Raw genomic sequence first — 57,671 nt, 5'->3', positions numbered from 1 at the left:
GCGAGGCGCAGGCCTGCGCGCTCGCTCGGGACGACGCCGCGTTCCGCCAGGCTCTCGACCGCTACTACGCGCTGGTCGACCTGCCTTCACCCGACGCGGCCGCTCTGGATCCGGCGACGCGGTGGGGACCCGCGCCGGATCCGTTGTTCGAGCGCTCCCAGCTGTTCGAGGCGACGTGCCTGGTGGACCTCGCCGACTTCCGCACGGCGGCGGCGCTGTTCGACCGAGGCATGGCCACGCTCGGCCCGCTGCGCTCGGGTTACGCCCGCCTGGCAGTCCGGCAGGCCATCGCCTACGCGCATCTCGGCGAACCCGACCATGCCAGCGACGTCATGCGCGGTGCCCTGCCGACGCTGGCCCGTCAGGGATCGGCATCCCTGCGCGGCGATCTCAGGCTGTTGATCCGCGCGCTGAACCGGCACCGCCGTTGTTCTGCCGTGGTCGCTCTCCTGCCGGACCTGACGTCCGTGGCACGCAGCGCCGGCGGCGTGGCCCCGAGCAGCCACAGGCCCTCCGGTGCACCGACGCTGAAGGAGAAGTAGCTGGTCATGGCCGAGCAGAGATATTTGATCTTCATCAGCTATCGCGGTTCCGATCAGAACTGGGCAACCGAGTTCGTCTACGCGCGGATGACCGAGGCGTTCGGCGCCGACACGGTGTTCAAGGCCGGGAACGCACTTCGCGCAGGCGAGAGTTATCCACCCGTCCTGCGGCGCCAGGCGGTGGCCTGTCCGGTGATGCTCGTCTGCATCGGGCCTGGTTGGCTCGAGGCCGGCGCGCCTGAGGCCGGCCGGCGCCTGGACTCGCCGGACGACTGGGTGCGCCTGGAGATCACTCTCTCGCTCCACGCCGGGAACCACGTGGTGCCGTTGCTGATCGGCAACCACGATGAGGTGCGAATCCCGACGGAGGACCAGATACCGGAAGACCTCAGAGATCTGATCGACCGGCAGGCCCACCGGCTCGCGCCAGGCGCAGGTCTCGACGTCACCGTGCCGATGCTCGTCGAGCGGCTGGTTGAGCTCGTGCCGGAACTGGGCGAACGCCGTACCGGCGCCGCCCCGCGGCGAGATGCGACCACGCCCACCCCCGCGCCCGGAAACGCCACTCCCGTTTCGCTGAGTTCGGCGCTCGACGCCGCCGGTCGACCCGATCTCTGGTGACACTCCACGCAGAACACCTGCCCGTCTGATGAGCGGCCCCTCTGGAGCCGGGAGGACCACGTCACCCCATGGCGCACGGAATCGGGCGGATCGCGTCCGGAGAAACCAGACCTGCCTGGCGGGAGGAGACACCCATGGCCGACGACGAAGCTCACCGGCTCCCCGACGATCTGCGGTCGTTTCTCGATGACGACTCGAGTGTCGACGACCGGGAATCGGGCCTTGCCCACCGGGCCTTCTTTGTCGAGGAGCAGGTTCTCGGCAAGAACACATCGCGATTCGTCGCCGAAGGCGGCGTGCAGTTCAACAGCGTGCAGGTCTACGCATTGACTCCGGAGAACCTCCCGCCGATGGCGAGCCTGCGTCGTGGGCTCGCCGAACGACAGCTGGAACTGCTCAAGTTCCGGTTCACGATCGACCTGCTGCCACCCGGTCGCAGTTACGTGTCGGTCAGCGTCCGCATCACCGTCCAGTCGCYGGTGACCGTGCTGATGCTGCAGCCGCATCTGGACACGGCCGACACCGACCTGGAAAAGACGTCGAACTCCGAAGCGGCCCTCGATGTGGCACGTCTGGTTCAGGTTCACCTCACCAGGTCGCACGGCAACACAGCTCGGCGAACCGAGCACCTTCCGGTCACGACCGCCCTTGATCTGGGCCCCAGGGGCTTCGGCTGGACCTTCGAGGCGCGTGAGGGCGCGCCCCTGTTCTCCCGGACGGTCCTCACCCACGCGATGATCGAGGTGCCGCGCGGCACGCCCAGCCTGTCTGGGCTGTTCGATGCCGAGGCGCTCATCATCCGCCGGGTGCTGAACACCTCCATCAGACGGCCCGCGAAGCCGGCCAACTCGGCGGCCCCGTTCACCGTCGATCTCACCGCCGCGCCCTGTCAGAGCCGGCCCTGAACGTGCCGAGCGCCGCCTCGACGCCACCACCTGACCCGTCGTCCGGGAGGCGAATCCCATGAGCGTCGTTCGCCAGGTTTCCGCGGTCGTGGCACTGTTGCGGGCCCGGCGCCTGGTGCGAGCCGGCAACCCCGACAGAGTGCTGGACCTGGCCGCGTCCGCTGTCGGCCTGACCAGGGACGATTTCGTGACGCCGGACCGGCTCGGCACGAAGCTCCGGTCCTACCTCGATGGCCTGCCGAACCTGCTGGCGGCGAGCTACGTCCTGATGCTGGCCGGTGCACTCGGGATGGTCCGCAGGAATCTCGACGGCCTGCACGTGTTCRAGATATTCCTGGACGTCGTTCCGGGCGACTACGCGGATACCGACGCGTTACGGCAGAAGCTCCGACAGCGCTGCAGTGGGCTCCCGGCTGAGGTCGAGATGCTCATCGTCCTCGGTCTGGCCGGCAGCCTGGGCGTTCTGGGCCGGGATTCGGAGGCCGTCGCGCTGATCCGAGCCGACCTCGCTTTCGACCCCCTCGCTCTCGGCCCCCTCGCCCTCGGCCCCCTCGCCGTCGACCCCCTCGGACCGGACCGACCGGCCCTCCCGCACCACCTCGACAGCAGGCTCGAGCAGCGGCTGGCCGGGCTTTCGCCCGACGCGGTCGCGGCCTACCTCACCATGCTGGTTCCGTATCTGGACAGCCTGGGAGCAGGGGCCGACGGTGCCGCGATCCTCGAAGCCCGGCTCGGCCTGGAGCCGGACGACTACCAGTCTCCGCGGCGCCTGGGAGCCCGGCTCGACCCGCTGCTGCACTCCCTGACCACCCGCGAGGCGCCGACCTTCCTGCTGTTGTCGCTGACGATGCTGCTCAGCGAAGCCGATCAGGCGGCGAAGGCTCTCGCGCTGGTCGAGTGGTATGTCGGCGCCGACCCCGCCGACTACCGCGACCCGGACGAGCTTGGCCGCAAGTGGCGGGCCTTCTGCGACGCGAACTACCCGGATCTGGGCCCGACGCTCTGGCGGGTCTGGACCGACCTGCTGGTCGAGACCGAGCGGCCGGACGACGTGCTGGCGGTCATCGAGGCGGACACCGGCCTGAGACTGGCCGACCTGAGCACCAGCGAGCAGTTCGGCCCGCGGTTGACACAGCGGTTGCGCCGGGCCCAGGGGGACACAGCGGCGGCCTACCTCGTCTCGCTCACCTTCCAGCTGAACAGTCTCGGCTACGCCGAGCAGGCGGGCCTGATCACCGACTGGTACCTGCGGGGATATCAGAACCTGTGGCAGGTGCCGGACGACGGTGATCCCGGCGTCACCCATGTGATCGGGCTCGTCAGGCTCTGGCTCGAGCTGCGATCAGCGAGCGAGCCGGACTTCGCCTGGCAGCTGTCCGGGCAGGCGGTGGCCTACCTGCGCCGGAGCCTGCTGTTCGGCGATCTCAAGCTGGCCGACCGGCGGGAGTTCATCGGGTATCTGGAAGGGCTGCGGGGCCAGATCAGGTCGGTCGGCTACTCCTGGACGACGCCGAGCGCCGCCGCCCGCCCCGACCCGGCCCGTGTCCTGTCCGCGCAGCTGTGGGACGCCGAACTCGGCCAACGCGCGCTGTTCGAGGAGTTCCTCCTCACGAGGGTCGAAGCGGTCACGCCCGGCACCGCACCGCAGGACGGCTGGCCGTATCCCGACGACGAGCCGATCAACCTGGGGCCGCCTCAGTTTCTCCAGGCCAGCCCCGAAGGTCTCCTACGGCTGCTCGGCGAGGAGGACGAGTTCCACTCGGCCCCGCCCACCGCCCCGATCACCGGAGTCGACAACGCGGCGTCGGGCGCCGCCGACCGAGCGCACCGGGCGGCCGACCCAGCCACCGACTGGGCCGCCGACCAGGCCAAGGAGGCCTGGCTGGGCGAGGCCGAGGAGCTCGTGCGCCAGGGCGTGACCGAAGAGCTTCTCGCCGAGGCCCTCGGTCCAGGAACGATGCTGGTCCGGGCCGGTTTCCGGCCGAACGACGGCGCGCTGATCTGGGCGGCGCTGCGGGTCGGCGATGACGGGCGGGTGCTGGTGGTCGCGGCCGGCGTCGGTGAACCCGCTGACCAGCTACGTGCCCGCTGGGCGTCGCTCCGGCACGACCTCGGCCTTCAGATGGCCACCGTCACGGGAGCTGAGGAGCCTGCGGCCGACGCCCGCACGTATCCCAGCGTCCGCGCCGAGTCTCAGGGCGACAGGCTGGCCGCCGTCCTCATCGAGACCCTGACCGCCGTCACCGCCGCGCTCGACGAGGTCATCGACATCGGGTGGGGATCCGGGGAGTGGCTCGAGAGCATCGCCAGGCAGCTCGCCGCGCTCGGATCCGGGCGCTCGTCAATCGCGTCGCATGGTCACCTCGGCGACCGGCTCGGCGAAATGCTGGCCCTCCCGCCGAACTCCGGCGTGGCGGACCAGGAAAAGCGGGAATCGTCGGTGCGCCTCGCCCGGCTCGAACTCGGCCGGCTCCTGGCCGCGGCGCAACGCCATCAGCGTCGAGCGGCCGGCCACGGCGATCTGCTGGACGAGGTCGACGAGATGACCCGCGGCTACCTGGCCGAGATGGCGGAGATCTGGCCGCTCGGTGCGCTGTCGAACCACCTCGATCGCGACACCGACCTGGTGTTCCAGCTGGAGGACGCACTCCAGCAGGTACCGGTCGCGCATTACCCGTTCGAGGGGGGAACCCCGCTGTACTCGCTGGTCCGCTCGACCCGGATATCGCTCTCCGTGCTCGTCACCATCATGCAGTCCCGGGCTGAACGACGGTTCGCCACGGACGCACGCCGGGTGTTGGCACTGTCCCATTTCGGCGACCATGACCAGTCGGGCCAGATTGCCCGGTTGCTGCACTACGGTCATCGGTGGCTGGCCCGGCAGTCACCGGACCATCAGCTCACCAGCCTGAATGCCGCCGAGATACCTCCGGGCGGTCTGGGCAACCTCCGGGCGGCGCTGGAGTCGGGTCCGGGCTTCCAGACCGTGACCGTGTGCGGCCACGGCTTTCTGGACGAGGACCACCCGCCCGGGTCCGGCGGCGCCCGCTGGGGTATCGAGCTGCACGACGGGCCGTGGCGCGGCGTCGGCTGTGACCTGCGCTCCGTCAACTTCCTGCTGTTGCCGAGCTGCTCGATGGGGCGGCTCCGACAGGCCGGCGACGCGGACGTGACCGGAATGTGCGCGCTGCTCGCGCTGAACCGGGCCCGATCAGTACTCGCCTGCCGCTGGCCCGTACTGGCCGACCAGGCCATCGCATTCACCCACGAGGTCGTGGCCACCTATCTGGCCCTCAGCGTGCAGGCGGAGGATCGTGAGCGCGGAAGTCTGCGAGCCCGGGCGGTGAACATCGCGAGACACCATTTTCTGGACGCCTTCCAGAACGGCTCCCAGAACGACACCGCCGGCCCGGCCGCCACCCCCGTCTTTCTGAATACGGTGGCAGCCTTCGAGCTCTACGGACTGGCCTGACAACCAGACCCGTCCGCATGCTCAGCGCTCGTTCACGCGATGCGCCAGAAGTTGACCGCGGCCGTCACCATCCGCATCCGCACCACGGTGGATGGGCCGCTGTTGACGGTGGCGTGGACACGGACGGCGCCGGGCCAGTGGTCTCCGGAATACGGTGAGGGATGTGGAGCTGGAGATGCTGGTCGTGGCCGATGCCCGGGCGTGGCGAGCCTGGCTGGACGTGAACGAGACGGTCTCCTCCGGGGTATGGCTGGTGCTGGCGAAGAAGGGAACCACCTCTCCGACGTCGTTGGGCTACGACCATGCGCTGCTGGAAGCGCTGTGCAGTGGCTGGATCGACGGGCAGCGCAGGAGCCGGGACGCCACCACCTTCCAGCAGCGGTTCACGCCCCGCCGCCGGGCCTCGCTGTGGTCCGAGCGGAACATCGGCCTCGTCGCCCGCCTGGTCGAGGAGGGCCGGATACGTCCCCGAGGGCAGGCCGAGATCGAGCGTGCGAAGGCGGACGGACGCTGGGAACGGGCCTACGCGGGGTCGGCGAACGCGCAGGTCCCGGACGATCTGGCGACCGCGCTGGCCGCCTCGGTGACCGCCTCGACGGCGTTCGCGGGCCTGAGCGGCCGCGACCGTTACTCGGTCCTGCATCGTGTACTGACGGCGCCGAGCCCGTCGAGCCGGCAGCAGCGGATCACGAAGCTCGTCGGGATGCTCGAACGCGGCGAGACACCCTGACGTCGGGACCCTTGGCCCGCCCGCTCTCCTGAGGAGCTACTCGGATCAGGCGAGCCGCAGCCCGCCGTCGCAGGGCAGGACCACGCCGGTGATGAATCCGTTCTCCAGGACCGCGACGATCGCCGCCGCGACCTCCTCGGGCCGGCCGTTACGCCGGACCGGTGCCCGACCGGCGAACTCGTCCAGCGCGGCGCGGCGGGCATCCGCTGGCAGTTCGTCCCACCAGCCGGTCTCGATGACGCCCGGGGACACCGCGTTCACCCGCCGGGGAGCGAGCTCGACGGCGAGTGGCGGCACTGCGGCTTCCAGTGCGCCGTTGACCGCGGCCAGCCCCGCGGTCCCCGGCAGCGCCGCCTGAGCCGACCCCGCGGTGACCAGCGTGATCGACCCGTCCGCGGCAAGGGTCGGCATCGCCAGGGCCACCGCCCGCAGATGAGCGACGGACTTGCCGAGAAATGCTCCGGCCAGGTCGGTGTCGGCGAGCTCGGCCGCGGGACCGGCCCCGCCTCGCCGGGTGACGGTGACGACCAGATCGCTGATCGGTCCCGCCTCGCTGAAGAAGCGCCGCAGCGCGTCGACATCCTCGGCGTCCACCTCAATTCCCCGGGCCGATCCGCCCAGCTCCTTGACGGCCGCCTCCAGCCGGCCGCGGTTGCGGCCGCCGATGGTGACGGCCGCGCCCCGGTCGGCCAGAAGCCGGGCCGTGGCGAACCCGATCCCGGCGCTGCCGCCGAGGACGGCGATGTGACGATCCTGCGTCCTGCTGCTGCTCGCGGACATCGCGAACCTCCATTTCCGAACGACCCGTTCGCAAACCCTAGCACCAATACCGAACGGACCGTTCGGTTATGCTGCGGAGATGAACGAGCAGCCCGCCCGCCGGCCCGGACGACCACGCAGCGAGCGCGCCCGCGCCGCGGTGCTCGAAGCGACGTTGGCGCTGGCAGCCGAGGCGGGGCCGGCCGGTCTGTCCATGGAGGCCATCGCGAGGCGGGCCGGCGTCAGCAAGGAGACGCTCTACCGCTGGTGGCCGTCCAAGATCGAGGTGATCCTGGCCGCGATGGTCGAACACGGGCAGGTGAGCATCCCGCTCCCCGACAGCGGCAGCGTGGCGGGCGACCTGCGCGCCTTCCTGAGGTCCACGATCGACGCGCTCGACGGCACCACCGCCCTCCTCCTGCGCGCGGTCGCCGCGGCGGCAGCCACCGACCAGGCGGTCGCCGACGGCGTCCGAGACCGTTTCCTCCACACCAGGCGCGCCGCGCTCGGGACGCTGCTCGACCGGGCCGTCGCCCGCGGCGAGATCCCCGACGAGCACACGACGTCGCTGGTCGACTTCGTCTACGGTTCGCTGTGGTACCGACTGATCTTCGGCATCGGACAGCTCGACCACCGGTGGGCCGACGAAACAGCCACCGCGATCACCGCGATCAGCCGGCAGCCGGCCGCGCGCCCACCGCTCCCGCCGCTCCCGCCGGGCTGATCGGCCCCACGGTCACCGTAGCCTGGCAGCACAGAACGCCGGGATGTCGAGATGGTGAGATGAGGTCGGACAGGTGCGGATCCTGCTGCCGCCGAGCGAGGCGAAGGCCGAGGGCGGCGACGGGCCGTCGCTGCGGGCGGCCGGATTCGGCGACGGCCCGCTCGCGGTGGCCCGCGCCGAGGTAGCGCGGGCGGTCGCCGTGTTCTGCAGGTCCGACCCGAGCGCGGCGATCGCCGCGCTGCGGCTGCCGGCCTCGCGCGCGCAGGCCGACCTGGCCGCCAACATCTCGATGCCGGACGCACCGACGATGCCGGCGCTCGACCGATTCGTGGGCGTCCTCTACGAGGCGCTGGCTCCGGCGACGCTGCCCCCCGCCGCACGAGCTGTGGCCAGCCAGGCGCTGTTCGTGTCCAACGGGGCGTTCGGCCTCCTCGGCGCGACCGAGCCGGTACCCGACCACCGGGTCGGCATGGCGGCGGCGGTTCCCGGCCTCGATGGCCGTGCCGCGCCGACCGTGCTCGCGACCTTCTGGCGCGCCCGGCTCGCGTCAGCCCTGCCCGACCTGCTCACCTGCGCCCCGGAGCCCGTCCGCGCCGTCGGCGCTGTCGGCGCTAGCGCCGTGGGCGCTGTCAGCGCTGTCGGCGAGCACCTCGTCGTGGACCTCCGTTCGTCGGACTACGCGACCGTGCCATCCCTTTCCGGACCGATCCGTGCCAGCGCCCTGCCGGTGCGTGCCCTGACCGAGAAACTCGTCGACGGGCGCTGGGCCCGCCGCCCGCTCAGCTACCAGGCGAAGCAGACCAAGGGCCTGCTGACCCGCGCTCTGCTGCTCGCCGAAGCCGCCGGCCGCGTGGTGAAGACCATCGACGACGTGGCCGAGGTGGCCGAGTCCGCCGGCCTCGTAGCCGAGCCACGCGGCACCGCGACCGCACCGACCCTCGACGTCATCACCCGCTGGAACCCGACCGCCTGACCTGCCGGCCCCGCGGACCGGCCCTCGGCCCGGCTCGGCGGACCGGACGTCGAGGTGGTGTCCGATGTCATCGCCCGCCGCCCGCTCCGCCGTGCAGGGGTTGGTTGGGTACGCCGGGGAACAGTTCGCCTGTCGGTCCCACGGTCACATCGCCGTTCAGCTTGGTGACGAGGTGTGGCGCGAACACGGCGCCGTACAGCAGGTTGCCGAGGACGACCACGGAGACCACGGACAACGCGATCGCGCGGGCACGCGTCTTCGTCCTGCCCTCGGCCCACGTGTCGATGACCGTGCGGCCTGCCACGTCGGTCCGCCCGAGGAGGTAGGTGAAGACCATCATCTGCACGCCCATCGCGAGAGCGTCGTACAGCGGGTACTGGTGCCTGGTGCCCTCGAACATCGCGAGGCCCGGGATGACACGGCCGTAGTAAAACACTCCCGCGCGGACGCCGAAGACACCGTTGAAGGCAAGCGCCCAGACGTAGCCGACGACGAGCCCGACGGTCAGCAGACCGATCGGCCGGCGCCACCCGAACCTCGCGCGGAGCCGCCGCTCGAGCGCGACACCCGTGAGCGCAGGCAGCACGAAGTATTCGACATACCCCAGGGGCACCGACACCGGCAGCCCGCCCCACGTCAGGTTCAGCGGCCACCAGGAGGGCATCCGTGGCAGGCCGGGCGCGAACTGCGCGTACATCGCCCAGTCGTACGGTGCCTCGATCCACGAGAAGGAGATCGCCGAGATGCACAACAGCAGCAGTGGATGGAGGCGCCGTCGGCGAACGGTGAGAACGACGCCGATCACGAGAAACGACAGTCCGCCGGCATAGGCGAACACCTGGCCGAGAACCAGCGCGGGCGTCAGTTCGTCGCTCACCTTTCGCCCTCGGATTCCGGCGAGCCCCGCATCTCGGGGTCGAGACGCAGCACCAGAAAGAAGATGAGCGCGATGAGAGCGAACAGCGTTCCGAGCATGATGAGCGCGCCCATGGATCCTCAGCTCCCCCCGGAGGTGGGTAACTGCCGGGCCAGGTCGAGCACGCTGACCGGGGCCGTGCCGACCTTCCTGAGGCGCTCCGACGACCGGTAGCCGAGGTCGACGTCGACGGCCCGCGCGCGCAGCACGCCGACGGTGGCCTGCTCCTCGGGAAGATGCGAGAAGAGATCGAAGGAGAATAGCCGCAGTGCGTTCTCGTGCGTGATCTTCGCGATGTCGCGGTCGGGCACCCCGCCGAGGTAACGGCCGAGGGATTCGGGCGCGAGCGGCCAGGACGAGTCCGAGTGCGGATAGTCGCACTCCCAGGTGACCATGTCGATGTTCAGCTTTTCGCGGCTGGCGACGCCGAACTCGTCCTCGATGAAGCAGGTGACGATGCGCTGGAGGAACAGCTCGCTGGGAAGCATGTCACCGAAGTCCTGGTGGGTCCAGGCACGGTGCTGTTTGTAGACGCGGTCGACTCGTTCGAGGAAGTACGGAATCCATCCGATGCCCCCTTCGCTGAGGGCCAGGGTGAGGTCGGGGAACCGCCGGAGGAACGGTGACCAGATCAGGTCGGCGGCGGCCTGCACGATACTCATCGGCTGCAGCGTGATCATCGTGTCGACGGGTGCGTCGAGGGAGGTGATGACGACCTGGGAGGACGAGCCGATATGCAGGCAGACGACGGTGTTCTGCTCTGAGCAGGCCTGCCAGAAGGGATCCCAGTGGTCGCTGTGCAGCGACGGGTACCCGAGCTTCTCCGGGTTCTCCGAGAAGGTCACGGCGTGGCAGCCCTTCGCGGCGACGCGCCGGACCTCCTGCGCCATCAGCACGGGATCCCAGATCGGCGGCAGCGCCAGCGGGATCATCCGCCCCGGGTACGTTCCACACCACTCGTCGATGTGCCAGTCGTTGTAGGCCCGCAGGACGGCCAGCGCGAGGTCCTTGTCGCTCGCCCGCGCGAAGTACTGGCCGCAGAACTGTGGATAGGACGGGAAGTTCATCGACGCCGCGAGGCCGCCCGCGTTCATGTCGCGGACGCGTTCATGGATGTCGAAGCACCCCGGCCGGATCTCGCTGAAACGGGTCGGCTCCGCGCCGTATTCGTCCGGGGGACGGCCGGCGACGGCGTTCAGGCCGACGTTCGTCGCCTCCTGGCCTTCGAAGACCCAGGCGTCGGTTCCGTCGTCCCTGGTGATGACCTTGGGTGCCTGGTCTGCGTACCGGGCGGGAAGGCGGCCGGCGAACATGTCGGGGGGCTCCACGACGTGGTCGTCGACGGAGACGAGAATCAGGTCGTTGATGTCCATGGTCAGCTCCCTGCCGATCGAAGGCCTGACGACGGCGGTGGCGGGCTGATCACGGGATCACGACCGGGAGCTTCTCCCAGCCGCGGACGGTCGAGGTCTGCGCCATCGTCGCGTTCTCCCAGTCGACGTCCCAGCGCGGGAATCGGGCGAGAAGCTCCGCCAGGGCGACCCGGCCCTGCAGCCGGGCCAGCGCGGCGCCGAGGCAGTAGTGCGCGCCGAGCCCGAGGGTCAGGTGCTGCCCGACCTCGCGATGGATGTCGAAGACGTCACCGCGCGGGAAGCGGCGGTCGTCCCGGTTCGCGCTCCCGACCAGGAAGACAAGCGCGGAGCCGGCCGGCACCGTGGCGCCATGCCATACGGCGTCCCTGGTCACGTACCGGGAGATGGCCATGCTCGGCGGTTCGTACCGGAGCACCTCCTCGACCGCGTTCGGGATCAGGGAGGGGTCATCGACGATTTCCTGCCGCTGATCGGGGTGTGCCGCCAGAGTGGATCCGATCCAGCCGACCAGCCGGCCGGTGGTCTCGTTGCCGGCCCCGGAGAGGATGTTGACGTAGCCGAGCACCTCGTCCCTGCTCAGCGTGCGCCGCGCACCGTTCTCGTCGTCGAACTCGGTGTACAGCAGGTCCGTCATGAGGTCGTTGGACGGGTTGTCCCGCCGCCAGTCGATGTAGTCGCCGTAGATCTCCCCGCTGAGGACCGCGGCATCGGCCACGTTGATGCCGCTGCCGTCCTGGATCCGCATCGAGCTGTCGACGTGGTCGCGGACGGACGCCTGCTCGGCCTCCGGGATCCCGAGCAGCATCCCGATCACCCGCATGGGCAGCTCGCCGCCCAGCGCCTCCATCAGGTCGAACCGGTCGCGGCCTCGGTAGGGGTCGAGGGCGCCCGCGCAGAACTCCCGCACCCTGGGCTCCAACATGCTGATCCGCCGCGGGGTGAACACCCTGACCAGCAGGCGGCGGTGAATGGTGTGGACCGGCGGGTCCTCCATGATCAGCGTGCCCGGCGGGATGTCGATGCCCGCCCTGATGATCTCCAGGACCATGCCGCGCCCGGACCGGTAGGTCTCCCAGTCGGGCAGCCCGCGCTCGCAGTCGGCGTATCGGCTCAGCGCATAGAAGTCATGCTCCTCGTTGTAATAAAGGGGCGCCTCATCCCGCAGACGTCGGTACGTCGGGTACGGGTCGGCGGCGAGGCTGGAGTCGTACGGGTCCCACTGGACCGGGGCGGTACTGGTCATGTGGCTGCCTCCGATGCGGACACGGAATCGAAGAGCACGGGCGGTGAGGTCGGAGCCCGGATCGGCCAGCGGCGTACACGCGCGAAGGCGACCGGCCTGCTCGCGACGAGATCCGGCGACGTCGGGCAAGGAGGCTCGGCGTGACCGAGAAGCGGAACTGATCCTCGGTATCCGGGCGCAGCCGGCAGACGACCAACACCGCCGCCACCTTCAACCTGGTATGTGCAACCTAATATTTGTTCACGATGGAAAGTACCGGCTTCCAACTGGGCTGTAAAGTGATCGCGCCACGTGCGGCGGGTTCCCGGTGGACCTGCGTGGGCGGGCCCGAGCGCCGTGCATGACAGCGGCCCGAGCGTCTTTCGGTAGCGTCGCCGGTACCGGGAGGTGTCGAAGGGGGAGGCCGTGTCGAGGGATGGTGCGCGCCGGGGTGAGATCCTCGATGCTGCCGCGCGGCTGTTCGCCACCGCGGGGATCCGCGCGACGCTGAAGGACATCGCCGACGCGGCGGGAATCCTCGCCGGCAGCCTGTACCACCATTTCGACTCCAAGGACGCCATCGTCGCCGAGCTGATCCGGCGCTACCACGCCGCGCTGGACGGGGTCGCACAGGCCGCCGTCGAGGAACTGCGACGGCCGGGCGGCCGGCCGCCGGCCGAGCTGGTGGTGGCCTTCGGTGAGGCGATCGCTGGTTGTGCGGTGCAGCACCGGGCGGCCGTGCTGCTCTCGTACTACGAACCGCCGGTGGGAGCCAGCGACGAGCTCGTCCAGGTCTCGGCGAGGACGCCGTCCGTCGTGCGCGCCGTGCTGCTGGAGCTGCTGGAGGCCGGTCGGGACAGCGGCTGGCTGCGACCGGGCGTCGATCTGGCGCTGCTCGCCGACCGGATGTGCGAGAGCATGATCCATGTAGGTATCGGTGTGTCGCACCGGCTGCCGGGCGCCGACCGGCTGCCCGCCCTGCGCTGCCGGATCCTGCTCGAGGGCGTCGCCGCCGGGCCGGTCGACGGCGCGGCGCTGGACCGGTCGGCCGCGTTCGCCGCCGCACAGGAGCAGATCGCGAGCTGGCCCGAGGCGGACGAGTTGGCTGAGGCCGGCCGTCCCGCGCTGATCCGGGCGGCCGCGAGGGCGGAGTTCGGCCGGCGCGGATACGAGGCGACGACCATTCGCGACATCGCGGCCGCCGCCGGCGTCAGCGTCGCCGGCGTCTACCGCGTCGCCGACTCCAAGGAGCAGCTGCTCGCGTCGATCATGATCTCCTACGTCGAAGCGCTCAACACCGGCTGGCGGGCCGTGCTCGCCGCGCCCGCAGGTGCGGTGGAGCGGCTCGACGCGCTGCTGTGGCTCAACGCGAAGATCATGGAACGGTACGGTGAGGAGTTCCGGATCCAGTTCGGCGCACTGCGCCAGTCACCGCCGAGCAGCCCGGACCTGGCCTGGTCGTTCCCGTCCCAGCTGCGGCAGGTCAAGAAACTGCTGACCGACGGCGGGCGGGACGGCGACCTGCGGCTCACCGGGTCGTCGGCCGATGTGCGGGCCCGGTCGCTGTTCGAGCTGCTGTTCACACCGGACGACATCGTCAGCGCTGTCGGGCCGCGCGCCGCGCTCGACCTCGCCCGCGACACGGTCCTGCGCGGCGCCGCCAGGCCGGCCGCCCTCGAACGGCCGGCCGCGGGCAAGGTCAGGGCCCGCTAGTGTCCTGCGTCTGAGGTTTCAGTGCCTTCCTTCTCCTTGTTGTCGTTGCCGGTCGGCAGGGCGATCTTGTTGAGGTAGTCGGCGAGGGAGGTGAGGATCTCGTCGGCGGTCTTGGTCCAGGTGAAGGGCCGGGGGTCGCGGTTCCAGGTGTCGATCCAGGTTCTGATGTCGGCTTCGAGGGCCTGGACGGAGGTGTGGACACCGCGGCGGATGTGTTTGTCGGTGAGCAGGCCGAACCAGCGTTCGACCTGGTTGAGCCAGGACGAGCCGGTCGGGGTGAAGTGGACGTGGAAGCGGGGGTGGCGTTCCAGCCAGGTCCTGATCTCGGCGGTGTTGTGGGTGGCGTAGATGCCCCTATGTCGCGTCAAGCGGTCTGAGGAACCGATGGCGCCGTAGGCGGGCTGGTGCAGATGTGCCGGTAGGCCTCGCGGGCGACGTAGCGTTTGAGGCAGCGGACGATCTCGCGCTTGGTCTTGCCCTCGGCTGTGCGTCGTGCGAGATAGGCGCGGGAGCGGTCATCCCAGCGAAGACGACTGATGACGATGCGGTAGAGCGCGGCGTTCGCCTGACGGTCGCCTCCGAGGTTGAGTCGGCGGCGTTGGCTCTTGCCCGACGAGCGTTCGACGGGGCTGACACCGCAGAGCGCGGCGAAGGACGCTTCGTCGGTGAGACCGGTCGGGTTGTCGCCGGCAGCGATGAGCAACGCGGCCGCGCTGTCGGGACCGATCCCGATGAGTTCGAGCAGGCGGGGACGGTGTGACGAGACGGTCTGGTGCAGGCGGCGGGCGAGGCCATCGACTTCTTGGGTGAGTTGACGAATGCGACCGGCGAGAAGGCGCAGGGTATAGGTGAGGTCGTCGTCACCATCGAGATCAGCGCATCGAGCGACGAGGCGCAGGTTGGTAAGGCCTGACAGTGACTCTCGAAGAGCGGGGTCCGCGGCGACCAGGATGGCCTTGAGCTGGTTGAGGGCCTGGGTTCGGGCCTTGACGGCGGATTCCTTCGCCACGCGCAGTACGCGCATCCCTTCGACCGGGCCGTCGGCGCTCTTCGGTACGGCTTGCGCTCTTCCCGCCAGGACGGAGCGGGCGGCTGCCTCGGCATCGACGGTGTCGGTCTTGCCCTGGCTACGGCGCGCCGCGCGGTCTGGCCGGTTGACTTCGGTCACCTCGACACCGGCGCTTTGGAGGAACCGCGTCAGTCCGGCCCCGTAGGAGCCGGTGCCTTCGACTCCGGCCCTGCTGACCTGGCCGAAGGTACGGGCCCAGTCGAGCAGGTGCTGATATCCCGTGGCGGTAGCTGGGAATTGTTCGCTGGCGAGGGCGGCGCCGAGTGTAGTCAGGACCGCGGCGACGTGGATGTCTTTGTGCGTGTCGACACCGAGGACCAGGTGCGCGGCTTCCTCGGGAGCATGCGGATAGGCGGGCACGCGGCTCCTCAACCAGACGGGTGGACGAGAACGCCGACGCGTGATGGCGCACGAGGCGGTCAGAACTGTGACGGTGCCGTGACGGCAAAGCCCCTATCGAGACACGCGACGATGCGTACCACCAGCGTCGGTGGGAACCGCCAGGGCCACGGCCGACAGATCTACAGCAAGGCACGCGGCCAGTTGTCGCACGGGTCAGGCCCTGGCGCCTGGCGGCACGAATCGATCCTCACAGTTGTCGCAGACCAGGTGGACGTCGAGATCGACCGGGACGGCCTTGTCGATACAGGTCAGGAACCCGCGGTACTCGATCGCGCGGTGGCGGCGGTGGAGTTCGCTGATGACGGTGCCGTCCGCGATGGTGAAGGCGGCGAACAGGCTGGTGATACTGCGGCGCAGGTAGTCGTGGGTGCGCCGTTCGGGCATGCCGGGCATCATCGGGAGCACGGGCTGGGAGCGGTCAAGGGCCTGGATCCGGCTTTTCTCATCCACGCAGAGCACGACCGCCTTCTCCGGCGGGTTGTGGTACAGGCCGACGACGTCAACGACCTTCGCGACGAACTGCGGTCGGTCGAGAGCTTGAAGCTGTCCTGCAGGTGCGGTTTGAGGTCGAACCGCCGCCAGATCCGCCCGATCGTCGAGGGCGACAGGCCGGTGCGTTTCGCCATCGACGCCCGTGACCAGTGCGTGTCCGCCCCGGGAGTGGATTCCAGGGTCGCGACGATGACGTCCTCGACCTGGTCGAGCAGGATCGAGGGCGGCCGGCCGGCCCTCGGCTCGTCGGACAGACCAGGCAGACGCCGCTCGGTGAACCGGGTCCGCCAGCGCAGCACCGTCGACTCGTCGACACCGAGCTCGCCGACGACCCGCCGGTCGGTCCCACCTCGGCGCAGCGCAGCACGATCCGTGCCCGCAGCGCGAGGAACTGCGCGGTCTTCGCCCTACGTGCCAGCCGCTCGAGCTCGACACGCTCGGCCTCGGACAACACAAGCTCGCTGACTTTTGAACGGCCGGACGGCGCGGCGTCGTCCAGACCGGCCAGCCGGACCCGGGCGAACAACCGCCGCCACCGGCCCGCTGTCCGTAACGACACCCCGACCGCCGCGGCGACCTGCGCGTTCGACAGGCCCTCCGCCGATGCCAGCACGATCCGAGCCCGCTCGGCCGCACGGCGGTCCGCACCCTCAACCCGCCGGGCCAGCTCGACACGCTCATCCTCGGACAGCACGATCCGTACGGCGACAGGGCCAGAATGCGCCATACCCGGCAGGGTAAGGACACTAGACGAGCGGTCCGAGGTCCAGCTGTCTGATCGACTCAGCTATCTATCAATGCAGGCCGGCGACCTGCGGATTCTGCTAACCGTCAAGAAGGTGCTATGCGATCACTCGCCTCGACAGCAGTAACTGGAAGCGCATCCAGCAGCGCCCCGACCATCACGTAGGGTAACCAGGCACTCCCGGATGACTTTGCGGAGCCCACCTCTCAGGAATGTGGACGGTATCGATAAGATACGTCGCTGATGTAGCGCGATTTTCCCGAGAGGCTGGTATATGCAGATCTTCATACGAGTCGAAGAGTCCGAGGACGATAGATACTCCTTGCAGTCCTTGCATCGCTGGCTCGCGCAAGATCCCGAGGTTGGCAGGACCATAAAGATCTCGATGGTGCCCGCCAGGGGGGCACCGGGACAGATGTCCGCCACTTTTGAGGCGATTAATGCCCTGGTTAGCGATTCACTTTCCCTGGGATCATTATTGCTAGCTTTGGATGGCTGGCGTAGTTCCCGTAGACCAAAGCCAGGTATTCGGATTGAGAGAGGCGGAGCAGTCGTCACGATGGAGGGTGTATCGGCCGTCCAGATCGCTGCCATAGTCGCCGCCCTAGAGGATTCAGGAGAGGGCGACTAGTGCGGAGGAAGACGCCGGGGGTAAAAACGCCGATGCTCGCAAACCCCGAGTTCTCGCGTGCGCTCCTCATCGGGACCTACTCATATGAACATCTGGACCCTCTCCCTGCCGTAAAGAATAATCTGAAAGATCTCAAGCGAATCCTTACCGATGCAGATCTATGGGGCCTCGACCCAAAGCACTGCGTAACCATTCCGCAGCCAGAGAATGCGGAGCAAGTGCTGGATTGCCTCCATCGAGTTGCCGCCGATTCTGTGGATACATTGTTGGTCTACTACGCCGGACACGGCCTTACCAATCCACATCGCGGCGACGAACTGTGTCTCACGCTTCCGAGATCTCATCCCGATCGGCTGTATTTGAGCTTGCGGTATGATGATCTCAGGCAGGCAATACTCGATCCCGCCATACCGGCACTGCGAAAAGTGGTGATCCTGGACTGCTGCTTCAGCGGACGGGCATTGATCGGCGGAATGAATGYGCCTGAGCAGCTTGCCGACATTACCGCACTCGACGGAACTTGCGTTATTACGGCGTGCGCTGAGACTCGAACCGCGCTGGCTCCGCCCGGAGAAGTGCATACCGCGTTCACTGGAGAACTAGTTCGAGCGCTCGAAAATGGAATACCGGGCGGCCCGGAATTCCTTGATACTGGATCCATCTACAAATACATTTACGGCCAGCTGGGTGCGAAGGGCCGCCCGCTTCCTCAACAGCGCCACAGAAATTCCGGAGTTACTCTTGTAAGGAACCGTTCCTTCGACCCACGGTCCGACGTGCGCCAGAGCCTCGATGGCGCAACTCACGGTAAGCTTGAATCGGCACCACTCCATACTCCAGCCGAGATAGATGCCGCTCTAGATCACGAACCAATGGAGTACGAACACCGCCCACAGGGCCGATACACCAGACCCATTTCAATATGGGCTATCCTAGTCGGAGTGGGCTTGGTGCCGCCCACCCTGATCGGTTTCATCCCCTTTTTGCTGGACGCTAAAATTTGGCCCGGCCTTATGGACAGCATTGTCTACAGATTTGGCTGGATACCGCTGGTTTCGTTCGCTGGATGCTACTTCGCCCGCCGCGAGATGACCCGACCGTTTCGGTCACAGCTACGATATTTGGCTGGGCGACAACCGAGWCGATCTAAAAGCAGGGAGATTTCCTGGCGCGTGAGCRGGGGTGCGAGATTTAGTACACGCTTGAAGCCATCAAGACTGAACGATTGGCAGGTCGAGATTGGAGGCAGACTTCGATTGATTTCAAAGGGAGACGTCGTCGTCGACTGGTCTCTTTGGGCTGGCACTATACCTCTCGCTCATGGCAGCCTCTCCGCTACTAGAGATTCGACTAAAAAGACACCTGCTAGCTATTATATTACACATCACACAAAAGTGCGGTATACCTGTCACACACGCCTCGACCGAAAGGGCCGGATGACGTGTAGCGTTGCATTAACCAATGTTTCATTCTCCGACAATTTTTTACCATGCATGGATGGCGAGGTTGCGTCTCTTGACCTTTTCATTCGCCGATCAGACAAGTCGAACGACATTGCATATATCAGCTGGCGTAATCCATCTATACATATAGKGCCGGATAACTCCCATTTACACTGATCGTCAAAAGCGACGCTACACGGGCTTCTAGGCGCGAGACACTAGGTCTGTTGGAGACGGATTCCCTGGACGGCGCCGGCCTCTCCAGCCTCAGTCGGCGACCGGTGTGTTGCCGACGACCTCGTAGGTGGTTGGCCTGCCGGCTCCGTCGAGGGTGGTGACGAGGCCGCCGCGGGTGCAGACGGCTGGCGTGTCCGGGACGGCCTTGCCGTTGCAGCGGAACTTCAGCCCGCCGGCGCCGGGGAGTTCCTGCTCGGGCATGTTCCTGATGGCGGCGAGCACGGACTGCGGGGTGATGTCACCCGCGATGTGCCCGACGGCCGCCTGGAAGCCGGCGAGCACGGTGAACATGACCAGGCCGTCCGCGACGCTGGGGTCGATGTCCTTGCCGTAGGTGTCCACCACGGCGTCGTAGCGGCGGGTCGACGGGTTGTCCGTGCCGATCGGTGAGTAGCTGCTGATCGCGACGCCTTTCAGGGTGGCGCCGGGCACGGCCTTCAGGGTTGCGTCGGTGACGCATTCCGAGACGGCGGTGATCTTCCCGGTGTAGCCGACGGCTTTCAGGCCGTTGAGGGCGCTGATGCAGAACGAGTCGTTGCCCGCGATGAAGACGACGCCGGGGTGACGGGACGCGACGCTCTGCGCCTGCGGTGTCATGTCGGCGGTTCCGGGTGGCACGGCGACAAGTGTGTTCTCGACTCCGGCCTTTCGCAGGGTCGGCACCGCGACGTCGGTAAGGGCGGAGACAGCCGCCGGGACGTCGATGACGATCGACGTGATCCGGTTGGCGTGTTCCTGCCTGGCGATCTGCAGGGGCAGCTCGACGAGGGGGAAGTTCGGGCTGCTCAGGATGAAGGTCGACGCGCTGTCGTGGAGGAGGGCCACGTCGCTCGAGCCGTAGAGCATGACCGGGATCTTCGCCGCGGCGATCGGCTGCCAGATGCTCTCGACGACGCCGGTCGTGCCGATGAGGACGGCGGTCACGCCCTCTTCGATCATCCGGTTGCCGCAGTCGGTGCCTTTCGCGGGGTCGGTCTGGGTGGTGCACTGCACCAGCTCGATCGGACGTCCGGAGAGGCCGGAGCGATGTTCGTTGAGGTACCTGACGGTCGCTTCGGCCACCCGGCCCTGGATGGAGAGGTCACTGAAGGCACCCTTGCCCTCGGTGACCACGCCGATACGGACGGGAGCGCCGGTCGCGGCCGCCCGAGGGCCGAGTGCCTGGGACGTGCTGCCGTCGGTGGGCACGCCGGCCGGGCGCTCGTCGCCACCACCGCCACCGCCGCCACAGCCCGCAGCGGCAAGCAGAGCCGCGGTCATCGCGGCCGCGGTGGCCAGCTGTGGTCTGGCCGGCCGCCGCCCTCGTGGGCGTGCGGACCGACGGGTCGGGATCCGTAAGAGCCGCATCGGTTTCTCCAGTCGGTTCGGGGCGCGCCGCCTGGTGCGGCGGCTACGCGGGCCCGTCGAACAGGACGGGCAGGCTCGTGGGCGAGCGGAAGACCTGCCCGTGGATGTGCGGGTCGTCGCCGTCGGGGTCGAGGCGCAGCCCTGGGAGCCGGTCGAGCAGCGTCTCGAGCGCGACCCGCATCTCGAGCCGGGCGAGGTGCATGCCCAGGCAGATGTGGACGCCGTGGCCGAACGAGAGGTGCTGCCTGCCCTGCCGGTGGATGTCGAAGCGGTCGGGGTCGGGGTTGCGCTCGGCCTCCCGGTTGGCCGCGCCGAGCATCGGCATGACCGCGGAGCCGGCGGGGATGGGAACGCCGGACAGCTCGGTGTCGCGGGCCGCGACCCTGGTGATCGACAGCAGTGGCGGCTCCCAGCGGACCGCCTCCTCGATCGCCTGCGGGATCAGCGAACGGTCGGCGCGCACGGCGTCGAGCTGGTCGGGGTGCGACAGAAGACCGAACAGCATGCTGCCGGTGGACCGGTAGGTGGTCTCGACTCCGGCGGGCAGCAGCAGGCGCAGGAACGAGAAGATCTCGTCGTCGGTGAGCCGCCCGCCGTCGAGCTCGGCGACGGCGAGGTCGCTGATGAGGTCGTCGCGGGGCTCGGCCCGCCGGGCGGCGAGGATCTGGGCGAAGTACTGCCTGAGGGCCGCGGCGGCGGCCAGGCCTCGTTCCCGGTTGGTCAGGATGCTCAGCAGCGCGATCGACCAGCGTTGGAACCGCGGGTAGTCGTCGGCGGGCAGACCCAACAGGCTCGCTATGATCTTGGTCGGGAACGGGAAGGTGAACTGTCGAACGAGGTCGGCCCGGCCGTCGGCGGCGAACTGGTCGACGAGCTCACTCGCGATCCGCCCGACCCGGTCGTGCTCCCGGCGGGCCATCGCCTTCTGCGTGAACGCGCCGGCGACCAGCGCACGGTGGCGGCGGTGCGCCGGCTCGTCCATCCCGAGCATGACGTCCTTTCCCAGGGCGTCCCCGAAGAAGTCGAGGATGATGGACGAGGAGAACGTCTCGTTGTCCCGCAGCACGCGGGCCACGTCGTCGTATCGGTAGACGAAGAAGACGGGCTTGTTCTCGTCGTGCGGCATGTCGGAAAGGTCGAGCCGCTGGACCGGCTCGTCGCGGCGCATCCGCGCGAGCTCGGGGTAGGGGTCCCGGACGTCACCGGCGACGGTGTCGTCGAAGCTCCCGAAGTCCTCGAGGTCGTCGTAGAGCTGCATTCGGTGATCCCCTCTAGGCCGGGTAGGCGACGGACTTGATCTCCAGGTACTGGTCGAAGCCGGCGTGGCCGTTCTGGCGGCCGACGCCACTGGCCTTGTAGCCGCCGAACGGGACGTCGGCGCCATAGGGAGCGRCCCCGTTCAGGCCGACGAACCCCGCGCGCAGCTGCCGGGCGACCGCGGCGGAATGCTCGACCGAGCCGGACATGACATTCCCGGCGAGGCCGTAGGCGCTGTCGTTGGCGATCCGGACGGCGTCCCGCTCGTCCTCGTAGGGAATGACGGCCAGGACGGGCCCGAAGATCTCCTCCTGGGCGATCGTCATCGCGTTGTCGACGTCGACGAACAAGGTCGGGCTGACGTAGAAGCCCAGGTCACGGCCCGCGGGAGCGTCAACGCCTCCGACGAGCAGCTTCGCGCCCTCGTCGACGCCGCGCCGGATTTCCAGGGCGCGATCGCGCCCACCACGCCCACCGGTTCCCGCCAGACCTTCCGCGCACAGACCTGGTTGGTCAGGTCGGAGTACGCCTCGCCGAGGTCGGTCTCCCAGGGGTAGGAGTCGATGAGCCCGGCGGGGTAGGTCAGCGCGTCGGCGAGCGGGGCGTCCAGCTGGGGCCCGTGGGTCACCAGCCGGGGGCAGCCGGCGTCGAGGATCAGTTCCTCGCGCAGCTGTTCGCGCTCCGCCTCCAGCGCCGCCTGTAACTGCTCCAGGCAGCGCTTTCGCAACGCCCGGTCGGTGGACCAGTCGGTGTCGTCGAACGCGCGGCGAGCGGCGCCGATGGCCCGGTGCATATCCGCCGTCGACGCGTCGGCGACCTGGCCGACGGGCTCTTCCGTGGCCGGATTGATGGAGGTGAAGGTGCCGGATTCACCATCGACGAGCTCGCCGTCGATGAGCATTCTGGTCTCGAGCTGGACTGTCGGGGTGTCAGCCATGGTGTTCGCTCTCGTCGGGCCGTGGGGTGAGGGAGGCGAGCCGTCGGGGGTGCTCGCGCAGGCTGCCTGGTCGTGGCAGGCCCATCGCCCTGCTCGCCACGAGGCGGAAGACGCGGTCGGGCATGAGGCGGCGGCCGGTCAGCATCAGCCGGGCGTCCCGGCCGACCGGGTGGCGGGCGAACGGGGCCCGGTCGTTCAGCGCCTTCTCGAGCCCCGGCGGGAACTCCTCGGGAGGCTTCACCGACTTCAGGAGGCGCTGGCCGGCGCGTTCGAGCCGGGCGTGATGCTCGCCGTACGGCCCCGTCAGGTCGGCGTGGGTGAAGGTCGAGTCCAGGGAGGTGTCGAACGCGCCTGCGACGAGGATGGTGACGCCGAGGCCGAAGGGGGCGATCTCCTCGGCGAGCGCCTCCGCCCAACGTTCGAGCGCGCCCTTGGACGCGGAGTAGGCGCTGATCGTGGGCATCCCGCGCACGCCCGCGGCACTGGAGATCACGACTATCCGGCCGCGGCCGGCGGCCCGCATGACGGGCAGGAGCTCCTGGGTGAGGCGGACGGGGCCGAGCAGGTTGGTGGAGAAGAGCTGCTGCCAGGTGCTGGCCGGCATCTCCTCGACGCAGCCGACGGACATGTAGGCGGCGTTGTGCACGACGGCGTCCGGCGACCCGACGGCCTTCTCGACCGCCCGGGCACAGCCGGTGATCGAGGCCGGATCGTCGAGGTCGAGGCGGACGGCGCTCAGCCGCGGGTCGTCCGGTGCCGCGCCGGTGGCGTCCCGCAGCCGCGCCAGGCCGACGTCGGGCGAGCGCATCGCGGCGAGGACGTGCCAGCCCTTCCGGTGCAGGTGGGCGGCGGAGGCGAGCCCCAGGCCGCGGGACGCCCCCGTGATGACCACGCTGCGAGCCCGTCCCGTCGGGTGCCCGGCGTGCCCGGCGTGGTCAGCCATCGTGGTCTCCGGCGCAGAGTCCGCCGTCGGCCGGTGGGGTCACGTTCGGACGTCCCGACTGGGCACTGGGCCAGCCGGACCAGATGCCCGCGAAGTAGGGGCCGGGCTGGCCGGCCTTCTCGTAGAAGCCGTTGGGGTCGTAGACCCTGGCCTCGGGATAGGGCCACGGGCAGGCGACCGACGTCGCGGACTTCGTCGCCCGGATGACGGCGAAACCGGCACCGTAGGCGAAATAGGCGATGTTGAGGACCACGAACATCACCGCGAAGGTGCCCAGCGCCGGCCGGTGGCCGAGCAGCCTCAGCCGGTGGGCCAGCTTCTCGGCCTGGGTGCGCCCGGTGTCGTCCCGGTACACCAGCAGGCCCGCCGGAATCATCACCAGGGTGACGAGCCCGGACTCCCACAGCAGCGGGAACTGATAGGGCTTCCCCGCCCACAGGGAGCCGAACGGGATCACCTGCGAGTAGATGTAGAGCCCGGTGCGGATGCAGAAGATCTCCAGGATCGCGTCGTAGACGAAACCGATCACGAAGATCAGCAGGCCCATGGTGATGAGCGGGTGCCGGGAGACGAACGCGTCCGGGCCCCGCCGGGCCTGCAGGCGCCGCACGATCCAGATCGCCGGAAAGTACGGCCCGGCGTAGAACGTCAGGTAGGACAGCACGATGAACGGCTCGACCGTGGGCGAGAGCGAGACCAGCGGCCAGTTCTCCGGCCAGTGCGTGACCTGGGGGTTGTAGACCGCGTACGGCGCCCAGTTCATGACCGGGTCCAGCCAGACGATCCCCGTGGACGCGAGCAGCATCAGCAGGACGGGGTGCTYCGGGTACTTCCGCCAGAAGAGCACGAACGCGACCACGACGGCGACCACGGTGAGAACCCACCCGGCCTCGTGCATGACGATCCAGTCCGATTTCCCGAACAGGAATCTCACCGGGCGTGGGGCGCCCTCGACGTCGGGGTTGGCGATCCGGTCCTCGACCGCTCCGCGCCGCATGTTGTACAGAACCGCGATGATCGCGACGTTCGACACGAGCACGCCCAGCAGCACCCACCATCTCGGCAGCCGCGCCCGCGCGTGCGGCCGCGTGCGGGCCGGGCCGGGTGGCACGGGTGGAGTGGGCAGCGCGGGCGGGGTGGGTAGCGCGGGCGGGGTGGGTAGCGCGGCTGGCGTGGGCGGGGTGGCGGGTGAGCTGACGGCCCTCGCCATCAGTTCAGTCCTGCCCGAAGCGGTCGACGAGGTGGGAGCTGACGCCGTCCGGGTCCAGCCGCCGCGCCACCAGGTAGCCCGCGCCCATCCAGCCCCGGTGGCTCCAGTTCCCGAACGTGATGTGCGTCCCGGGCGCCCCGGCGGCGGCGGGCAGCATCCTAACTCGCTCCAGGGCGTCGCGCACACCGCGCGGCGTCAGCGGATAGGCGTCCGCGAAGGCGCGCAGCAGCACCGTCGCGAAATCCCGGTTCATCACCGGCACGCAGTACTGCGGGCGCCTCCCATCGGTGGCCTCCAGCCGGTCCAGGAACCGCTGGCCGACCAGGTTGCCCTCGTCGTACTGGTCGACGCCGGTCCAGCCCAGGATCGCGTTCCACATCACCGGGTTGATCCACGCGTTCTGGAAGGCCGTTCCCATGAAGCGTGGCGGGTCCCAGYCGACCGCCGCGAGGGCCGGGTTGACCCGGGCGATCCCGAAACCGAAACCGAAGTGCACAAGCGCCGCCGCCTTCGACTCGTACAGCCGGCGCACCGCCGCGCCGATGTCCTGAGCCGTCTGCGCGATCGTCTCCACGGCCACGACGCGGATGCCCTGGTCGGCGCAGGCCCGCTGGAAGTTCTCGAGATAGGTCCGGCCGACCAGCGACTGCTCGACCAGCACGCCGACCTCGGTGTGCCCGCCCTTGGCCAGCAGACGCGACAGGAAGATCGGCTCCTCGGTCAACGAGCCCTGGGGCAGCGAGAAGGTCCACTCCCCCAGCCAGTCGTCCGACCCGGTGCAGCTGATCGCGGGCACCTGGAAACGCCGCTCGATCGCCGTCCGGGTCGGGACGCAGTTGTCGCTGATGGCGGGGCCGAACACGGCGAGGCAGCCTTCGTCGACGAGCTCGCCATACGCGTCGATCACCGCCTTGATGGTGCCCTTGGGCAGGCCCTCGACCTCCCGGAAGACGATCTCGACCGGCCGGTCGATGACCCCGTGCGCCAGGCCCTCGGCGAACACCAGCTCGAAGGGCCGCGTCAGGTCCTTGCGCATCTGTTCCGGGAACTGCTCCGGTAACCGGAAATCGAACAGGTACCCGAGCCTGATCGGCTGCGCCGAGCTCTCATACGACATCTCGCCCCTTCCTCCAGCGACCGGCCTCGCCACGGTGGTGTGCGAAGCCAGGATTTGTTCCGATCTCGGAGCCTGGCGTGCTCCAGATCGGGGCACGGTGGTTCTAGGCCCCGTGCGAGGCGTCGTCCCCGCCGAGATAGACGTCGATCATCTGGGCGAGACCGGCGCCCACCGCCGGGTCGTCGGTGAGCGGGCCTGCGACGGCGGCGCGGGCCGCCGCCCGCAGCGGGAGCCCCTCCGCGGCCAGCCGCCCGGCGGCGATGAGCACCCGGGTCGAGGCCACCTCACGCAGCCCCGGCGTCTCCAGCCGGCGGACCGCCTGCCCCAGCCCCACCAGCCGAGCCGCCACCGCCGGGTCGACCCCCGCCTCGTGCGCGACGACCTTCTCCTCCACGTCGGGCGGCGGGAAGCCGAGCTCGACGGCGACCATGCGCTGTCGGGTCGAGTCCTTCAGGTCCTTGAGCACGCTCTGATACCCGGGGTTGTAGGAGACCACCAGACAGAACCCGGGCGCGGCGTCCAAGGTCACGCCCAGCCGGTCGATCGGCAGCTGCCGACGGTGGTCCGCCAGCGGATGAAGCACCACGGTCGTGTCCTGGCGGGCCTCGACGACCTCGTCGAGGTAGCAGATGGCGCCGTCGCGCACGGCCCGCGTCAGCGGGCCGTCGACCCACTCGGTCTCGCCGCCGCGCAGCAGGAACCGCCCCACCAGGTCGGCGGTCGTCAGGTCGTCGTGGCAGGCCACGGTGATCAGCGGCCGGCCGAGGTCATGCGCCATCGCCTGGACGAAGCTGGTCTTCCCGCATCCCGTCGGTCCCTTGAGCAGGACCGGAAGGCGCTGGCGGAACGCGGCCCCGAAGACCTGTTCCTCGTTGCCGACGGGCAGATAGTAGGGCCGCTCCGTGCGTCCCATGCCGTTTCTCCTCTCGCCCGCTGCCGTCGATGGACGTGCCTGTGGGGACATGCCGGTGGGGACGTGCCGGTGGTGACGTGCCGGTGGGGGCGCGCTACGGGGCGCGACGCCGTGCCTCGGCGCCGCGCAGCGCCGTCCGGAACAGCGGCCCGACGACCTGGCTCAGCTGGTCCGGCCGCGGGATGGCCCCGTGCGCCGCCGCCCCGAAGACCTGCCGCAGCGCGGCGGCGTCCGTGCTCGTGCCGACGCTCAGGCAGACGGCGCCGACGCCACGCCGCCGGGCCTGCGCGAGCGCCCGCCTGGCGTCGGCCTCGCCGTACGAACGCTCGTAGCCGTGGTCGTAGGCAAGACCGTCGGACAGCACGACAAGCAGCCGCCGCGACGTGCCGCCGTGATCGGACAGCACCGACACGCCGTGGCGGATCGCCGCGCCGAGCCGCGTGTAGCCGCCGGGCACCAGGCCACCGAGGCGGCGCAGCGCCACGGTGTCGAGCCTGTCGTCGAACCGCTTGACCGGTTCAAGGTGGACGGCCGACCTGCCCTGGGAACGGAACGCGTAGAGCGCCACGCGGTCCCCCAGGTCGTGCAGCGCGGTCACGAGAGCCGCGGCCGCGGTGCGCTGGTGCTCGTGCACCGTCCCGCCGGAGACGGCCGGCTCGGCGGCCGAGCCCGAGCAGTCGAGCAGGACGAGCACCGAGAGATCGCGGCGACGGCGCAGCCGGTCGACGTAGACGGCCTCGTCGCACGCCAGACCGGCGAGCGTCGCGACCCGCGCCTCGACCAGCGCGTCGACGTCGAGGTCGTCGCCCTGCCGCTGACGGGGGCTGCGGTCCAGCCCGACGCCGAGGCGCGCGAGCGGTCGGCGCAGCGCGTGCCCGGCAGGCACGGCGACCGGCCCTGCGCGGCCGAGCGGCGCCGTGACCTCCCGCACCGTGCACCAGTCCGGACGGTAGCGACCCGCGTGGACGTCCCACTCGGGATACCTCCACCCCCGGCCACGGGCCTCAGGCATGCCGACCACCGGATCCGGGCTCGCGCTCCCGATCGTCACCGTGCGCCCGCCACGGATGCCGGCTCGCGACCGGTGCGTCGCCGGGTCCGCGCCCGTCGGCCCATCGCCGCCGGATGACCGTGCCGCCGTGAACATCCGCGCGAGCAGACGACCGACAGCTCCCCCACCGCCGACCGGACTCGCGAGAAGATCCAGGACCACGGCGGGATCGTCGCCCTCGTCCTCCCCGGGCAGCTCGGCGAGATCGCGACGACCTCCCGTTCGCCGCGCGGCGATGTCCTGGACGGACGCGGCGGGCACGGCGGACCCGGCGCGTGCCCGCGCCGCGAGCAGGCGCCGGGCGTCGATCGCGCCGAAGCTCTTCGGCGGGTCGCCTGTCGCCAACCCGCTGCGCGCGGCGGCCAGGGAGCCGGCGGCCGAACCGGCAAGCGCGGCGACGTCCCGGTCGACGAGCGACCGCAGACCGGGCGGAAGGAGATCCTCGTTCGCCGCCAGCGCACGATGGCCCTCGATGAGAAGGTAACGCCGCCCGAGGGCCCGACGCCGCGACAGCTCACGCAGGAGGCCGGGCTCCAGACTTCCGCTGGCCAGCAGCGAGGCCTGCACGGCGAGCGTCTCCAGCTGGTGGCGCCTACCCGCGGCGGGGTCCACGAAGACCGTGACACCGTCGGTCCAGGCAGGCTCGTCACCGTCGGTCGCCGCGACCCGCACGGCGCGGCCGGCCATGGCTGACGCCAACAGGCTCAGACCGCCCGGACCCTCGTCGTCCACGCCGTCAACGCCTGACAGCGCGCGGGGCGGCGGAGCTCGCCAGCCCATCGGATATGCCCCTTTCGGGACGGACGCGGGCACGCGCGGCCAGGCCACCGGCCGTGCGTCGTCCACGCTGGCGCCCCGACTGTTCGGGAGCCTCGAGGGCCGCGCTGACGTCGGCTGACACCACCGACCTCCCTCCATCCATCAAGGTCATACCTAACCTTTGTTCCGTACGGTAGGGCCCGATCTCCGCACCGTCAACCCGCCCGAACCACCTTGCGCATATGGGGTGCCGGCATTCGACCGCTGCCGTTGACCTGTGTGTTCAGCCACCGACGATGCCCGCGCTCGATCGCGTCACGGGCACGCCGCCAGGCTCCGGTTCCGGTTCCGGCTCCGGCTCCGGCTCCGGCTCCGGCTCCGGCGACGCTGGAGCCTGACCGCTCGAGCATCCGGCCCTCAGCTCGGTTCGGTGACCTGGCGTCGACGGCGGCGACCGAAACGGTCAGGGGTCGGAACGTTGATTGTTGCCGTAGCGGCCGGAGGCACCCCGGCACACGGGGCGCAATACCGTCGAAATCCGACAACAGGCCTCTGACCTGCAGATTTGATCCGCCGCAGGGCAGTACGAATCAATACTGCAAACATCCCTTACCGGGTAGTATCGTACCTTCGTGCCTTCGGGATGACAGCGTCGCCCGACGAGGGCCGTTGACGCGAAGCAGAAAATACCCGATTTTGGCGGCGGGGGAGCTGTGCGAGATCGAAAGGTGCCGGCACCAGCCGAGCACTACCACCACATGGACGCGCTGCGCGCCAGCTTTATGCTTCTCGGCGTCTTCGTCCATGCGTCGTCGCTCGGGCACGACCCGATTTTCAACGGGATTGCGCACGCCTCCGCCCTCTTCCGGATGGAGGACTTCTTCCTCATCTCCGGGTTCCTCTCCGCGATGCTGGTGGGAAAATACGGGCCGGGCCGCACCGTGCGCCGCCGCCTTGCCAGCGTGGGAATCCCACTGCTGTGCGCGGGGCTGTTGCTCAACCCGGCCGCCATCTGGCTGAGCTACGACTTCCACAACGATCCGGACGTCTCGTTCCTGGACTATCTCCACGGGCGGACCATCGCCGACCCGGTGGGCGAGCTGCGCTGGCACCTGCACCTGTGGTTCCTGGTCGTGCTTCTCCCCTACGCACTGATCACGCCCGCCGCGGTGTCCATACTGACCCGCCTGTTCCCGCACTCCCTCTTCCAGCGGACGACAACCGGGCGTTTACGGACCATGACCACGATCACCCTCCTGACACTGTCGGGAGTCGTCGTCGTTCGTGGTACGCACAAGGCCCTGCTGGACCCGGTCTTCGCCGGGACGCTCCTCGACTACCCGGTCGAGCAGACGATGGAGTACCTCCCGTTCTTCCTCCTCGGCATGCTCCTGTACCTGGAGCGGGATCGGCTTCTGCCGTCCTTCCAGCGCCCCGCGCCGGTGCTGCTCGCCGTGTCCGCGTCAGGGCTGCTGGCAGGTTCGCGGGGATGGGTCGGCGTGCTGGCCACCAACAACGGCAGGCTGCTCTGCGAGACGGTGTTCACCATCGCGCTCACCGCCACGCTCTTCGCTCTGGCCGGCCGTTTCATCACCAGGCCGCGGCCCGTCGTCAGGTACCTGGCGGACGCGTCCTACACGGTCTATCTGTTCCACTACTTCTGGATCTATGCGATCGCGACTCTGCTGGGGTTCGACTCCGGGGCCAGGTGGCCGCAGATGCTCCTGGTGGCCTTCCTGACGTTCGGCGTGACGTTCGCGATTCACCATTTCGTCATCCTGCGCTCGCGGGTCCTACGCGGAGTCTTCAACGGGAAGTTTCCGATCAGAACGCACTCGTCTCAGCGGGCAGCCGACGGCCACCAGCCCTCCGCCGCGACCGTCGCCCCCGCTCCCTCGTACATCGCCGGAACGCCCACGCCCCCACCGCACAGAGTGACCGCAGGATCCGGCGGCCCCGTGCTCCCCACCGTGACCGATGCGCCCACGATGCCGCTGCGGATCGATATCTGACCCATCAGGAAAAGATCTTCCTCCCGGGCGCGGAACGCCGGTCCCAGGCGGCGGCGTCGGCGCGGGCCGCGGTCCGGCGCCGGGGTTCGGCACAGACATCGTCGCCGCCGGCCCCTCCCTCCGCACGAAACCTGGATGCGGGTATGCGGACCGTACGAATCACCCACGGATCGGGACGGCAGGGCGGCGACAGCAGGACACAAAGCCGACTCGACGGATTATCGCGGAATGGAGCACTTCCCGCCGAGTTGCAGTAAGATTCCCCAAGGGAATTCTGCCGGCTGCGCACCGACCCAAAAGAGGGATCGACGGTCCCTGTACGCACAGCAGAGCCATTTAACGAAATACATGCAGTATTCGAAGATCCCCCGTTGTTCGATTCCCACCATAGAGACACGGTGAAGACCACGCCGTTTACCGGCGAGGATCAGTCTGCGCACGGCTGGTTCGTCTCTGATACTTGCACCCGTGCCGCTACCCGACCCGGGCCACGGCGTGACGTGCATGGGGGTAGCCACCGGATATGCGTCCAGGCACTTGGCAATGGCGGTGGGAACGGGTCCGCGTCAGGTCTCTCGCGCTGGTCTCGGTGGCGCTGGTCGCGCTCACGTTCGTCGCCGGTATCGCGAACACCACCACGGCCGACCACGGCGCTGCTCGCCCGGCCGGCACCTCGAACCCGGGATCCGTGGCAGGACCACCAGTTCAGGCGGGCACAGCGATGGGCGTGCGGCCGGCGGCGATCGTCCTCCCGCTGAGCGGGAGCACCCCCCAGTCCGCGAGCACCCCCCAGTCCGCGAGTGTCCCCCGGACCGCGAGCGCCGGGCGCTGCCCGCCCCACACCAGTCTCGCCAGTGCCTCCGGGCCGTGCGTCGCTCCGCCCGAGGTCTCCTGCGTCGCCGCGGCCGGTGCGCGGGACCGGGCCTGCACCGAGCCGGCCACGGCGAGCTGCCCCGGCGGCTGGGCCCGCGAGGGTGAGATCTGCACCCGCCCCGCCGACCTCGTGTGCGGTGGCGGTGAGCCGCCGGCCGACGGCCAGTGCGTCACCGCCACGACGTGGACCTGCGCGCCCGGCTGGACCCTCGACGATGCCACCTGCCGGGCCCGTGCGACGCCGACCTGCCCGGCGGACTGGACCATGGACGGTGGGACCTGCGTCGCCGACACCGAGTGGACCTGCCCCGGCGGCGGGACCCTCAGCGGGCGGACCTGCGTCGCACCCGTGCGATACGTCTGCGATGACGGCGTTCCGGCGCAGGGGCAGTCCTGTAACCGGCCCGCGGCCACCTGCGGCGTCAACTGGCGGCTCGTCGGGAACCAGTGCGTCAACGAGGCGGAGCGCTGTACCGGGGTGTCGGAGGTGGACGGCTGTTCGTTCCCCGTCTGCTCCGCGCCGTCGTCGCGGTTCGACGGGGTGGGCACGTGTGTCGCCGAAGCGCGGCCGGAATGCCGCGAGGACTGGCCGCCCTCCTCGCAACCGCCCGGCTGCCTGTCCGACGCCACGCCGACCTGCCCCGGCGGCATCGTCCCGGACGGGGCCGGCCGCTGCGTGACGAGCACGCAACACGTCTGCCGAGGCATGACCGACGTCGGTCCGGACGAGACGGGCCAGTGCACCGCCAGAGCGAAGCCCACCTGCGCTGGGAACCTCGAGCCCGAGGAGGACACCGGGCGGTGTGTCGCGCCGGCGATCGCGACCTGCGCCTCGGGCCAGCCGACCGGTGGCGACGGCCCCAGGCGCTGCACCCGGCCGGTGAGCTGGACCTGCGCGGACGGGGCATCGCCCGACCCGGCCCACATCTGCTCGTCCACCCGTATTCTGCGCTGCCCGTCCGGTACCTCCCTCGATGGCGACATGTGTGTGGGCCCGGCCTGCCCGGCCGGCACCCTGCTCGCGGGGAACCGTGAGTGCGTCCCGCCAGTGGCGCGATGCCCGTCGGGCACGACACGGGACGGGGCCGGGCTGTGCCACAGCGCCCCACCCGGCTGTCCCGAGGGCTACACCGCGACCTCGTCCGGGGTGTGCGCACAGCTCGTGCCAGCATGCCCTCCCGGCACAACACGGACCGCCGGGGGCCTGTGCCGCCTGCCGGATCCCAGGCCGCCGCGCGGCGTGGAGAACGCACACTCGCGAAGCCCTGCGGCCGGCCCCAGTACCAGCGCAGGCAGCGAGGCCGAGCCATCGCCAATCGTCATCAGCGAGGAGTGGCCCGCCGCACGCGCAGCGCTGGTGGCGGCGACGGTGCTGACCGTCGGGCTGTTGATGGCAGGCAGCGGAGTCCTGCTGTGGAGGCGGCGGTCAGGATCGACGGCGGTTCCCGACGAGCAGCGGGCCGGCGCCGTCTCTCCCGCCTTCCCGCCCATCGCGCCGGTTTGGCCGCGGCCGCCATCCTCCGCGCCGTGTCCAGCCGATCCTGACAAGCCTGACAAGCCAACACCGTTCCCGAACCAGTCGCCTTCCGCACCAGGCCTGAGTCGATCCGGGGCCAGCCTGTTCGCGACATCACCATTCGACGGCGATCGAGAGCGCCGGCAGATACGTCTGGAAATCCGTACCCGCGTCCCGCGATCCTCGGTGCGAGAACGAACACCCGCGTTCGAACCTCCCAGGCTGCTGCTTCGGCCCGACCGCACGGTGACGACCTCCGCGCCGCGGACAGCCCGCCCACCGGCTCGGGTCGTTGCCAGTAGGCCACGCCTGGCCCGGGATGACCTCATCCCGCTGGCATCGCGCCCAGTCCTTGTGAGGACCGGCGCGGTCCTTGTGAGGACCGGCGCGACGCCCTCGGGAACCCGCGGCGAACCCGTCGCCATCTGCCTGCGGCAGACGGTGACGACCATCAGCGACGCCGTCACTGGCGCAGTGGACGCGACGTCGCCGGAGGAACGCCGGCTACCGAGCGTCCATCTGCAGATCTTCACCGTTGCACCCCCACCCCGCGAAGGAGAACCTGCATGCCTGCCACCGATCCGGACCTGACGTCCACCCCGGATCACCCCACGGCCCGAAGGCCGGGTCATTCTCCGGGGTCCCCGACGACGCGTCCGGACTCCCCCGACGAGATCGCCGGTGACCCCGCCGGCCCGGCCGGGGACACGTCGTCGGCAGGGGACGCCTCGCCAGCGGGGGAAACCGGGTCGGCAGCGGACGCGGCGAGTCCCCTGCTCACCAGCGCAGGCTCTCTGCTGTTCCAGGCCGACGACGCCGTCTCCGAACTCCACGACCTGCTGACCGAGCAGCTCCCCGAGGTCTGGACCCGCCTGACCCGGACCGGGATCGGGCTCGACCTGGTGGCTCAGGTGACCGGTGAGCTGGCCGCCGAGATCGTCGGCCTCGTCCAGATCGACGTCGTCGGCGCCGCGCTGCGCGCCTGGGCGGGATCCCAGAGCGCGCGGACAGCGGCCCGCGCATCCGCTGGCCCGCCGCCGAGCACTCAGACGTTGGTCCTCGGCCCGCACACGCTGACCTCCGTGGTTGAGCGGTCGATCGAGATCCTGGTCGGCGATCTCCAGGTCGCAAGCATCCCCATCAGCCTGGAGCTGAGCGTCGATGCGTCACACGCGAGCGTGACCGCGCAGGCCGGCCGACTGGTCCGGCTACGTCCAGGTCCGGCCGAGATCGCACTCACCCTGTCCGTGGCGTCACGGGTGGTGCGCACGGCGCGCGGCGCACTCCCGCTGCCGGCGTCCATCCCGCTGGGCCGCTGGGCGCCACTCGACGAGGACCCGCTCCCGGACCGTGGCAGCGAAACCGCCCCGCCCGAACCCGCCGGGGCTCCGGGGAGGCTGCCGCGCCAACGCGTCTGAGGCCGTCGCTCGTGCCAGCACCACGGCGGGTCGGGCGTGGCTGGCGGCGCGCGGACGGTCTGCCGCCGGCACGTCGGCCGGATCGTCGGCTGTCGCGGGGCCAGCTGATGTCAGGCGGCCAGATCGACGCGGATATCGGGATCGTTGTCCGGCAGTATCACAACTGTTCCGTCACCGCGATGCCAGCCGGCGGGCAGCAGAAACCACCGCCCCGCGTTATGCAGCAGCACGCGGAGACCGTTGTACCGGAAGGCGTAGCGGGAGTTGCTGGAATCCAGTTGAACATGCATGACCCCCCGTCCGCTGATGTAAAGCTTCTGCCGGCTGAAGACGATGGCCTGTGGCTGCGTGACAAGGGTCCGCTCGAGCGCACCGGCGGCCGCCCGTCCGCGATCCGCCCCGATGTTCGCGGTCAGCCAGAAGACCGAGATGATGATCAGGATCGCCAGTGCGCTGATACGGGTGGCCCGGCCTGCCGCCAGCGTCCGTCGCATACCGGCCGGGGTGGCCGCATGGCGCTCGACAAGCGCGAGGCCGTAGCCGGTGACCAGCGTGGCGCAGCCCAGGGCAATAGGAGCGGCCAACGGTTGTGACCCGATCTCCCTGGCCGGCGTCACCAGGCCGGTCACGGCCACGCCCATCAGCGCCACCGCCGCGGTTGCCAGCAGGCCTACGGCGACGGCACCGGTTCGTCCGGTGCAGCGTGCCAGTTCCGCGGTCACCACCGGCTGGGCGATGATCGCGACGGCGGCGACAACGGCCAGGACCGCCAGTGGGACGAACGCCACCCCCGCGCTGCGGATCAGGTAGTCGGTCGTGGACAAACCCRCGGTTCCGAGATCGACACCGAAATGGCGGTAGAACTCCCGCTCGCGGGTGTATCCAAAGAAATAGAACATCGCGGTCAGCAGGCTGGCCGGCGCGATCACCCGGCCGATCAGCTCGAGGACGGTGCTCAGCTGCATGCCCGCGGGCTCAACGGCACCACCGGTACCCGGCCGGGCCCCGGAGCTGCCGGCTCCGGAATTGCTGGCTCCGGAATTGTCGGCGGGGCCGGATTCCGCGTCGGGATGAGGCGGGCCTTCGGCAGGCGGGGAACCTTCGTCAGAAGCAGACATGTCAGCGAATCGGCCTCAGGTGATGGCGCTCAGGTGCCTGTCGGCACGGGCAACGGGTCACCGCTCTGCCCCTCATCGCTCTGCCCCTCGTCGCCGTCCGAGCCGGCCGGCGACTGATCGACGGGCGGCGATTCCGGCCCCGGCGGCGGCTCCGAAGCAGGCTCGGTGGTCGGGGGTGGCTCCTGCGTCGGGGGAACCACCTGCTCGTTCGGAACCTCCCGCTCGTTCCCGGTCTGGGTTTCCGGTGACTCCGCGGGGGAGGTCGGCGGCCCAGCATCGCGTGATTCCCGCACCTCCGGCTCAGGGAGCGTCGACTGCGCGAACCGGGCGTTGTTGACCACGTCCGCGGCGGCCTCGTCGTCGGCCGGAAGAACAAAACAGAGACCGGCGGGGGCATCGGAGCACAGCGGACTTCCCGGCCGCTCATCGGTGATCGCGATGATGTAGCTCACCTGCTGGTCCCCTGCCGTGCCCGCCGGCATCGCTTCGCCGTGCGGTGCGCTGCCCACCGGGGCGGCCTGCTGCACCGAGCCGGCGCTCGCCGGGGATCCACCCGCGGTTCCGGCGGGCGCGCCGACCTTCGCGGCGGTGATGCAGAGCTGCTTCGCCGCGCACGGCGGAGCGTTCTCGGTACTGTCACGTATCGTCGACGTGCATTCGCTGCTGGCCACGATCTCACTGGCGTCACGACACGCCTCGGCCATCTCCTTCGCCTGCGCCTCGGTGATCTGCAGCCGCGCCATGTCCTGCAGCGGAGCCTGGACGTCGCCGCCGACGGCCGGGGCATTCGGCTGAAGTGGGAGGCTGGTCGGCTCTGTGGGCAGGGCCGCTGCCAGGCTCTCGGACCGTGACGGGTCCGCCCCACCGCCACAGGAAACGGCGATCACGACCGCCGCGATGACGAAAAGTACCGGAAGCACCCTGGAGCGCTCGCACCTCAGCATCGCGGCATGCATTTCCCCGGATTTCTCCTTGAGCTGGGTGGAGAGGTTRCCAAATCGCGGCCATCGTAGGTACGGTATTTCCTTGATCGCCAACCGGCGGCAGAAACCGGGGGTGACATCGCAGCCGAACTGGTGAATTCAGGCTCGAACCGGGCACGGATGGACGCGTCACCCGCGACGGTGTTGCCGCCGGCCCGCCCACGGTGTCCTCGCGGGGATGCAGGGGCGGTCGGCGGGTCCGGGCTCCACCCGAAGTGACCAGTGGCGTCGAACCGGCCCGGTATAGCGCGAGCATTGCGTTCGCCTCCTCGCATCTGTTGAGATGTGGACGACATCGAGGTAGGAGGCGCCTGTGAACGAGCAAAACGGCGGTTCGGCGGAGGACCTCGCGACATACTTTCTTTCCGCGGAGGGTCTGCGCGGTGTCGAGGTAACACCGCACAGCCACGGAACCGGAACGTCGACGAGCGTGCGCGACTTCGAATACAAGGGTCATCAGGCGAGGATCGAGACCACCTACCGCATCACGATCGACGGAAAACCCCTGGTCGGCCATGTCGAGGCGCTCCCCTCGGGGGAGGTTCACTACCACCGGTTCCCGCAGTACGCACCGAACTCCGCCGTCGACGTGGTGAAAACCATCATCGACACCAGTCTCTGGGAGAAGCCGGCCGTCCCTGACGAACTGGCGGCCGAACACGGGCCCGAGCAGCCAGAACACGGACCTCACGGGCACACCGAAAGTGCCCATGGAGATCAGCGTGCGGACGAAGGCCACCGGTGACCGCCGTCCGGACCCACATCCTCGACGACCTCACCGCGGCACAGCGCTACCTTGACGCGGCCGTCGGCCTGAGTACGGAGCTCACCTCGGTCACCGCCCGCTCCGCGAGTCAGGTACTCGCGCGGGTGATCCCCGGGTTCCGCATGCACGGAATCGAGCAGCGACTGTCGGTGTGGGATCTGTTCGTCATCTGGCACTGGGCCTCCATGCAGCTGACGACGTCACCCGAAACCGCCATGCGCAATCGGGCCCATGGCGGCCCGGTGTTCCTGCCGTGGCACCGGATGTACCTCCTGCGGCTGGAACAGCAGCTCCAACGGCACAGCGGCGTGGCCGACGCCGGCCTGCCCTACTGGGACTGGGCCGTGGCCGGCGGTGATCTGACCCCCGACCAGCAGCTCAACCATGTCCTCTGGACCGACAAGTTCCTGGGCCCGCCGCGGGGCTCCGTCACGACGGGCCCGCTCGCCGCCCACATCGTCCGGATCGAAGAGCGTGACGACGGCCTCTGGTCCGTTCCACCCCGGCCGATCGCGCGCGCGGCCGGCACCCAGGTCGGCACCCTCCCCBGGTCCTCCGACGTGCGGGCCGCGCTCAACAGCGATCGTTACGACCGTGATCCGTGGGATATCTCGGTCGTCTCTCATCGCAACCTCGTCGAGGGCTGGGTGAACGGGCCCCGAATGCACAATCGCGTGCACGTCTGGGTGGGCGGCGACATGCTGCCCGGCACCTCCCCGAACGACCCGGTCTTCTTCCTGAACCACTGCAACGTGGACCGGATCTGGGAGTCCTGGATGACCCGCCACGGCCGGACCTACGAGCCCGGGCAGGACGTGCCGGGAGCGCCGGTGGGCCATCGGATCGACGACGACATGATTGCCCTGCTCGGCACGTCGTTCAGGCCAGGGCAGGTACTCGATGCCAGCGCCTGGTACTCCTATGACGTCCTGCCGTAACGCCTGACTGCCCTGACCCCGGGCGAGCAGTTCGCCCGGGGTCAGGAAAACGCAACAACGCCTTCCTCACGCCTACAGCCGCGGGTCGACCGGCTCGGACTCCAGGGCCAGCACCGCGAACACACATTCGTGGACCCGCCACAACGGCTCCCCGGCCGCGGTCCGTTCGAGTGCCTCCAAGCCCAGCGCGTACTCGCGGAACGCCAGGGAGCGTTTGCGGCCCAGCCCCCGCTCGCGCAGCCGGTCCAGGTGCACCGCCTCGGTGTAGTCGCCGCCGTAGATGATGCGCAGGTACTCCCGGCCCCGCACCTTCACGCCGGCCAGGGCCAGCCCTCGTTTCCCCCGCGCCAGGCCCGCGAACGGCTTGACCACCATGCCCTCGCCGCCGGCGGCGGTCAGCTCCTCCCACCACCGTGTTCCGGCGGCCACCGACTCCGGGTCGGCCGGGTCGACCCGGATCCGAGCGGTGGTGGCCAGCAGGTCCGGATCGGCGGCGGCGAGGCGGTCCGCCACCGCCAGATGCCACAGGTTGTCCCGGTCCAGGTAGGTCGTCGCGGTCTGCCCGTCCCCGGCGTGGGCTCCCACGCCCGCGGCCGGACCCGCGTGGCTGGTCGGCGGGGCTCCCCCGGCTGCCAGCAGCATGAACGGCGCGAACCGCAGGCCGGCCAGGCCGTCGACGGGCCAGCAGTACGGCTGGTACGCCGCCGTGAACGCGTCCGCGTTGGCCGCCCGGCCGCGGGTGCGTTCCAGCAGGTCCGCGACGTCGACACCGCGACCGACGGCCCGGGCCAGGGCGTCGACGGCGACCGGGAGGACAGCGCGGGCCGCCGCGCCGGTGGCCGCGTACTGGCGCCGGATCAGGGCGTGGGCCTTGGCGCTCCACGGCATGATCTCCCCGTCGAACACCGCCCAGCCGGCCGCCAGCTCGTCCCACAGGCCACTGGTGGTCATCGCCGCCCGGAGCCGGGCCAGCAGCGCCTCGGTCAGGTCCGGGGCGAGGAACGGCCGGCCGGTCCGGGTGTAGACCGCGCCGGTGACCCCGTCGGGCGCGCCGAATCGCCCGCGGGCGGTGGCGGCATCCCGGCAGACGACGACCACGGCCCGCGAACCCATGTGCTTCTGCTCGCACAGAAGATCCTCGACACCGTCCGCACGGTAGGCCTCGAAGGCCTCCACCGGATGTTCGAGCAGGCCCGGCAGGGTCGTGGTCGGCGGCGGGCTCATCGTCGGCGGAAGGTAGACGAGCCAGCGCGGGTCGACGGCGAAGCGGCTCATCACCTCCAGCGCCGCGAGCGCGTTCTGCTCCTCGATCCGCACGCGGCCGCCGTGGCGCGTCTCGACGAACCGGCGGCCGAGGACGTCGTTGACGTGAAGCGTGTCAGGGCGCGCCGTCGGGCCGGTGGTGCCGTCGCCCGAGGCGCCGGTGTCGATGATCAGCGTGGCCGCACCGGTGCCGGAGGCCCCGACAGCGGGCGGGTCGACGGCGCCGTCGCCGACGGACGCCGGTGCTTCCTCGGGCCGCGTCGCAGGTCCCTCCGCCGGTCGCTCGGCGGGCTGTTCCGCGGGGTGCTCCGCGGGGTCCTCCGCCAGCGGGCGTCGCGGCTCGAAGTACTCGCGGGCCGCCGGCACGGACACCAGTTCCCGCTCCGGGTAGCGCAGCGCGGTGAGACGTCCACCGAACACACACCCGGTGTCGAGGCACAGGGTGTTGTTCTCCCACCGCGGCTCGGGGACGGGGGTGTGGCCGTAGAGCACCATCGCCTTCCCCCGGTAGTCGCGGGCCCACGGGTAGCGCACCGGCAGCCCGTACTCGTCGCTCTCGCCGGTGGTGTCCCCGTAGAGCGCGAACGACCGCACCCGGCCGGAGGCCCGGCCCTGGTATGCCTCCTTCAGCCCGGCGTGCGCGACGACGAGACGTCCGCCGTCGAGGACGAGATGCGAGACCAGCCCGTCGCAGAACCGTTCGACCTCGGTACGGAACTCGGGTGTCTCCCGGCCGAGCTGCGCCAGTGACTCGGCGAGACCGTGCCCGATCCGCACCTGCCGGCCGCGCAGGGCACGGACGAGCTTGTTCTCGTGGTTGCCCGGCACCGCGAACGCCTCACCGGCGGCGACCATGCCCATCGCCAGCCGCAGCACCCCGGGCGTGTCGGGTCCACGGTCCACCAGGTCGCCGAGGAAGATGACGCGCCGGCCTTCCGAGTGGGTACCGCCGACCGCGCGGCCCTCGTCGTCGCGGCGCAGCTGGTAGCCCAGCCGGGTCAGCAACGCCTCCAGCTCGTCGCGGCAGCCGTGCACGTCACCGATCACGTCGAACGGGCCGGTGAGCTCGCGGCGGTCGTTGAGCAGCGGGGTGTACTCGATCGTCGCGGCGGCGATCTCCGCCTCGGAGCGCAGGACGTGCACGCGACGGAAGCCCTCGCGGGCCAGCCCGCGCAGGGACCGGCGCAGCTCGCCGTGCTGGCGGCGGACGACGTGCGCGCCGAAGGCCCGGTCCGGTCGGTCCGCGTTGCGCGCGACGCAGACCGACTCCGGCACGTCGAGCACGATGGCGACGGGCAGCACGTCGTGCGCTCTGGCCAGCTCCACCAGGCGGGCGCGCGACGTCCGCTGCACGTTGGTCGCGTCCACGACGGTCAGGCGCCCGGCGGTGAGCCGGCGGGCGGCGATGAAGTTCAGGACGTCGAACGCGTCCGCCGTCGCGGACTGGTCGTTCTCGTCGTCGGCGACGAGACCACGGCAGAAGTCCGACGACAGCACCTGGGTCGGCAGGAAGTGCCGGCGCGCGAACGTCGACTTGCCGGAGCCGGTCACCCCCACCAGCACGACGAGACTCGGGTTGGGAATCGCCAGCGGCTCGATCGGCGTCTCTATCGGCGTCTCGTTCAGCGGCTCGGACGGGAGCTGGCTCGCCTCGCTCATCGGTTCACCTCCCGCGCCGGCGCCGCCAGCTCCAGGACCGCGAGCTGGGTCGGCTGGCCGACCTCGGGGTCGTCGGCACCGATGCCGCCGATCCTGGCGCGGTACGGGTAGCCGGCCACGAGGTCGTCGATCCAGGCGGTGAACTCGGCGCGGGTCCACTCGAAGCGATGGTCCCGATGCCGCAGATCGCCGGGGGGCAGTCCCTCGTAGCGCACGTTGTACTCCCGGTTCGGGGTGGTGATGAGAAGGGTCCCGGGCCGCGCATGCCCGAGCAGGACGTCGGCGAGCACCGGCAGCCGGGGCGGGTCGACGTGCTCGACCACCTCGGAGAGCACGATCGCGTCCAGCCCGGTGAGGCGGTCGTCCCGGTACACCAGCGAGGAGACGACCAGGCGGACCCGTTCGCGGTCGCGGTCGGACATCTGCTCGACGTGCAGTCTGCGGGCGGTGAGCTCGAGCGCGCGGTGGGAGACGTCGACCGCGACGATCTCGGTGAAGGCCCGGTCGGCGACCAGACGGGCCACCAGCCGGCCGGCACCGCAGCCGACGTCGGCGACGCGGCGCGCGCCGGCCGCCCGCAGCTCGGCCAGGATCGCGCGGCGCCGCTGCTCCGCCAGAGTCAGCGCCGGCGCCGGCGCCGGCGCGTCGCCGCTGTTCACCGCGTCGGTGCCGGACCCGGCCGCCGCGCTCAGCCCCTGTCTCAACCCCGGGCTCAGGCCCGGTTCCGCCGTCTCGACCGGGCCAGCTTCCGCTTCCGCCGCCGGTTCCGGGTTCCCGGTGCCGTCGGGTTCCGCGTCCACGGCCGGATCTGGTTCCGTCGCGTCGGAGGTGAGCCGTCCCGGTTCGAAGCCGTCGGGGATGCCCTCGGCGGTGAGGTCCTCAGCCACGGACAGCTGCGTCAGCGCCGCCGTCGCCAGGCCGGAGCGGTGGGCGAGGTAGCGGCGTGCGATCAGCCGCTGCTCCGGGTGGCCGGGCAGCCAGCGGGCACCTTCACGGACGAGCTTGTCGATCTCGTCCCGGCCGACGTGGTAGTGCTTGGCGTCGTCGAGCACGGGCAGGAGGACGTAGATCTGGGTGAGGGCGTCCGCCAGCAGGGCGGTGCCGGTCAGCGTGACGTCGTGATGCGGCGCGTCGCCCCAGTCCGGGAAGTTCGGGTCGAGCGGTAGCGGGGTCGCCTCGACCTGCCAGCCCAGCGGTTCGAACAGCCGCCGGACGAGGTCGGCGCCGCCACCGCGGCACGGCAGCGACGGAAGCCGGATGCCCAGCGGCAGCGGCGTCGTGACCAGCTCCGGCCGGGCCCGGCAGCGGCCTGCCATCGCCGTCGAGAAGACGGCCGCCATCGCGACCGCGAGCAGGCTGGACGCCGCGTACGGCCGATCGTCCACGTAGTGCGCGCCGGCGGTGTCCCGGCCGCCGCCGGCCTGCCCCCGACGGCCGGCGGATCGCGAGCCTCCCCGCACCAGTCCCACCGGGTCGACCTCCAGCAGCAGTGCCGCGGTGCAGCGCGCGTCGGTCGCCTCGGGATAGAAGACGTGCGCCTGACCGGCCGCCGTGTCGAAGCGATGAACCCGGTCGGGGTGCTTGTGCAGCAGGAAGCCCAGATCGGTCGCTGGCTGGTAGGTCGTCGACACCGTCAGGAACATGGCGAGGATTCTGGCGGATCGGACAGTCGGCGTCGCGTGAGTATTCCGCCGGAGTGCTGTGCGACGCGGTCTCGGTCAGTGGGAGCGGCGCTGCGGGCTCGTGGACCGGGTCCCGGTGCGGTGTCGTGGGATGGTGGGGTGCGGTCACGCGTCCGACCGGCGTCCGCTACGTACGATGAACCGAGCAAGCGAAGCCGTGGCAGGAGAGGGAAGTGCCAAAGGGACGTTCGACCGGCCGACCCGGTTGGCCTCGCGCCGACGGTGAGTGGATTCGCCGCGAGTGCTCCAGCGGCCGAGAGAATCCGTTTCGGCGCGCGGGTTCACCGGCCACGGACCCACGAGGGCGATGCATGGGACTGTCCGCATGAATCGCGAGCCGGTCGGGGTCGGCAGGCGGTCGGCGGGCCGTGCGCAGGCCAGCACCATGCCCAGGAACGAGGATGCCGCCGTGACGCTGCCGCCCTCGGCGGAGAGCCCCAAGGCCACCCGGCGTCGTCGTGGTGAGCCGCGGCGCCTGCTCCTCGCGGCCGCCCGGGAGCTGTTCTCGACGCAGGGCTACGCGGTTATCAGCACCCGTGAGATAGCAGAGCACGCTGGGGTGTCGGAGACTCTCCTGTTCCGGCACTTCGGGTCGAAGGCGGGCCTGTTCCGGGAAGCGCTCGCCCTGCCGTTCGTCGAGTTCATCCAGGACTTCAGCCACCGGTGGCGCTCCGGTGAGATGGACGCCCTCGACGACGAGTCCTTCGCGCGTCAGCTCAACGGCGGCCTGTACGACCTGTTCCGGCAGAACCGGAGCCTGGTCCTGATGCTGTGGGCCGACAACCTGCCCCGGGACGACGAGTGGGCGAGCATCGGCATGGCCGAGATCGACAAGGCGATGCGCGAGCTCGTCAAGATCGGTAGTGAGGAGACGATCCGCCGGCAGGGCAAGGCGATGCCTCGTCACGACCTGGCGACCCGGGCGACGCTCGCCATGGTCGCCGGTATGGCTGTTTTCGGGGAGTCGTTCTACGGGAAGCGCAGGCCGTCACGGCGGGCGATCGTCGAGGAGCTCACCCAGACCTCGATGCACGGCCGGCTGCACCGCAACGCATGAAGGGTCGTGGCGGCCACCCGTCGGACAGGTGGCCGCCACGACCCTCATCTACCACGCCTACTTCGTGAGGTATCCGCCGTCGACGGGCAGGAGGATGCCGGTGACGTTCGTCGACAGGTCGCAGGCCAGGTAGAGCGCGGCCCGCGCGCAGTCCTCCGGGGTGATGATCTCGCCGATCGGGTGCAGTGACCGCAGCACCTCGGCTTCGGCCTCGTCGGGTGGGCGGAACTCCTCGCCCTCGGCGAACGCGAGGTTGGTCCAGATACCCCCGGGGCAGATGGCGTTGACACGGATCTTGTGCGGCGCGACCTCCGCCGCCAGCGCCCGGGTGAGCTGGTTGACGAGCCCCTTGGTGGCACCGTAGACGACACCACCCCAGGAGATCATGCCGGCGATGGAGCCAGTGTTGACGATGACGCCGCCGCCGCCCTGCTCCTTGAACTGGCGCACGGCCTCCTTGCAGCCGTTGAACACACCCCGGCCGTTGACCGCGACAAGGTGGTCGAAGTCCTTGACCGTGTGATCCTCGATGGTCATGCCGGAGCGGGGGGAGGCGATGCCCGCGTTGTTCACCATGACATCGAGGCGGCCGTAGGTCGCGACGGCGGTGGCGACCACGGCGGCGACCTGGTCGGGATCGGCCACGTCGCAGGCGGCGGGGATGGCGGTGCCGCCTGCCGCTGCGATGACTGCCGAGGCCCCTTCGGCCCGCTCGCGCTGCAGGTCGACGCAGACGACGTTGGCGCCTTCCTGGGCGAACAGCGCTGCGATGGCCCGGCCGATGCCGGCCCCGGCGCCGGTGACGACGACCGTCCGGCCTGCGAGCAACGTCATGCCCATCCTCCTGCTGCGACTTCCCGAACCTGCCGCCGAGCCGGTCGCGACCTCATGCGTCCGCCGCCGCACTCGCCGTCTCGTCGGCGGGCGCGATCTCCTCGTCGATGACGATCAGCACCGTGTGCGGACCCTGCAGCATCGCCGTGGGAACCGCGTCGTAGTGCTCCGGATCCACCAGGTGGTATCTGGCGACCCGCGCGGTGAAGGCCCGCATGGCGGCCCGCATCTCCATGCGGGCGAGGCCCGCGCCGGGGCAGATGTGCGGACCCGAGCCGAAGGCGAGGTGCGACCTGTCCGCCCGGTCGAGACGGAACTCGTTCGGGTTCTCGTGCTTGCTCTCGTCCCGGTTCGCCGAGCCGATGCACATGAACACCTTCTGCCCGGCCTCCACCTGCCGGCCGTCCAGCTCCATCGGGTCGGAGCAGGTGCGCACCATCCACTGCGCGGGCGCGTCGATCCGCAGCGCCTCCTCGATGGCCGCGTCGATCAGCGCCGGATCGCGGCGCAGTTCCGCGTAGGCCTCGGGGTCCAGGCCCAGCCGGTAGATCAGGCTGCCCAGGGTGTTACGCGTGGTGTCACTGCCGGCGCCGATCATGAACATGATCTGAGCCCTGATGTTGCGGGGGGTAAGAGTCTCGCCCTCCACCTCGGTGACCAGGAAACGGGTCAGCGCGTCGTTGGGCCACTCGTCGCGGGGCACCGCCAGCCGCTCGTCGATACGCGCCTGGACGTAGCCGCTGAGCGAGCCCGAGCTGTCGGAGATGGAGATGCTCCTCCCCGTCGCCGCCGCCTCCTGGAACCGCCTGCCGCTCTCCCGGATCCAGCCGTAGTAGGCCATCGAGTCCTCTTCCGGGAACCCGAACAGCCGGGCCATGGCGGCCGGCGGGATCGGCTCGGCGATGTGGGCGGCGAAGTCGACACCGGCCGCGCCCGTCTCGCGGGCCTCGGCGAGCATCTGCTCCACCAGCTTCGTGCTCAGGTCCCGCAGGTACGGCTCGATCTTCTGGCTGCGGTGGACCGCGACGACCGAGTTGATGATCCGGCGGACCTTGCCGTGCCGCGGCTCGACGAGCGCCGCGATGTTCTTGTCCTCTTCGGGAATGTTGTCCGCGCCCGCGCTGCCCGAGAAGTTCTCGACGCTGCGCAGGCCGAGGTCGACCGACGCGTGGGACACGGCCGCGAGCACGCCGTTCAGGCCGGGGAAGGGCACGACACCACCGGTGTCGCGCAGCTCCCGGAACGCGGCGGCCCGCTCCTCCGGATCCACGGCCAGCGGCGTGAGGCCAGCCCCGACGGTCTTCTCGGACACAAGTCCCTCCCGGACTGGAAGATCAGCAGTCATCGACGAGCCATTTCACGAACCGCGCGAGCGGGTAGAAACCGTCATGCGGCAGCCCGGCGGCGACGTCCACAACCTCGCCCAGCGGAACGAGGCGTTGCATGCCCCGGGAGGCGAGCCGGTCCCGCAGCGCCTCGGCCCGGGCCGCCGGGTAGATCCCGATGGTCTGCGTCGCGACGTTCACCTGGTCGAGCGCGGCGTCGAGTGAGGGAACCCGTACGACGTTGACCGTCTTGCCACTCGGATGGAAGTCCACCGGGTCGTCGGACAGTACGACGAGGCCGCTGCCGTCCTCGGCGCCGAAGACCTCGTAGTCCGGCGACATCGTGCGCAGCACCTCGACCTCGGCCCGGATGTCCGCGGGCAGGTTGGGGACGACGGCGTCGGCGTAGGTCCGCTCGGTGGCCAGCGCCCTGGCGAGGTCGGCGCACCAGGCGGCGAGGCCGCCGTCCGCGTCGTCCTCGGCGTAGATGAACCGGCTGGCGGCGCAGACCTCCTGGTTGAACAGGCTGGTGTCCTCCGCCGCGGCGGCGGCCGAGGAGTGCCGCACCTCCTCGGAGCCGAGTGCCTCCCGGCCGAGCAGCGAGATCGAGACCTTGGGGTCGAACGACACCAGCTCGAAGCCGGGGGCGACGTAGCCGATGGCGTTGCGGATGGCGGCGTCACCGCCCCAGGCAACCAGTCGGTCGAAGTACTGGGCGCGGAACAGCGCGCTCTCGACCGTGGCGTCGCCGCCCCGCCAGTACACACAGGAGAACGATCGGGTCACCGGGTGGCCGGGATCGACATCCGCCAGGGTCCGCAGGACGGCACTGCCGGTGAACAGGTCGTTCGACGGCAGTTTCAGCAGGTGCACCCCCTTGCAGAGGGCGCCGCGGACCACCGTGGCGGCGGTGACCCCCGGGGTGTTCCCGGCGAGGACGTGGACGAGCCGGGGCGGGAACGCCCGCACCCGGCGGACGCGGCCCTGGAGGTCGACGACCTCCTTCCAGCCGTCCAGCGCCTCCCGGCCGATCTCCTGATCGACCTGGAACCACGCCGTCTTCGGGTCGAAGAGATGCTTCAGGTCCCGATAGGTCCGTTCGAGGATGCGGGGGCCCAGCGAGCTGCACGCCACGCTCTGCTCGAGCGCGTACTGCAGGTACGGGTTGGTGTCGAGGTCGAGGCGGTCACCGACGGCGGCGAGGAAGTCGATGATCTCGGCGACCGGCAGGTCGAACGCCGGGCCCGGCTCCGCCCGCGGCCACACCAGCGCGTCGAGATCGAGCGCCGGTGTCCTGAAGTCGGGGAAGTCGACCGTGCCGGCGTCCCCGCCGGGGACCAGGGTCCGCCCCCGGACGACGTGCGGAACGTCGAGCCGCGCAACGTCGGTCATGATGCCATCACTCCACGTACATAGGCGTCGACCGTGCCGGCGCAGGTGAGCTTGTCGTCTCCGCCCTCGGCCAGGCTGTAGCGGACGATGCTGCCGGGGACGACGCTGAGGTTCGGGGTCGTCAGATCCACCGTCACGCGGTCGCCGGTGACGACGCCGCCCCACCGGCCTTCCACCGCGAGGTCCAGGAAGGCGAACCGGCCGGTCACCGACTCCCCCTCCAGGGGCAGCACGGTCGTCCCGCTGTCGTCGAGGATCAGCGGGATCACCCACGGCGCCGGCCGGTACCGGCCCGCGACCTCGTAGGCGGCCGCGGACAGCTCCGACATCCCGTAGCCGCTCTGCACGTTCGCCCGCGGGATGCCGAAGAACTCGAGGATCTGGGTCTCGTAGTCGGGCGGCAGGTCCGTGCCCTTGGTTCCGCCGCCACCGGTGACGATCGTCTCCGGGTGGAACTCACCGGGTCGCACGCCGCGGGCCCGCGCCCGTTCGACGATCGTCCAGTACTGCGCCCAGAACCCACCGATGATCATCGATTCCCTGCGGTGCGCGATGAGCCTGTCGATCAGGGCGTCGAGCCGTTCGGCCGCCAGGCGCTGGTTCGCCGCCGCGCTCCGCTCCAGCTCCGCGATCTCGTTCGGCAGGGCGGTGCCCGCCGCGATCCGCTTTCGCAGGTCCGCCGCCCGCTGCTGATCGGACGCCTGCAGCGGCTCCTCGCTGAGGAAGAACCTGGCGTCCGGCCGTCCGAACTCCTCCGCGATGGTGCGGAAGTGCAGCGCGGACCGGTGCGGGCCGTACCTGGGCCCGAGGACGAACACCGCGCGGTCCTGCTTCGGCACGATGCCCCGCTGCTCGCCGAAGGCCGCCACCAGCGACCGCAGCGCCAGGTCGCTGTCCGCGCGGGTCGAGGGCAGGAACGAGCTCTTGCCGGTGGTACCGCTGCTGACGAGCACCACACAGCCCGCGGCATGAAGCCGGCCGAGCCAGCCCTCCTGATCGGTCACGCCCGCGACGTCGACGTCGGTGAGCCTCCGCGACGAGAGCGTGTCGAGCCAGCGGGTCAGCAGCGGCCACCGGCCCCGGTTGACGAAGGACTTCGGGTACGACTTGTAGGACGAGTGCGCGAAGAGCAGCGGCACCAGGTCCTGGAACGAGCTGATCCGGTCGATACCGAGCTCGTCCGCGAGCTTTCCCAGCACGGGGATACGCTCGCGCTGCACGGCGAGCCGCTCGCCCGCCGCCTCGAGCCACAGCGGTTCGAGCTCGGCGCGGGGCAGCTCGTGGAAGCGCGGGTCGGCGACATGGCCKAGCAGCTCCTCGTGGGCTGCAGTCACTGCTCCACCCTCCTCATGCCAGCGGGGACCACGACGTGGTCCGCAACATCCGACTTGTCAGGCACGCGCCCTCGGGCAGCGCGGGTGTGACTGATCCGGACCAGTCGCCCCAGCCGTGGTCCGCACCGAAGGCCGCCGTCCACTGCTCCCGCGGTGCCACCCGGTAGAGGACGCGCAGCGACCCGTCCGCGCCGAGCGCGGGCGTGAACGCGGCGACGCAGCTCAGAACGTCGTCACCGCCGGTATCTCCGGCGTGGGCAGGCACCGGTGACTCAAGCAGGTCGACTCCCCGGACCGTGTCCTCGCGCAGGACCACCACCTCGCGCTCGGGACCGGCGGCGCCGGGCACCTCGTCGAGGTCGATCGCGCCGAGCGGGGACCAGTCGGTCTGCACGAGCAGCGAGCTCGTCGACCCGTACCGCATGGCGTCGACCCGGGCGCTCCAGTCCGCGAGATCGCCACGGCGCAACCGGTGGACCAGCCGCTCCCAGGCGGCACCGTCCGGCACCGCGGTGACAGTAATGATCTTGTATGCCTCGCCCGCGCCATGGGTGGCATGCAGGTACCAGAGCAACCTGGCCCCGTCCTCGGCGACGGCGGGCCCGTACTCGTCACGGACCGCGTCCTCGAAGTCGAACTCCCGCTCGCCGATCACGGCGTGGACGTCGTGTAGGAACAGCACCGGATTCATCCCCCGCAGTCAGGCTGGCTGGGTAGCTGCAACGTGCGCGTCAGGTCGCCGCGCCGGGCCGGCGCCGCGGTGGCACCAGCCCGGCCGCGGCTCAGGCCGTCGGCGACCACGGCAGCGTCCGCACCAGCCGTGACGTCCAGGTGTCGCGCAGCTTCAGCGAATCGTGCAGCCAGCTGCCGGGTTTGATCGATTCACGGGGATTGCCGTGGCTGAGAAGCTGGGTCCCGGCGGCGGGGTTCTGGATCTGGGTGATCATCAGATTCTCGGGGACCTCGCCACCGCCGGCGACGGTCTCGAATCCGCCCCACATGACGAAGTCCGAGTACTCGACGTCGAGCGCCCGCAGGAACACCTGCTCCATGGCGCCCTCGTACGGCCGCTGCATCCCGATGCGAGGCAGGACGAAGTCGTGGATGTACAGGCCATCGGACGGCTCGGCCGGCGTCGCCGGCAGCGTCGCGAGGTCCGGCTCGTAACGGCTGAACTTCAGCGGCGCGAGCACCCTCCTGGTGATTCCTACACGTTCCGCCGCAAGGGCGGCGGCGGCGGCGCGGAGATCACCGGCCCGGGTGCGCTCGCCCAGCTCGACGAGCGTGGGCCCGTCGGCAACGGCGGTCAGCGTCACGATCTCGGGGAGCGTGTGCGAGCCCGGCACGGACCGCACGCACCACACCAGGCGGGTGCCACCCCCGCCTGGTAAGGCCGGCCCCCACATCTCGCGCAGCAGGGTCTCGTACTTCGGCGCCCTGGCGGGCATCAGCGAATGGATCTCGTGGACGAAGAACATCGGTCTCCTACGACGTCGGCCGCACCAGTCCTGCCACGTCTGCCGGCGCACCGGACGGAGTCGGGTAGCAGTCGTGTGCCAGTGAGGACGCCCGCCCAAGAAGGACGCTTGGCCAGCACCAACAAGCTAGTGATCACTACCTTAGCAGGTCAGCGCCCGCTCGTCTCAACTCACCGACGCCGACGGTTCCTCAGGGCCGGAACCGCCATCCAGCCAGCATCAGGTCGCCTCGTGTTGGGTCTGTTCGTGGAGCGGCTGGTCACCCTATATTCGACTTCCGCACCTCGCCCGATTGTCACACTAGTGCAGCGTTCACTACACCATTGAAGCTCCGGCGCCGATCGGAGACCGGTCCGCGCGCGGGCGACGTACCGGAGCCCCGTCGGCTCGACGAGGAGGATGACGTGCCTGATCTCCGCACCAGAACGAGCACCCCGTGGGGGTGGTCGACCGCTTCCGGGCAGCGGACCGGGGCGTTCGCGCGCCACGGCCGCGCGAACGGGCGGTCCGCACGATGACCGAGCAGACGGTGCCCGCCCCCGAGGACCGGCCAGGCTTCCTGGAGCCCGGGCTCGTCCTGGGTGACCGGTTCGTCGCCACGTCCAGCGGCGGCGAGATGGAGCACTACAACCCCGCCACCGGCAGGGTGAACAAGGCGTTCCCGGTCGCCACCGTCGATGAGGTCGACGAGGCCGTGAGCGCCGCGCGGGTGGCGTTCGAGGTATGGCGCCGGTGGACGCCGGATGCCCGCCGCGCCGCGCTGCTGCGGCTGGCCGACATCATGGTCGAGCGCCGCAGGGAGATCGGCACGATCGCGGCGCTGGAGAGCGGCACGATCTACAACGAGTTCGTCGCCACGTACACGGCCGACTGGTTCCGGTACTACGCCGGCTGGGCCGACAAGCTCACCGGCGAGAGCATCAACCCGTACCCGTTCCGGGGCCTGGACTTCACCGTCCCCGAGCCGGTGGGGGTGGTCGCCCTGTTCGTCGCCTCGAACGGGCCGATCGGGTTCTTCGGCATGGCCGGCGCGCCAGCACTGGCCGCCGGCTGCACCCTGGTGGTCAAGCCACCGGAGCTGGGCCCGTTCTCCTCGGTCTCGTTCGCCCGCTGGTGCCTGGAGGCGGGCATCCCCCCGGGCGTCGTCAACATCGTGGGCGGCGGCCCCGAGGTCAGCCAGGCGCTGGTGCGGCACCCGGGCATCGACAAGGTGAGCTTCACCGGCAGCACGGAGACCGGGCGCCGGCTGCAGGAGGCTGCCGCGCAGAACGTCAAGCCGTTGGTGATGGAGCTCGGCGGCAAGTCGGCGAACATCGTCTTCGCGGACGCGGACCTCGACGCCGTGCTTCCCGGCGCCGCCCGGTTCACCAACAGCGCCGGGCAGGGATGCTCGATGCCGACCCGCCTGCTCGTCCAGCGCGCCTTGTACGACCGGGCCATCGAGGAGGTCGCCCGGATCGCGAGCGGCGTCGTCGCCGGCGACCCGTTCACCCCCGGGGTGACCATGGGCCCGGTCATCAGCGAGGGCTCCGTACGCCGCATCACCGGCCTCGTCAGCGACGCCAAGGAGAGTGGCGCGGCCCGCGTCCACCTGGGCGGCGGGCGCATCGGTGGTGAGCTCGCGAACGGCTACTTCGTCGAGCCGACGCTGCTCGTCGACGTCGACAACGCGGCACCCATCGCGCAGACCGAGCTCTTCGGCCCGGTGCTGTGCGTCATCCCGTTCGACGACGAGGACGAGGCGGTCGCGTTGGCGAACGCCACCAGCTTCGGCCTGGTGGCCTACGCCCACACCCAGGACATGCGGCGCGCCCGCCGTCTCATCGACTCGCTACGGGCCGGCAGCGTGCACATCAACTCCTCCGGCCCCGGACCGGTCTCACCGGCCTCGCCGTTCGGCGGGGTGAAGGACAGCGGTTACGGCCGCCAGGGCAGCCGGCTCGGTATCGAGGAGTTCCTCTCCTACAAGAACGTGTACCTGAACATCTGACCCGGTCGCCAGCCAGGACGTTCCGACCGCCAGACCAAAGGAAGACGACGTGGTCAACAGCCGCATCGCCGAGCCGATCAGGATCGGCTGGCTGCTCGACACCCGGTTCCCGGACGTGATGGAGCTGGACACCCGCAGTGACCTGCGGGAACCGTTCGAGCTGGTATTCAACGACGCCTATGCGCAGGGTGTCCTCGACCGCCCGGTCCAGGTGATCTTCAAGGAGGTCGACGGCCTGCCGCGCGGATCGGTCAAGGCGGTCATCGACGCGTACGGCGAGCTGTGCGACGAGGGCTGTCTCGCCGTGTTCGGGCCGCACGTGTCCGAGAACATCCTGCCGGTCAAGGAGGCGATCGAGGAACGGTTCCGGGTTCCGTCGATCGGCCTGTACGGCTCCGACGAGGGTCTCGGGGAGTGGACGTTCGCGCTGCCCAACGGGTCGATGACCGACGAGCCGATCATCTGGGCCGAGCTGATGCGCCGCGGCGGCCACGAGCGGGTCGGGGTGCTCGTCGAGCGGTCCCAGACCGGCGCGGAGCACCTCGCCGGCTTCCGCAAAGCCTGCCGGGACGAGGGGTTGCAGATCGTCGCCGAGGAGTCGATCGCCCAGGTCGGCCGGGACGTCACCGACCAGGTGACCCGGATCCGCGACGCGGGCGCGACCACGCTCGCGCTCTGCGGCTTCGGGATGGGCCTGTGGGGCGTCAACGCCGCGCTGCGCAAGCTCGACTGGGACCCGCCCCGCTATACCGGCACCGCACTCGAGGACGCCTACGCGGTGCCGGATCTGTGGGAGCCGGTGCTGGGCTGGATCGGTCTCGAGCAGTACGACGAGGCGAACAAGGTCGGCCAGAAGTTCCTGGACCGGTTCGAGGAGGTCTACGGCCGCCGGCCGGAGTACTTCGCGCCGGTGGTCGTCCGGGACGCCGCGGTCTGCTTCCTGGACGCGCTGGTCAACGCCCGGCCACTGTCGCCGCGGGGGGTCAAGGAGGCACTGGAGCGGGTCAAGATGCTCCCCGCCGCCTCCGGCTCGCCGGGCACCCGGCTCTCCTTCGGGAAGTGGACCCGCCGGGGCTGGATGGGCGCCGGTTACCTGGTGGCCCGCCGGCTCGACCCCGACGGGAAGACCTCGCACTTCGTCGCCCGATATGGCGATGAATGACCGGATCCACCCTCGAGAAATGTCCTTGACGAGTCCATACGCCGACCAGGCACAAGACCCGAGCCTCAGGGGAAGGCGCTCGCTCTGACCGTGGAGGACGGCACCCGCGTGGTCGCTGGAGCGCCGCTGGCCCACGCCTGGGTCGACCTGGTCCTGTTCGTCCTGGGATAAGCCGACCGGGAGGCCGGCCGGATCCCCCGCGGGGCGGTCGCCTTCCAGCCGTGTCGGCAGCCCGGCCAGCGCACCGAGCGTCGCGATGCCCCCCGGGACGATGAGCGTCACACGGCCGAGCCCGGCTCGGGCCGCACCTGCACCCGCACCCCCAACCTGGCCATCAAGTGAAGCATGCACTGTCCTGATAGAGCAGTGGACGCTAGTATGTGTGCCCCGGCAGGGCTGCACCGCCAAGATTTGCGGCAGCGCGAAGCCGATCCATCTCGCCCGGCTGTCACATACGGACAGTCACCGCATCCTGATCACCTCTCGCCGATCAAACTGGCAATTTTTCCGTTTTCAGCGGTTTCTAGCGCTGCTCCCTCCACGAGCGACCATCGGAAACCGATACCGTAGGTCACTTTACATGTCAATCCAAACGGCAATCGGACGACTACCCTCCGATCGCGCGATGTCGAATCTTGCAGGTCGCCGCATCTTGACGATCCTCCACAAGTCGACTTACAAGTTCAGTGCTCACACCACTAATGGTCATCAACACCGAGGGAAGATCGCATGCGCAGACGTAGTCGGCTCTGGGGCTTAGGCCTCGCCACAAGCCTCGCGGCCGCCGTCCTGGCGGGCTGTGGAGGATCCGGCTCAGGCGGGTCGGGGTCCTGGAGTGCTCGCGGCATCGAGGGCAGGACCATCAAGGTCGGCGGACTCGTCGAGCAACGCGCCTTCGGCGGCGCCGACGACGGGTTCAAGGCACGGATCGAGCGCGCCAACTCGACGAAGGAGCTGGGCGACTACACGATCGACTACCTGGGCTCCACCGACCCGGGCCAGAGCGCCGTCGACAAGGCGCTGGCGACCACCCAGAGCCTCATCGACCGGGACGACGTGTACGCGGTCGCACCGGTTCTCACGACCAGTTTCCAGCAGTCTGTCGCGAACTACGCCGTGGGCAAGAAGGTGCCCTACTTCGGGGGCGGCTTCACTCCTGCGTTCTGTACCCCGAACCAGTACGGCTTCAGCACCATCGGCTGCTACATCAGCGCGGACTACGGCTCCACCACGCCGGTGGAGGGCGTCGCGAAGGCATTGGGCAAGAAGCCGGACCAGATCCGGTGGGCTGTCGTCTCACTCGCCCAGCCCGACGGCCAGAAGCTCGCCGACAACTACCGCAAGCTGATCGAGACCATCAACGGCAAGGTCGTGTACAGCGAGGCGACTGTCCCGCCCGGCGGCGGCGGCGACCTGCAGCCGTTCGTCAGCGCGGTGATGGATTCGAAGCCGGACGCCGTCTGGCTTCTCCTCGGCAGCGAGGTCCTCGGTTTCTCGTCGGCGATGAAGGCCGCCGGGTATACGGGGGCGTTGGTCAACTCGTCGTTCTACCTGCCCGGAACGCTTCAGAAGGTCCCGACGGTGGCGGCGGCGCTCGAGGGCGCGATCGTGTCCACGAACACGCCGGTCCTGGAGTCCAACAGCGCGTTCGTCCAGCAGTTGGACAAGGACTACAAGGCTATCGGGAAGTCCGCGGACGAGGTCACCTTCGGCGGACTGAGCGGTTACCAGGCCGCCGACATGATGATCGCGATGATGAAGAAGGTCGCACCGAACTTCGGCGATCTGGTTTCGACGATCAGCAAGGGCTTCAAGTACGAGCCCGAGAAGGACGCCAGCCCGGTGTCGTGGCCGGAAGCGTTCGACGGCAGCGTCGGGTGCAACACCGTACTGCGCGTCGAGAAGGGCATATACAAGATCGTGGCGCCTTACTCCTGCACTGGCAAGAAGGTCGAGTTCGGCTGACAGACCAGCTGGATCCGCTGGTTTATGACCGAGGTGGGTGGATGTCATCTCGACGTCCACCCGCCGTCGTCCTGTCAGCCTTCCTCGCCTTCCTCGTCCTTACTGCCAGCGGAGTCATACCGATGGACCAGTTCGTACGCGACATCATCACCGGGTCGGTCAGCGGCAGTATCTACGCCCTGATCGCGGCCGGGCTCGTCCTGACCTACACCACAACGGGAATCTTCAACCTCGGCTACGCGGGTATCGCCTTCTCCGCCGCCTATGTCTTCTTCGAGCTCAACACCGGACTGCACTGGCCGCAGTGGGCGTCGGCGGCCTTCGTCATCCTGGTGTTCTGCCCCCTGCTGGGCCTGCTGCTGGACATCGCGATCTTCCGGCGGCTCGCGCGGGCGCCGGAGGTGGTGCAGCTGGTGGCGTCCGTGGGTGTCCTGCTCGCGCTGCCGGCGCTGCTCACCTTCCTCGTCGGYCGCGGAATCACCCAGTTCGGCTGGTCGATCCCCATCGGGACCGACGTCGAGCTGGCCCCGGGTGTCGGTCCGCAGCCCCGCAAGGTGTTCAACCTGTTCAGCGGCGTCGTGATCACTTCCGACCAGATCATCGTGCTCGGAACGACGGTGGTCTGCGTTGTGCTGCTCTCCGTTTTCCTGCGCTCGACACGCACCGGGCTGCGCATGCGAGCGGTGGCGGACCGTCACGACCTGGCGGCCCTGCGCGGCGTTGACCCGACACGCACCTCTCAGCTGGCCTGGGTGCTCGGGACCGTCCTCGCCGGAATCGCCGGCGTGGTCGGCTCGCCGATCCTGCGCGTCCTGCACCCGGACGCATACGCGCTCGCGGTGTTCGTCGCGATCGCGGCCGCGGTGGTCGGTGGCTTCCGCTCGGTCCCGCTGGCCTTCGCCGGGGCGGTCCTCGTCGCCGTGGCCAGCAACCTCACCTACTCGTGGGCGGGCTTCGCCAAGGACATCCCGGGTTTCAACAGCGCCCTCCCGTTCCTGCTGCTCATCGTGGGCCTGATCGTCATGGCCCGCTCCCGGGCGCGTGTCGCCGGGTCCATCGCCGCGGAATCCGCACCGCCCGACTACAGGCGCGACCAGCCGCCCTGGCGGCGCGCCCTACCCAGCGCGGTCGGCGTGGCGCTGCTGCTGTACGGCCTCTTCGTCGGGTTCGACGACTACTGGCTCACCCTCACGACACGCGCCCTCATCTTCAGCCTGATCTTTCTGTCATTCACCATCGTGACCGGGCTCGGGGGCATGGTGAGCCTGGCGCAGGCATCGTTCGTGGCCGGCGGACAGCTGCTGGCCGGCTATCTGATCACCCAGCACGGTTTCCCGTGGTGGGTCGCCTGTGTGGCCGCCGTCCTCGCCACGATGGTGCTCGGCGTCCTGGTCGCGTTGCCGTCGCTGCGGCTCGGCGGGGTGGCGCTCGCGCTCGTGACGCTCGCACTCGCGTTCGTCTGCGGCCAGGTGCTGTTCCAGCTGGACTGGCTGCGCAACGGTGAGTACGGCTGGAGCTTGGCCCGGCCGGTCCTCGGTCCGCTGGATCTGAACGAGACCCGCAACCTCGCCGGTTTCGTGCTCGTCCTGATCGCCCTGGTCGTTTGGATGATCCGCAATCTGGAGCGTTCCCACACGGGGCGGGAGATGCTCGCCGTTCGCAACGCGTCCGCGGCGGCCGCCGCGATCGGAGTCTCCCCCACCATTACGAAACTGAAGGTCTTCGCGTTATCGGCCGGAGTCGCCGGCCTCGGCGGTGTCCTGCTCGCCACAAACGACATCTCCGTCACCAGCAACTCCGTACCGGCGATGTCAGGCCTGCTGTGGCTGGCGGGAGTCGCACTGCTCGGCCTGCGCCGGCCATCCGGCGCGATTCTCGCCGGCCTGTTCATCGGGCTCGTGCCCGGTGTGCTCAGCGGCTTCTCGCTCCCGTTCGGGCTGTGGGAATGGTCTGGTTCGAAGGCGTCCGAAGTGCCGACGATCCTGTTCGGCCTCGGCGCGATCGCCCTCGCCCGGCAGCCTGACGGCATGCTGGCCGACATCGCGCGGCGGAACTTCGAGCGCCGGGCGCGCCGCCGTCGCGCCGCCGCCCAGACGAGCGACCCCGACACCGCGGCGGACGGACTCGGCGGCGCCGGCAGCCCCGGCGCACACGCACGAGCCGGCGAGTCCGGAGCCGGCAACCTGGAAGCGAGCGGAGGAGTGGTCCTGTGACCGAGCCGACCGAGCCAGCCGAGCCCACGCACCCCAAGCTGGCGGTCGACGGCCTGCATGCCGGATACGGCGAGGCGGGCGTCCTACACGGCGTCGATCTGGTCCTCCCCAGCGGCCGGATCGGTGCCGTCCTCGGCCCCAATGGCGCGGGCAAGTCCACCGCCTGCAAGACCCTCGTCGGACTCGTCCGG

The 57,671-nt window shown here is 69.9% G+C and carries 41 protein-coding genes and 3 pseudogenes (2 of these 44 cut by a window edge); 18 read left to right on the top strand and 26 right to left on the bottom strand.

What is annotated here, in order from left to right; genetic code table 11:
* The 5 genes from CcI49_RS19805 to CcI49_RS19785 form a co-directional block, all read left to right on the top strand.
* Nucleotides 1–542, top strand: partial view of a helix-turn-helix transcriptional regulator gene (locus CcI49_RS19805; RefSeq protein ID WP_083749618.1) — the end only. The gene continues 982 nt to the left of window position 1, outside the view; only the last 542 of its 1,524 coding nucleotides appear in the window; its start codon lies beyond the left edge, outside the window; its stop codon occupies nucleotides 540–542.
* Between the two features lie 6 nt (nucleotides 543–548).
* Nucleotides 549–1,163: a TIR domain-containing protein gene (locus CcI49_RS19800; RefSeq protein WP_083749617.1), complete on the top strand. Its 615-nt coding sequence runs from the start codon at nucleotides 549–551 to the stop codon at nucleotides 1,161–1,163.
* Nucleotides 1,164–1,297: 134 nt separating this feature from the next.
* The gene (locus tag CcI49_RS19795; protein WP_076828427.1) at nucleotides 1,298–2,068 is read left to right on the top strand and encodes a hypothetical protein; all 771 of its coding nucleotides are present in this window, start codon (nucleotides 1,298–1,300) and stop codon (nucleotides 2,066–2,068) included.
* Between the two features lie 58 nt (nucleotides 2,069–2,126).
* Nucleotides 2,127–5,540 carry a CHAT domain-containing protein gene (locus tag CcI49_RS19790; protein ID WP_076828425.1) on the top strand — a complete coding sequence of 1,138 codons (3,414 nt, stop codon included), beginning with the start codon at nucleotides 2,127–2,129 and terminating at the stop codon, nucleotides 5,538–5,540.
* A 175-nt stretch (nucleotides 5,541–5,715) separates the two neighbouring features.
* A complete protein-coding gene (locus CcI49_RS19785; protein ID WP_198955578.1) occupies nucleotides 5,716–6,270 on the top strand; it encodes a YdeI/OmpD-associated family protein in 555 nt (184 codons plus the stop codon).
* A 45-nt stretch (nucleotides 6,271–6,315) separates the two neighbouring features.
* Here CcI49_RS19785 and CcI49_RS19780 read toward each other — a convergent pair whose 3' ends face one another.
* Nucleotides 6,316–7,050 (bottom strand): SDR family oxidoreductase, encoded by a 735-nt coding sequence (locus CcI49_RS19780; protein WP_054569814.1) that lies wholly within the window; start codon nucleotides 7,048–7,050, stop codon nucleotides 6,316–6,318.
* Nucleotides 7,051–7,129: 79 nt separating this feature from the next.
* On the opposite strand from CcI49_RS19780, the gene CcI49_RS19775 reads away from it, so the two are divergent.
* A complete protein-coding gene (locus tag CcI49_RS19775) occupies nucleotides 7,130–7,753 on the top strand; it encodes a TetR/AcrR family transcriptional regulator (protein ID WP_063793262.1) in 624 nt (207 codons plus the stop codon).
* 73 nt (nucleotides 7,754–7,826) lie between these two features.
* On the top strand, nucleotides 7,827–8,726 hold the full coding sequence (yaaA, locus tag CcI49_RS19770; protein ID WP_054569815.1) for a peroxide stress protein YaaA: 900 nt from the start codon (nucleotides 7,827–7,829) through the stop codon (nucleotides 8,724–8,726).
* A 67-nt stretch (nucleotides 8,727–8,793) separates the two neighbouring features.
* On the opposite strand, the gene CcI49_RS19765 is transcribed toward yaaA, so the two are convergent.
* The 3 genes from CcI49_RS19765 to CcI49_RS19755 all read right to left on the bottom strand — a co-directional run bounded on the left by CcI49_RS19765 (nucleotide 8,794) and on the right by CcI49_RS19755 (nucleotide 12,258).
* Nucleotides 8,794–9,603: a spirocyclase AveC family protein gene (locus CcI49_RS19765; protein WP_054569816.1), complete on the bottom strand. Its 810-nt coding sequence runs from the start codon at nucleotides 9,601–9,603 to the stop codon at nucleotides 8,794–8,796.
* Nucleotides 9,604–9,722: 119 nt separating this feature from the next.
* Nucleotides 9,723–11,015, bottom strand: a complete 1,293-nt coding sequence (locus tag CcI49_RS19760) for an amidohydrolase family protein (protein WP_054569817.1) — start codon at nucleotides 11,013–11,015, stop codon at nucleotides 9,723–9,725.
* A gap of 49 nt (nucleotides 11,016–11,064) precedes the next feature.
* Complete coding sequence (locus tag CcI49_RS19755; RefSeq protein ID WP_076828423.1) at nucleotides 11,065–12,258, bottom strand: cytochrome P450; 1,194 nt, start codon at nucleotides 12,256–12,258, stop codon at nucleotides 11,065–11,067.
* Nucleotides 12,259–12,663: 405 nt separating this feature from the next.
* On the opposite strand from CcI49_RS19755, the gene CcI49_RS19750 reads away from it, so the two are divergent.
* On the top strand, nucleotides 12,664–13,950 hold the full coding sequence (locus tag CcI49_RS19750) for a TetR/AcrR family transcriptional regulator (RefSeq protein ID WP_083749633.1): 1,287 nt from the start codon (nucleotides 12,664–12,666) through the stop codon (nucleotides 13,948–13,950).
* On the opposite strand, the pseudogene CcI49_RS19745 reads toward CcI49_RS19750, so the two are convergent.
* The 11 genes and pseudogenes from CcI49_RS19745 to CcI49_RS19680 all read right to left on the bottom strand — a co-directional run.
* A pseudogene (locus CcI49_RS19745) lies at nucleotides 13,947–14,297 on the bottom strand (transposase); the annotation flags it as partial. The gene CcI49_RS19750 and the pseudogene CcI49_RS19745 sit on opposite strands and share 4 nt — an antisense overlap.
* A gap of 17 nt (nucleotides 14,298–14,314) precedes the next feature.
* Nucleotides 14,315–15,379, bottom strand: a complete 1,065-nt coding sequence (locus tag CcI49_RS19740; protein WP_116437450.1) for an IS110 family transposase — start codon at nucleotides 15,377–15,379, stop codon at nucleotides 14,315–14,317.
* Nucleotides 15,380–15,613: 234 nt separating this feature from the next.
* Nucleotides 15,614–16,640: pseudogene (locus tag CcI49_RS44480) on the bottom strand (IS630 family transposase); the annotation flags it as partial.
* Nucleotides 16,641–18,998: 2,358 nt separating this feature from the next.
* Nucleotides 18,999–20,315 (bottom strand): ABC transporter substrate-binding protein, encoded by a 1,317-nt coding sequence (locus CcI49_RS19715; RefSeq protein WP_076828411.1) that lies wholly within the window; start codon nucleotides 20,313–20,315, stop codon nucleotides 18,999–19,001.
* Nucleotides 20,316–20,358: 43 nt separating this feature from the next.
* Complete coding sequence (locus tag CcI49_RS19710; protein ID WP_076828409.1) at nucleotides 20,359–21,573, bottom strand: cytochrome P450; 1,215 nt, start codon at nucleotides 21,571–21,573, stop codon at nucleotides 20,359–20,361.
* A gap of 13 nt (nucleotides 21,574–21,586) precedes the next feature.
* Nucleotides 21,587–22,509: pseudogene (locus tag CcI49_RS19705) on the bottom strand (aldehyde dehydrogenase family protein).
* Complete coding sequence (locus tag CcI49_RS19700; protein WP_076828406.1) at nucleotides 22,502–23,452, bottom strand: SDR family oxidoreductase; 951 nt, start codon at nucleotides 23,450–23,452, stop codon at nucleotides 22,502–22,504. Before CcI49_RS19700 ends, CcI49_RS19705 begins: the two are co-directional and overlap by 8 nt.
* Nucleotides 23,445–24,662 (bottom strand): spirocyclase AveC family protein, encoded by a 1,218-nt coding sequence (locus CcI49_RS19695; RefSeq protein ID WP_076828404.1) that lies wholly within the window; start codon nucleotides 24,660–24,662, stop codon nucleotides 23,445–23,447. Before CcI49_RS19695 ends, CcI49_RS19700 begins: the two co-directional genes overlap by 8 nt.
* A 4-nt stretch (nucleotides 24,663–24,666) precedes the next feature.
* A complete protein-coding gene (locus CcI49_RS19690) occupies nucleotides 24,667–25,779 on the bottom strand; it encodes an ABC transporter substrate-binding protein (protein WP_076828402.1) in 1,113 nt (370 codons plus the stop codon).
* A gap of 103 nt (nucleotides 25,780–25,882) precedes the next feature.
* Nucleotides 25,883–26,692 carry a CbbQ/NirQ/NorQ/GpvN family protein gene (locus CcI49_RS19685; protein ID WP_076828400.1) on the bottom strand — a complete coding sequence of 270 codons (810 nt, stop codon included), beginning with the start codon at nucleotides 26,690–26,692 and terminating at the stop codon, nucleotides 25,883–25,885.
* Nucleotides 26,693–26,786: 94 nt separating this feature from the next.
* Nucleotides 26,787–28,523, bottom strand: coding sequence for a VWA domain-containing protein (locus tag CcI49_RS19680; RefSeq protein ID WP_076828397.1), 1,737 nt, complete (start codon nucleotides 28,521–28,523; stop codon nucleotides 26,787–26,789).
* Between the two features lie 707 nt (nucleotides 28,524–29,230).
* On the opposite strand from CcI49_RS19680, the gene mdoC reads away from it, so the two are divergent.
* The gene (gene mdoC / locus CcI49_RS19675; RefSeq protein WP_241840142.1) at nucleotides 29,231–30,514 is read left to right on the top strand and encodes a glucans biosynthesis protein MdoC; all 1,284 of its coding nucleotides are present in this window, start codon (nucleotides 29,231–29,233) and stop codon (nucleotides 30,512–30,514) included.
* 705 nt (nucleotides 30,515–31,219) lie between these two features.
* Here mdoC and CcI49_RS19670 read toward each other — a convergent pair.
* A complete protein-coding gene (locus CcI49_RS19670; protein ID WP_076828395.1) occupies nucleotides 31,220–32,326 on the bottom strand; it encodes a hypothetical protein in 1,107 nt (368 codons plus the stop codon).
* A gap of 1,143 nt (nucleotides 32,327–33,469) precedes the next feature.
* Between CcI49_RS19670 and CcI49_RS19665 the strand changes: the two genes are divergently transcribed.
* Nucleotides 33,470–34,321, top strand: a complete 852-nt coding sequence (locus CcI49_RS19665) for a hypothetical protein (protein WP_076828392.1) — start codon at nucleotides 33,470–33,472, stop codon at nucleotides 34,319–34,321.
* Between the two features lie 110 nt (nucleotides 34,322–34,431).
* Here CcI49_RS19665 and CcI49_RS19660 read toward each other — a convergent pair whose 3' ends face one another.
* Nucleotides 34,432–35,286: a hypothetical protein gene (locus CcI49_RS19660; protein WP_076828390.1), complete on the bottom strand. Its 855-nt coding sequence runs from the start codon at nucleotides 35,284–35,286 to the stop codon at nucleotides 34,432–34,434.
* 182 nt (nucleotides 35,287–35,468) lie between these two features.
* Nucleotides 35,469–36,395: a hypothetical protein gene (locus CcI49_RS19655; protein WP_076828388.1), complete on the bottom strand. Its 927-nt coding sequence runs from the start codon at nucleotides 36,393–36,395 to the stop codon at nucleotides 35,469–35,471.
* A gap of 457 nt (nucleotides 36,396–36,852) precedes the next feature.
* Here CcI49_RS19655 and CcI49_RS19650 point away from each other — a divergent pair, with 457 nt between their 5' ends.
* Both CcI49_RS19650 and CcI49_RS19645 read left to right on the top strand, forming a co-directional pair.
* On the top strand, nucleotides 36,853–37,167 hold the full coding sequence (locus tag CcI49_RS19650; protein WP_241840141.1) for a hypothetical protein: 315 nt from the start codon (nucleotides 36,853–36,855) through the stop codon (nucleotides 37,165–37,167).
* Nucleotides 37,164–38,126 carry a tyrosinase family protein gene (locus tag CcI49_RS19645; protein WP_076828383.1) on the top strand — a complete coding sequence of 321 codons (963 nt, stop codon included), beginning with the start codon at nucleotides 37,164–37,166 and terminating at the stop codon, nucleotides 38,124–38,126. Before CcI49_RS19650 ends, CcI49_RS19645 begins: the two co-directional genes overlap by 4 nt.
* A gap of 72 nt (nucleotides 38,127–38,198) precedes the next feature.
* On the opposite strand, the gene CcI49_RS19640 is transcribed toward CcI49_RS19645, so the two are convergent.
* Nucleotides 38,199–41,048, bottom strand: a complete 2,850-nt coding sequence (locus CcI49_RS19640; RefSeq protein ID WP_076828381.1) for a polynucleotide kinase-phosphatase — start codon at nucleotides 41,046–41,048, stop codon at nucleotides 38,199–38,201.
* Nucleotides 41,045–42,691 carry a 3' terminal RNA ribose 2'-O-methyltransferase Hen1 gene (locus CcI49_RS19635; protein ID WP_076828378.1) on the bottom strand — a complete coding sequence of 549 codons (1,647 nt, stop codon included), beginning with the start codon at nucleotides 42,689–42,691 and terminating at the stop codon, nucleotides 41,045–41,047. Before CcI49_RS19635 ends, CcI49_RS19640 begins: the two co-directional genes overlap by 4 nt.
* A gap of 364 nt (nucleotides 42,692–43,055) precedes the next feature.
* Between CcI49_RS19635 and CcI49_RS19630 the strand changes: the two genes are divergently transcribed.
* Nucleotides 43,056–43,787: a TetR/AcrR family transcriptional regulator gene (locus CcI49_RS19630; protein ID WP_158230786.1), complete on the top strand. Its 732-nt coding sequence runs from the start codon at nucleotides 43,056–43,058 to the stop codon at nucleotides 43,785–43,787.
* 57 nt (nucleotides 43,788–43,844) lie between these two features.
* On the opposite strand, the gene CcI49_RS19625 is transcribed toward CcI49_RS19630, so the two are convergent.
* The 6 genes from CcI49_RS19625 to CcI49_RS19600 all read right to left on the bottom strand — a co-directional run bounded on the left by CcI49_RS19625 (nucleotide 43,845) and on the right by CcI49_RS19600 (nucleotide 50,150).
* Entirely contained in the window at nucleotides 43,845–44,627 is a 783-nt protein-coding gene (locus CcI49_RS19625) for a glucose 1-dehydrogenase (RefSeq protein WP_076828601.1), read from the bottom strand.
* Between the two features lie 46 nt (nucleotides 44,628–44,673).
* Complete coding sequence (locus tag CcI49_RS19620) at nucleotides 44,674–45,933, bottom strand: cytochrome P450 (protein WP_076828376.1); 1,260 nt, start codon at nucleotides 45,931–45,933, stop codon at nucleotides 44,674–44,676.
* Between the two features lie 22 nt (nucleotides 45,934–45,955).
* A complete protein-coding gene (locus tag CcI49_RS19615; protein ID WP_076828374.1) occupies nucleotides 45,956–47,338 on the bottom strand; it encodes an acyl-CoA reductase in 1,383 nt (460 codons plus the stop codon).
* Nucleotides 47,335–48,672, bottom strand: a complete 1,338-nt coding sequence (locus CcI49_RS19610; RefSeq protein WP_076828372.1) for a hypothetical protein — start codon at nucleotides 48,670–48,672, stop codon at nucleotides 47,335–47,337. The genes CcI49_RS19615 and CcI49_RS19610 overlap by 4 nt, the downstream gene beginning before the upstream one ends.
* A gap of 13 nt (nucleotides 48,673–48,685) precedes the next feature.
* The gene (locus tag CcI49_RS19605) at nucleotides 48,686–49,354 is read right to left on the bottom strand and encodes a hypothetical protein (protein ID WP_131831136.1); all 669 of its coding nucleotides are present in this window, start codon (nucleotides 49,352–49,354) and stop codon (nucleotides 48,686–48,688) included.
* A gap of 100 nt (nucleotides 49,355–49,454) precedes the next feature.
* Nucleotides 49,455–50,150: a hypothetical protein gene (locus CcI49_RS19600; protein WP_076828368.1), complete on the bottom strand. Its 696-nt coding sequence runs from the start codon at nucleotides 50,148–50,150 to the stop codon at nucleotides 49,455–49,457.
* Between the two features lie 514 nt (nucleotides 50,151–50,664).
* On the opposite strand from CcI49_RS19600, the gene CcI49_RS19595 reads away from it, so the two are divergent.
* The 5 genes from CcI49_RS19595 to CcI49_RS19575 form a co-directional block, all read left to right on the top strand.
* Nucleotides 50,665–52,140 carry an aldehyde dehydrogenase family protein gene (locus CcI49_RS19595; protein ID WP_076828599.1) on the top strand — a complete coding sequence of 492 codons (1,476 nt, stop codon included), beginning with the start codon at nucleotides 50,665–50,667 and terminating at the stop codon, nucleotides 52,138–52,140.
* Between the two features lie 49 nt (nucleotides 52,141–52,189).
* Nucleotides 52,190–53,302 (top strand): ABC transporter substrate-binding protein, encoded by a 1,113-nt coding sequence (locus CcI49_RS19590; protein ID WP_076828366.1) that lies wholly within the window; start codon nucleotides 52,190–52,192, stop codon nucleotides 53,300–53,302.
* A gap of 729 nt (nucleotides 53,303–54,031) precedes the next feature.
* Nucleotides 54,032–55,267 carry an ABC transporter substrate-binding protein gene (locus CcI49_RS19585; protein ID WP_076828364.1) on the top strand — a complete coding sequence of 412 codons (1,236 nt, stop codon included), beginning with the start codon at nucleotides 54,032–54,034 and terminating at the stop codon, nucleotides 55,265–55,267.
* Between the two features lie 41 nt (nucleotides 55,268–55,308).
* Complete coding sequence (locus CcI49_RS19580) at nucleotides 55,309–57,480, top strand: ABC transporter permease (RefSeq protein WP_083749614.1); 2,172 nt, start codon at nucleotides 55,309–55,311, stop codon at nucleotides 57,478–57,480.
* On the top strand, nucleotides 57,477–57,671 hold the 5' end (the start) of the coding sequence (locus CcI49_RS19575) for an ABC transporter ATP-binding protein (protein WP_076828360.1). It continues 603 nt past the right edge of the window; the window shows 195 of its 798 coding nt (coding positions 1–195); the start codon lies at nucleotides 57,477–57,479; its stop codon lies off the right edge, out of view. Before CcI49_RS19580 ends, CcI49_RS19575 begins: the two co-directional genes overlap by 4 nt.

Origin of the sequence: Frankia sp. CcI49 (genome assembly GCF_001983215.1) — a bacterium.
Lineage (GTDB): Bacteria > Actinomycetota > Actinomycetes > Frankiales > Frankiaceae > Parafrankia > Parafrankia irregularis.
Note: the sequence above shows the minus strand (reverse complement) of the source record. Positions and strands in the feature narration are given on the sequence as shown.

Excerpts from the sequence above, each read along its gene's own strand:
- CcI49_RS19585 (WP_076828364.1), top strand. The coding sequence starts at position 54,032 with ATGCGCAGACGTAGTCGGCTCTGGGGCTTAGGCCTCGCCACAAGCCTC.
- CcI49_RS19665 (WP_076828392.1), top strand. The coding sequence starts at position 33,470 with ATGCCTGCCACCGATCCGGACCTGACGTCCACCCCGGATCACCCCACG.
- CcI49_RS19760 (WP_054569817.1), bottom strand. The coding sequence starts at position 11,015 with ATGGACATCAACGACCTGATTCTCGTCTCCGTCGACGACCACGTCGTG.
- CcI49_RS19595 (WP_076828599.1), top strand. The coding sequence starts at position 50,665 with ATGACCGAGCAGACGGTGCCCGCCCCCGAGGACCGGCCAGGCTTCCTG.
- CcI49_RS19680 (WP_076828397.1), bottom strand. The coding sequence starts at position 28,523 with ATGGGCTGGCGAGCTCCGCCGCCCCGCGCGCTGTCAGGCGTTGACGGC.
- CcI49_RS19775 (WP_063793262.1), top strand. The coding sequence starts at position 7,130 with ATGAACGAGCAGCCCGCCCGCCGGCCCGGACGACCACGCAGCGAGCGC.
- CcI49_RS19715 (WP_076828411.1), bottom strand. The coding sequence starts at position 20,315 with ATGCGGCTCTTACGGATCCCGACCCGTCGGTCCGCACGCCCACGAGGG.
- CcI49_RS19625 (WP_076828601.1), bottom strand. The coding sequence starts at position 44,627 with ATGGGCATGACGTTGCTCGCAGGCCGGACGGTCGTCGTCACCGGCGCC.
- CcI49_RS19685 (WP_076828400.1), bottom strand. The coding sequence starts at position 26,692 with ATGGGACGCACGGAGCGGCCCTACTATCTGCCCGTCGGCAACGAGGAA.
- CcI49_RS19800 (WP_083749617.1), top strand. The coding sequence starts at position 549 with ATGGCCGAGCAGAGATATTTGATCTTCATCAGCTATCGCGGTTCCGAT.
- CcI49_RS19755 (WP_076828423.1), bottom strand. The coding sequence starts at position 12,258 with ATGACCAGTACCGCCCCGGTCCAGTGGGACCCGTACGACTCCAGCCTC.
- CcI49_RS19655 (WP_076828388.1), bottom strand. The coding sequence starts at position 36,395 with ATGCATGCCGCGATGCTGAGGTGCGAGCGCTCCAGGGTGCTTCCGGTA.
- CcI49_RS19600 (WP_076828368.1), bottom strand. The coding sequence starts at position 50,150 with ATGTTCTTCGTCCACGAGATCCATTCGCTGATGCCCGCCAGGGCGCCG.
- CcI49_RS19785 (WP_198955578.1), top strand. The coding sequence starts at position 5,716 with ATGCTGGTCGTGGCCGATGCCCGGGCGTGGCGAGCCTGGCTGGACGTG.
- CcI49_RS19630 (WP_158230786.1), top strand. The coding sequence starts at position 43,056 with ATGAATCGCGAGCCGGTCGGGGTCGGCAGGCGGTCGGCGGGCCGTGCG.
- CcI49_RS19615 (WP_076828374.1), bottom strand. The coding sequence starts at position 47,338 with ATGACCGACGTTGCGCGGCTCGACGTTCCGCACGTCGTCCGGGGGCGG.
- CcI49_RS19710 (WP_076828409.1), bottom strand. The coding sequence starts at position 21,573 with ATGCAGCTCTACGACGACCTCGAGGACTTCGGGAGCTTCGACGACACC.
- CcI49_RS19635 (WP_076828378.1), bottom strand. The coding sequence starts at position 42,691 with ATGTTCCTGACGGTGTCGACGACCTACCAGCCAGCGACCGATCTGGGC.
- CcI49_RS19640 (WP_076828381.1), bottom strand. The coding sequence starts at position 41,048 with ATGAGCGAGGCGAGCCAGCTCCCGTCCGAGCCGCTGAACGAGACGCCG.
- CcI49_RS19700 (WP_076828406.1), bottom strand. The coding sequence starts at position 23,452 with ATGGCTGACCACGCCGGGCACGCCGGGCACCCGACGGGACGGGCTCGC.
- CcI49_RS19780 (WP_054569814.1), bottom strand. The coding sequence starts at position 7,050 with ATGTCCGCGAGCAGCAGCAGGACGCAGGATCGTCACATCGCCGTCCTC.